This is a genomic window from Bacteroides sp. 3_1_13 (assembly GCF_001185845.1).
Lineage (GTDB): Bacteria > Bacteroidota > Bacteroidia > Bacteroidales > Bacteroidaceae > Bacteroides > Bacteroides xylanisolvens.
Map to the genome: position 1 here is coordinate 173,015 of NZ_KQ236955.1, position 57,671 is coordinate 230,685.

The following is a 57,671-nucleotide window of genomic DNA, read 5'->3' on the forward strand; positions in this document are numbered from 1 at the left end:
AAAGCATCCTGGAACGGAACCTCTCCTCTCGTATTGGTAGATGGAATCGAACGTAACATGAATGATGTAGACTTCAATGAAATCGAATCCATTTCCGTTTTAAAAGATGCGTCTGCAACCGCTGTATATGGTGTCAGAGGAGCTAACGGAGTTATCTTACTGACCACCAAACGCGGTTCCAAACAAAAGGCTAAGATAACCTTCACAGCAAACCTTGGATTCAAGCAGATGACAACCAAATTGGATTGGGCAGATTACATCACCTCCATGAAAACATATAACGAAGCACTGGCCAATGATAACAATTGGGACAAACAAATTCCAACCTCGACCATCCAGGCATGGGAACAAGCATACGCCACAGGCAATTATGGCCCATACAATGATGCTTTTCCAGAAGTGGATTGGTTTGATGAGATAACTAAAGATTTCGGTTTTTCTCAAAACTATAATGTCAACGTCCAAGGAGGAATGGAAAAAATGGATTATTTTATCTCATTAGGTTATCAATATGATGGAGGTAACTATAATATAGACAAACAAGCTGATTTTGATCCACGTTATTACTACCGCCGTTATAACTGGCGCGCGAATTTCGACTTTAAGCTGACAAACACCACCACTTTCTCTGCTAATGTAGCAGGTAATATGGGATACCGGAACAAACCGAGCGGAGGAACCAACTTCGCAAAAACATTTCAGGCCCCCAATAATACATTTCCTATTAAATACAGTGACGGATATTGGGGAGATATTTCAGAATCAGGCTATAATCTTATAGCCAATATGAACACCAAAGGGCAGAATATGCTTAAAAAATTTCAAGGATGGTACGATTTTATATTGAAACAAGATTTATCTTTCGTCACGAAAGGATTATCAGCCAAAGCACGTGTATCTTATAATCAATTTATGAGTACAGAATCAAAAATCATAGTAGGGTTAGTCCAAGGAATAAACGGTGCATTTGCAGAAAAGAACTCCTCTATAAGATATTATCGTGAATATGATTATGCGAATCCTATTTATAACGAAGACGGAAGCATCTCCTATCCACTAAAACAAAACAAACGGTTTCCAAGTGAATATCAAGATGATGAAAGATATCCTGTTAATTCGAATTACGATGCATTGAATGATGTAGGAAGGCGTTTATATTACGAATTTGCATTAGAATACAATCGCCAGTTCGGGGCACATAAGATATCGGCACTAGCCTTAATGAACAGGCAGATCATAGAAAACAAAGGAAAAGAGAATGTAATGCAGTTTCCCTCCTATACGGAAGACTGGGTGGGTCGCGTCACTTACAACTGGAAAGAACGCTATCTGGGCGAAGTAAATATGGCCTATACCGGATCTGAAAAGTTTGCTCCCGGTCATCGTTTTGGCTTCTTCCCTTCTTTCTCTTTAGGATGGAGAATTTCAGAAGAACCGTTCATCAAGAAAAAATTCGGAAGTGTGCTTACCAATATGAAAGTCAGATATTCTTATGGCCAGGTAGGTAGCGACGCAGGCGCTCCTCGTTTCAATTACATTCAGATCTATAATCAAGCTAATAACGTCCAGTTCGGAGATTCACAAAATGTTGGTTTCGGTCCAACTTTCAAAGAAGGTACGATGGCAGACCCATTATCCACATGGGAAGTTGCCACCAAGCAAAACTTAGGACTAGAACTTAGTCTATGGAATAAGCTATCCATGAGTATAGACTTGTTTAATGAGCGTCGTACCGGAATTTTAATGGCTCCCCGCACCACACTGGCATGGTATGGTATCGGTCTGCCTTCTTTGAATATGGGAGAAACAAAAAATCATGGATTCGAACTGGATTTAGGATGGCATAATAAAATTGGTAAAAATTGGCGTTATTCCATGAATTACAGCTTATCGATGAATGAAAACCGCATTGTGTTTAGAGATGACCCTTCAGACTTGGAAAGTCATCTGAAGGAAGCCGGCAAACCCATCGACTGGCAAGCCCGCTTTCTGGCAGTCGGCAATTATGAAACAATCGATGATGTGTTTAATCATGCACAAACGGCAATAGGACAAGCTTCTCCTCAAAAAGTAATTCCGGGAGATCTAGTTTATATTGATTACAATGGTGACGGAATACTCAATATAAACGACAAAGCCGCTGTTTCACAAATGAATTATCCACAGACTACCATGTCACTTAATTTAGGACTGGAATACAAAGGCTGGGGCTTGAATGCTATGATTTACGCTCCTCTAGGTGTTTATAAATTGCAATTCGACCAATATTTATGGGACTTTCCCGAAAGTAACATCAAAGCACAACCGGATGTATTAAACCATTGGACTCCGGAAAAAGCAAATACCAATAAAGTTATGCGCCCCGCACTTCATCTGGACAGAGGACATAATTCGGTACAAAGTACTTACTCTTATGCTAATCACTCATATGTCAGATTGAAACATCTGGAATTAAGTTACAAATTCCCCAAGAAACTATTGAAGCCATTAAGTATAACAGCATGCCAGTTCTATATCAAGGGGAATAACTTACTTACATTTTCTAACGTAGATAATCGCGTAGATCCTGAAACAGGAGGTGCGGATACTTATCCGATCGTACGCACTTATACCGTAGGAACACGCATCACATTCTAATATTCAATAAAACTAATTAACCATGAAACGATTCAAAATATTCCTTATATCAATCGTATTGCTGACAATCGGAAGTTCTTGTGAAGATTTTCTGGATAAATCGCCGGATATGGGATTGTCTGACAAAGACGTATATAAAAGTTATGAGACGATCAGAGGATTTCTGGATATTTGTTTTACAGAATTAGAACAAATATTCGGAGATGACAATAACTCTGACGGTTGTCCGCACGTCGGATGCTTTTCGGACGAAATGGTAATGATATTCAATAAATCAACAGTATTAACGCTAAACTCCGGAAACTGGCTAAGAGCTAAACAAGACGAAACATTCGAACTTGGAGTAAAAGGTCCAACTAGTATTCATTCGGCATATAAAGCCATTCGAATTGCCAATCTGGTACTCGCAAACTACACAAAAGTTCCGGGAATGACTGAAGAACAAACAAATGAAATTTTGGGACAGGCACACTTTTATAGAGCATGGTTCTATTTTCAGTTACTCAAACGTTATGGAGGTATGCCTATCTTCGACCATCCATTCCTCGAGAATGGAGAGGAAAAGATTCCTCGCGTCACTTACCATGAATCTCACCAATGGATGATGGAAGATATTGAAGCTGCCATATCCATGCTACCGGAAACATGGGACGACAGCAATACCGGACGTCCTTCCAGAATAGCTGCCATGGCTTTCAAATCAATGGCACAACTATATGATGCCAGTCCGCTCATGCAGAATGATTTAAATTCTACTGAAATAAAAGAATACGATAAAGAAAGAGCTAAATTGGCGGCCCAATCAGCCATGAAGGTAATAACCTATATCAATACGCACCCGGATCAATATCGTCTGATGGATCAAAGTGAATATAAGGATATATTTTATTTTACCTTTCCACCAAGTCACCAGCCCGAACACGTTTGGTATAACCGCGCTCCTATGGCAGGAGGACTCACCACTGTGAAATCATTATGGCTCTACGCAGATCTGGCAGGAGGAACACAAGTGGCAGCCTCCACATATAACGCCCCTACACAAAACATGGTAGACTTATTCGAGAAAAAAGGAAAGGATGGAAATTATTATCCGATCGAAGATTCAAGAGCAGCCTATGACAATCAAAAGCCATGGACAGACCGCGATCCCAGATTAAAGAATAATATTTTAGTACCCGGTGAAGAATGGGGAAAGAATAGCAGTAGCAAACCTCTGTACATCACAACATTTGAAGGAGGAAAAGCTTCTGAAGACATGAAAACTTTGAAAAACATCAACAACCGTCAACAAACAGGATACTTATGTAAGAAGTTTCTATGGCCTGAAGCAAATCGTTATACAGCCCAATGGGATAAATATCGTGTCATCACACCATATATCCGTGTAGCGCAAGTCTATCTGGATTTCGCCGAAGCCTCATTTGAAGCAACAGGAAGTGCGACACAAAAAGTGGAAGAATGCGACTTATCTGCTGAAGATGCATTAAATATTGTTCGCAAACGTGCCGGCATCACAGCTCTTACACAAGACCGGGTTACTGATCCTGACTTATTCAGAGAAGCACTACGCAAAGAGAGAGCTGTCGAATTAATGTTTGAGAATCATCGTTGGTGGGACATCAGACGTTGGATGATCGCCCATGAGCTGTTCAACCAAACGTATCCGATTAAAGGAATCAAAGCGACTCCCGTCGATCCCAAAGTGGCCATAAATAAAATGAAGTTCACCTATACAATAGTGGATGTAACTCCTGAAGTCAGAAATTTTGCGATGCGCAACTATTGGTATCCATTCCCCAAAACAGATGTGGCAAGTAGTAACGGCACACTCCAACAAAATCCGGGATGGTAATTTATTCATTTAAAATTTGTATCACATGAAAAAACATATATTATATAAATGGACTATACTTGCAGCGGGAGTCCTTATTCTCTATCCGGGTGTAGCGACGGCTCAATCTTTGCACGAAGAGGTACTTGCTACCGATACAGCTATCATCGAACGGTTAGATGGAGGAATAACATCACAAAAAGAATTCGTGGGAGCTGCCAATTATATACCTGTTGAAGAATTAAGAAGTTTTCCGGATTTGAACGTCGTCAACGCTCTACAGGGAAAAGCACCGGGACTCATAGCAAGATGGGGAGACGGAGGCTTAGGCTTCAACACATCCAACTTGTTTATACGCGGTCAACACACCAATGGAAACAGTCAGGCTATTGTCATCATTGACGGAATAGAACGATCTTTAGATGACCTTTTGGTAGAGGAAATCGAATCTATAGAAGTCCTGAAAGATGCTGTAGCCAAAGTTTTATATGGTCCGGCGGCTGCAAACGGAATTATCAAAGTAACAACCAAGAAAGGAAAGATCGGGAAACGAAAGATACGTACCACCGTAGAGGGAGGAATCATGCACGTAACCCGCACACCGAAATACCTCGACTCTTACAATTATGCCACGCTATACAACGAAGCACGGGCAAATGACGGTCTGGCTCCCATCTACCAACCCGGACAATTGGAAGGATATAAGAACAGCACCGGTGTTAATGATTTATTATACCCTAATGTAGATTATATGAATGAATTTACACGCAAACAAAGTTTCTACCGAAAAGCTACCGTCGAGTTTATTGGAGGAAGCAGAAATATGAAATATGCGATGGTAGCCGGATATACCGGGGCAAACGGCCTGGAGAAACTTGGAGAAAGACAAAACTTGAATCGTCTGAACCTTCGAGGTAATTTGGAAATTCGAATCACCGATTATATGCGTGTCAAAGCCGGTGTAGGAGCACGATTGGAAATTAAGGATTGGGGAAGCAAAGACGGAACAGGCATCTATAATGCTATTTCCACCAATCGTCCCAATGAATATCCGTTCACTATAGCTCCGGAAAACATCGGTATGCCTCCCGCAGAAGACGGAGTTCCTTATTTCGGAACCAGTGACCGTTTTTCTGATAATCTATATGCAGATGTCGTATATGGCGGTAATTCATCAGAGCGATATATGTCCAGCCAAGCTGATTTAGGATTAGATCTGGATTTTAATAAATATATAAAAGGATTGACAGCAGAAGCATATCTCACTTTCGATAATTATAACGTCACCAGACAATCCTTATCAAAAGTATATGCCACTTATGATATACGTCCGTATAAAGACGAAACAGGCAACGAACAGATACAATTCACGCAAAAACGGAAACAGAATCTACCGAAAGACTATTCCATCTCTAACAATAGCGTGAAACGGACATCCGGTTGGAGAACCAATATATCCTATAATCGGGCATTCGGTATTCATGATCTAGGAGCAACCATCGCATATCGTTATTACAAAACGGAACGACAAGGGCAAAATCAAGATATCATTGACGCCAGTTACTCTCTTCGACTGAATTATGGATACGACAAACGGTATTTGGCAGAAACAGCGTTGGTTTATATGGGGTCCAACAAATTTATGGATGACCACAAGTACTTCTTCTCACCCACAGTCGGCATCGGCTGGGTGCTTTCCAATGAACAGTTTATGAAGAACATCGAAACAATTAACTTTTTAAAACTGAAAGCAAGTTTTGGAGTACTAGGTTATGCAGGAAATACCGGTTATAGTCTATATCAAACTACCTGGAAAGAGAATGGGACGGTAGGTTTGGGTGAACAGAATAAGAACAACTCCTATATCACCTCCCTAATCCGTTATGGAAATCCGAATTTAAAATGGGAAAAATCGGCGGAACTGAATATAGGTATTGAAGGCCGCCTTTTACAGAACCGTTTACGGGGTGAAATTAATTACTTTCACGAAAGGCGTTGGGATATTATAGGAACAAATTCGAGCCACTATACAGATATGATAGGAGATTATCTATATGCAGAAAATAGGGCCGAAGTAAAGAATCAAGGAGTAGAAGCATCTATCAGTTGGTTTGACAGCCCAATAAAGGATTTCTCGTATGAAGTCGGCTTAAACCTGACCTTTTCCAAAAACAAACTGATTAAAGCGGATGAACTGGACAACATAGAAGACTACCGTAAGAAAATCGGGCAACCTACCGATCACATTTTCGGTTTACAGGCAGAAGGATTATTCGGTAAAGATATTCCTTTGAATGGTCACGCACCCCAAAGCTTCGGTCCTTATCAGAACGGGGACATAGCCTATGCCGATCTAAACGGAGACGAGATTATCGATAGCCGTGACGAAACGATAGTCGGTAATAACTTTCCTCGAATTTCATGGGGAATAGATGTAGATTTACACTACAGAAATTGGGGGCTCTATATACAGGGAGTAGCCGAAACCGGAGTAGACAAACTCCTATCGAACACTTACTATTGGAACACCGGTTTAGGAAAGTATTCAGATAGGGTGCTCGACCGCTATCACGAAACGCAGAATCCTCAAGGCAGTTATCCCCGTTTGACCTCCACTGACGGAAAGAACAGCTTCCGCAATTCCAGCTATTGGGTAAGAAACAGTGCCTTTTTCCGTTTGAAAAACATTGAATTGAGCTATACTTTCAAATTCAAGAAGAAAAACATAGCCCAGAATCTGAAATTATTTGCACGAGGAGCCAATTTATTTGTCATTTCCGGTTTCAAAGACATGGACCCGGAACGTCCGGATGCAGGTATTACCAATTACCCGGTACTCGCAACTTACACAGGAGGGCTTTCTGTTACTTTCTAAAAAAAGAACGTAGTTAATTTATAAAAACAAAAACAATATATGAAAATAGGTAGCATACTAATATTATCCGCCCTGTCGTCCTTGTTCCTTTCTTGCGAGGATGTATTAGATACAAAGACAGTCAATGAATGGGATGATAATAAAGTCTGGAAACTTTCAGACTTGGCACAAGGAGTATTAATGCAAGCTTACTCTGCTATTCCTAATACTCCCAACTGTTTTGACAATAACTTCCTGGATGCAGCAACAGACAATGCCGTAACCAACTCTTATGGTTCAGGTGTCTACAAAGCAGCCATCGGAGGGATTACCGGAGCCGATAATCCCATCGGAAACTGGGATGGATGTTATAAGCAAATGCAAAATATCCATGAATTTCTGGAAAAGGGCTTACGCGATGATTTAAGCTATGACCGTACCAATCCGGAAACGGATGCTGCCATCAAAAAACGATTGGAAGGCGAAGCGCTCTTCCTTCGCGCCTGGTGGGGATTTGCACTGTTGCAACGTTATGGCGGCCGTACTGATGAAGGGGAAGCTCTAGGTTATCCCATTATCACTCATTTTGTCACCATAGAAGAAGCGAAGCAACTAGAAAAGTTCAAACGAAACACCTATCAGGAATGTGTACGCCAGATCTTACAAGATTGCGACCTGGCTATGAAAAAATTACCTGCCACTTATACGGGCGACGACGCTATCGTAGGTGTAGGCAATATAGGCCGTGCAACGTCAATGGCAGCAGCCGTCTTAAAGTCCAGAGTAGCATTATATAGTGCAAGCCCGGCTTTCCAATCTTCGGATACAATTACCTTAAATCATGGAAGTGATTATTCAGTTATCGACCCGGAAGGTTATCAAAAGCAATGGGAACAGGCAGCTCTTATCTCCAACGCAGTACTACAACTACAAGATTTTGGTAAATATACTCCGTTGAAAGCCAACAATATCGCTGATGCTCCAACTACAACACCGACCGATTTTGTATTCCGCAGCTACTTCAATACTAACGGGATGGAAGCAAATCATTTTCCTCCCTTTTATAGGGGAACAGCCCACACGGTTCCTTCACAAAATCTAGTGGATGCCTTCCCGGCTATTGATGGTTATCCAATTGGTGAGAGTGCTGAATATGATCCGGATTTCCCCTATGAAAAACGTGACAAGCGTCTGGTTCTAAACGTTTACTACCAAGGACGTTCATTTGGTGATAATAATACCAACATAGATGTTGTTGCCGGAGGCAAAGATTCCAAAGAATTTCATCCCCAAGCGAGCCGCACCGGTTATTACCTCGCCAAATTCATGTCGAGAAAAAAAGATATGCTAGCTCCCATCCAGAAACTATCTGCCATTCATTACAACCCGCTTCTCCGTAAATCAGAAGTATTCCTGAACTTTGCAGAAGCCTCTAATGAAGCCTGGGGACCGAAAGTGAAAGGACCGGACTGTCAGTATTCAGCCTATGACGTACTGAAAATGATTCGTCACCTATCCGGAGGACTTCCTGAAAACGATGCTTATCTGGAAGAAATGAGTGCCAGCAAAGAACAGTTCCGCAAGTTAGTTCAGAATGAACGCAGACTCGAACTGGCTTTCGAAAATCAACGATATTTCGATATGCGTCGCTGGTTGCTGCCATTAGACGAATCAGTAAAAGGAGTGATTGTGACAAGAGACGCTAACGGTACTCTGTCCTATGCCACAGAAACAGTAGAAGAGCGTAAGTTCAACGACGTACGTTTCTACTATCTCCCTCTTCCTCACGCAGAACTATTAAAGAACCCCAATCTGAAAAACAATATCGGATGGGATAATAACTAATAAACGTAATGATTATGAAAATGAAAAAACTTCAAATAGCATTGTTATTCCTATTGACCGGACTCACTTCCTGTTATGAAGATTACATAGAAGATTATGAAACCACTTCTGCCGGATTCGCCATCAGCAATCCTCTGCGAACCGTTATATCCGACCGTAACATGTCGATCTATGTAGGTGTTTCTTTAGGAGGAAAACGCGAAGTGGACAAGGCGGACTGGGCTAAATTCACCATTGACGAATCACTACTCAACGGCACCGGGTTCACACTTCTGCCGAGTAACTATTACACGCTGGGCGACCCGGAAACATTCCGGGTACGCAAATCCACTCTACCTGTTGCAGATGTAGAAATCAAATTCACGGATGCTTTCTATGCTGACGAACGAACCCATGAAGTGCATTATGCCTTGCCCTTCAGAGTGATAGAAAGTTCTATGGATCAAATTCGCGAGGGAGGAGAAACATCTGTTGTTGCTATCAAATATGCAAGTTCTTTCTCCGGAACCTATTATCTGACAGGCAATGTGGTAGAACTGGACGAAGCCGGAAACCCGATAGAATCTACACGACAATCATACGGTGATAAACAGGACATCATCAAAAGTCCCACATGCGTATTGACAACACTAAGCAAGAGTGAACTCATTCGTCCGGGGATTGGAGATCCAGCAACTGACAAAAAGGACAATCTACGACTAACATTTGAAAACAATGGAAATTTCGGTGGCAACTATAAAGTACAAATCGGTACTGAAAAAGGGTTCCGCCCCGTTGAAGCAATAACCGGAAACTACATCCACAAAAGTGAAGAATATACTTTCAACGGTAATGGAGACGTGCCTTGCCCGGAAATTACGCTGAAATATATCTATGAAATGGACGGAAAGCATTATAAGGTTGATGAGAAGCTCGTATTACGTCGTGATCCTATAGATGATCTGCGTATTGAGACTTGGTAACAATATACTAATGAAACCGGAGACTCATAGTATCATAAGAATCAATCATAGAACAAGATGAAAATATCAGTAAGAAAGACGAGCACACTGTCAACAGCGTTACTGGCAATACTGCCCATAGCGAAAGCGTCCGCACAGCACACCACTCCCTCCCATCCCGATAAACCCAATATCGTTATCATCCTAGCTGACGACCAGGGATACGGAGGAGTGAACTGCTATCCGCACATCAAAAAGATTGTAACACCCAATATCGACAAACTGGCGGCAAGCGGTGTGCAATGCATGCAGGGATATACATCAGGACATCTGTCAAGCCCCACACGCGCCGGGCTGATGACCGGAAAATATCAGCAGAGTTTCGGTTTCTATGGACTTTCCACTCCACACGTAGGTGGAATTCCCCAAGATCAAAAACTATTAAGTGAATACTTGGTGGAAAACGGATACGACACCGCATGTATCGGCAAATGGCACTTGGGAGATTATATCCGAAGTCACCCCAACAATCGTGGTTTCCAGACGTTCTTCGGTTTCATTAACGGGCTGCACGATTATTATGATCCGCTGGTAGGAGGCTCATGGGACGGAGTCTACAATGGACTGGCTTTTACACTGGATAATATGGAACCTGTGACGGAGATGGAATATTCCACCTACGAATACACCAAACGCGCAGTGGATTTTATTCAGAAAAATGCCGACCACCCTTTCTTCCTATATCTGCCTTACAATGCCATACACTCTCCTTTGCAGGCACCCGAAGAATTAATTGGAGAACTGGCTATCAATCCGCAGGAAATCGGCAAGGATGATATTGGTCGTGCCATGACTTTCGCACTTGACCAGGGAGTGGGAAAAGTGGTAGAAACATTGGAACAGCTGGGATTGCGCGACAATACCATCATCTTCTACCTAAGTGACAACGGAGCCGTGGAATACAGTGATAAATGGGAATTCAGAGGACGGAAAGGGTCATACTACGAGGGAGGCATCCGCGTGCCATTCATCGTCAGCTATCCAGCCAAACTGGCCAAAGGAACCATCTACAACAAACCTGTGATGAGTATCGACATCGCCCCTACAGTGATGGAACTCGCCGGACTCTCTCATACTAATATGCATGGTGTCAACCTGCTGCCTTACCTGTCGGGCAAAGACCGGACAGAGCCGCACGATGTACTGTATTGGAGTACGGAGAAGAAAAGCAACAATCAGGTATTCAAAAATGAATTCGCCATCCGGCAAGGTAAATGGAAACTGGTTTCCGACCCGCACTTTGAAAAAGATTATGACCTGTATGACATCGAAGCCGATCCCCAGGAAAAACATGGGCTGAAAGATCAGTACCCCGAAAAGTATAAAGAACTGTTCGGGATATATCTGAACTGGATCAACCAAATGCCGGAAGAGCTTGCCAACGGCGAAAACGCCCGCCTGAAAGGGATGGAACTAATGAGGAAATACCAGCGCAATCTAAAGAAGTCCGGCAAAAAAGTAGTTCCACTTTCATTCGGACCGCATGAGAAAAAGAAAAGCAAGCAATAACACGAACCTTACGCCAAGTGCTCTTTAGTGAATTCTGTGGGGGTGACATCAAACTCTTTCTTGAAACATTTCGTGAAATAGTTAGGATCGGTCATTCCCACAGCACAAGCAGCCTCAGCCACATTCATGCCATCCAACAGATGTTTCTTGGCTTCCCTCATCCGAATACTTCTGATGAACTGCGAAGCAGAACAACCTGTCAGCATTTTCAACTTCGTATGCAACAAACTTCGGCTTACACATAAAGCAGAAGTGATTTCAGTGATTCCATAATCCTCCTTTGAAATATTAGCCATAATCAATTCCACCAAATCTTTCATGAATCTCTCGTCACGTGGATTGTTGGTGATCTGTGTGATATTCAGTTCCTCTGTCTGTTTGAAATGCGCGATACCCGACATTCGGTTCTGTTGCATGTTCCTGACCAGAAGTTCCAGATTCTTCGCATTGAAAGGTTTGGGAATATAAGCATCCGCCCCACACAAATACCCTTGTGTCTGCTCTCCCTCATCGGTTTTTGCCGTTAAAAGAATAACAGGTATATGACTGGTGTTTATATCCTGCTTCACGCGCCGGGTCAGTTCGAGACCATCCATCACCGGCATCATCACGTCACTGATAATCAGACTTGGATATACTTTTTGCATCACTTCGCAAGCCTCCTTACCGTTATACGTCTGAATCACCTGATAGTTCTCCATGAAAATCTCTTTCAGGTAATTATTCATTTCATTGTTATCCTCTACAATAAGGATGGATTGCCGTTCTTCCTGCGAGGGGTGCTTTTCCTGCGTTAGTTTATCGGGAAGTATTTCCACCGTTTCTTTGAGACGCATATTATACTTCTGTATTTCGGCCAGCGTAATGCCGTCCTGCCGTCTTTCAGCAGCTTCATAAGCCTGCTCCGATACGTTAAGAATAACGATGAAGTTCGATCCCTCTCCCACTTTACTTTCTATTTCTATCCGTCCTCTATGCAGCTGGATAAGCGATTTGGTGAGCGAAAGCCCTAATCCGAAACCCTCTCTGTGATCTTTGGGAGAAACCTGATAATAAGGTTCAAAAATCCGGTCTTTCACTTCGTCGGGAATCCCCCGTCCACTGTCTTTCACTGAAATGTGTACAAAGGTCTGTTGATCCTCTTCCTGCAAAGAAGCAGTGAGTTGCACATAATCACCGGGGGCAGTGTATTTAAAAGCATTTGATAACAGGTTGTACATAATCCGCTCCAGTTTGGAAGGAGAAAACCATACTTCTTCATCCGTATCATCCAATTTAACAATGAAGTCAATCTCCCTATCTCGGGCAACTATCTCGAATATATTGGAGAGTTCTTTCAAAAAGAGCATTATATTTCCCTTGCGGACATTTATCTTCTCCTGATTCATCTCAATCTTACTGAAAGAAAGCAACTCGTCTATCAGATACTTCATCTGATTGGCATTACGATAAATGATTTCGATATTCTTCTTGTCATGGTTCGTTATTTCCTTTTGCGACAGCAGACGTTGCAAAGGCGAGAGAATCAATGTGAGCGGTGTTTTCAAATCATGCGAGATGTAGGTGAAGAAGTTAATCTTCTGCTGGTTCAGTTTCTCCATATTCACACGAAGATTGTGTTCTGTCTTCAGGTTCATGACCAGCCTCAACCGGTTCTTCGTATAGCGATATCCGATATATCCCAACATTAACAAACAAACAGCATAGAAACCATAAGCCCATCCCGACAACCAAAAAGGAGGAAGCACACGTATATTGATTATTTTCTCTCCTTTCTCATACCAGTGAATACCATCTTCGCCCGCCTTAATTCTCAACCGGTAATGACCGGCAGGTAAATTCGAGAAACGTACCTGATGTTGCTCACCGATATTCTGCCATTTCTTGTCGACACCCTCCAGTTTCATGGCATACATTGTATTGTTATTATAGCGATAGTTCATTCCCGAATATTCTATCTGTACGGATCTTGCCTGCTTGTGCGTCAGGGTAATCGAAGTACATTCGGAGATTGTCTTCTCAAGAGGCGAGTCGGAAGTAGATGGATTTATCAACTCACCGTTCAATGAAATGGCGGTCAGGGCAATATTAAAACGGGATGGATATTTGTATATTCGTTCGGGATGGAACGAAACCAGCCCGTTGATGGTTCCAAAATACAATACTCCACGGGCATCCTTATAAGCGGAGGAATAGTTGAACTGGTTGGTAGGCAATCCATCCTCGGTTGTATAACGCATGATTCCTCCCTTTGCACGAATACAACACAAGCCATTCACTGTGCCGAACCAGATATTACCTGCATTATCTTCTACAATGCCTTTGATCGAGTTGGAGCCAATCTGCTCTTCCGTATATGACGTGATATACTCCCCTTTACTGTTCAGGAGCAACATTCCATTATCATCCGTACCCACCCATATCTGATTTTGAGAATCAACATAAAGATCGGTGATAAATAATTCTTTATTGGGAAAAGTCGCAATTCTCTCAACCGTCTGTTTGCGTTTGTCAAGCCGAAAGACTCCGTCTCTTCGTGTTCCCGCCCAAACGGTCCCATCAGGAGCATTCACCATGCAGAATATAAACTTTAAGAAAGGCTTTTTAAACTTCATCACTTCGTACCCTTTCCCCTCTTTCCTGAAGATGACAAAACCATTCAGACCTCCATACCAGATGTCATGCTCCGCATCTTCTATCATGCAGAAACCGGAATGCCTCCTGTATAAATCCATCGGAAGAAAAACCTTTGTATGCTGCGTCCGGAAGTTATAACATCTGGCTCCTTTCTCGTAAAGGCCAATCCATAAATCCCCCTCATGATTTAGTAATAAAGAGTGTACGTTCGTAGCTCCAATATCCATTCGTTGATGCAATGCTTCCGAGCGGGTTATCTGTCCGGACTTGTCGATACGGTTCAAACCTCCATCTTCGGTTGCAGTATATATATCCTCATCAGGACCTCCGGTTATCTGTCTCACTGCCTTTCCGCTCAGGTGATTTCTGGAATTTCCGTATGAGAATACATGAAAATTGTCTGTTGCATCGATATAGCAGTTCACTCCACCGAAATAAGTACCCACCCACATATTGTGATTGGCGTCCATAAACAGACTATAAATCGGGTTATCGTTCAAGTTGCTCAAATCCCCTTCGGTCTGCTGATAGTGATGGATCAGTCGCAAATCTTTTCCATAAACAAAAATTCCATACTCGCTTCCTAACCAAATGTTATCCATTCCATCAAGAGCAATAGACTTAAAGATTTTAAACTGTTTACTTTCCTTGATGGAGTAATTCTGTTGATTATTTATATCATAAACATTCACTTGCTGGTTCATATTATACCACAGGCGGTTGAATTTATCGATATAGAGTTTGCTCGATATGTGCGATACACTTTCGGGCAATTTCATAAAGACTTTTTTATGCATATTATAACACTTGGCACCTTTCGGGGTACTGATCCATAAAAAGCCATTATGGTCTTCTGCCAATCCGGACACAAGGCTGGCCTCCGTGCCAGTAAGCAGAAACGGCACAAAAGCATCTTTCTTTTCATCATAGGCATACACTCCATTGCTGCATCCCGCCAGCAACTGTTTATCGAAAGTTTTCAGGAAAACCACATTCGGCTTGGTATTCCCCTCAATCCGATAACGTACAAAACGTCCGGTGGAAGACGAATACTTGCAGATTCCCTCTTCAGTAGCAATCCAGATTACATTCTGCAAGCTGTCATTATAGAGTGTATTTACAAAATTATGGCAAAGCGAGTTCGAATCATTTTCATGATATTGATACGTGACAATATTGTATCCGTCATACCGGCAAAGTCCGTTCCGGGTTCCCAGCCAAAGAAATCCCGAATTATCCTGTGTGATGGCGTTAATCGTTTTATGAGGTAGTTTGTCTAAAGTCTCAAATTGTTTAAACCGCAAATTATTATAATGGATAGTTGCGCATAGGCTCATCGCTGTATATAGGAATAAACCTGTCAGTAAGAATCTTCTTACATTTATGCTTTTCATAACTCGTTTCGTGCTTTTAGTTTATGCAAATATAGAGTTTTTTTCATCTTGCCATCCGTAAATATGTTCAGAGGAAGTGGAAATATGTGTTATTCCTCCTTTTTTTACAAATATGAACGACTTTTGAACGAAATATTACGCATCTATTTCCATATAAAATCCTTTATTTGCAAATGCATATAAGAGCTGTAAGTCTGATCTATTAGTAACACTAAACATATTACACTATATGAAAAACTTATTTTTACCACTATTTTTTCTGTTTTTGTCGGTCACCACAAAAGCGCAATTAAGTGCCGGAGATATATTGGCAGGTGTGAAGTCGCATGACAAAGCCCTCCATATCAAAGGCGGGTGGATTCGTGACCCCTATATCGTATTGGGACCGGACGGAAAATATTACCTGACCGGAACGACTCCTGTTGCCGGCGACCCGAGAGAACAGGACGACCAATACAACACGGGATTGGGTAAAACAAGCATCGTAGGTTATCAGGTACAAGTATGGTGCAGCGACGATTTAGCTCATTGGAAATCTTTGGGCGCTCCTTATTCACTGGCAGAAGATTCACCCACTTTCAAAGGAAGAGAAGAAATGGCTACCAAAAATCCATTGTGGGCACCCGAACTACATTGGACCGGTGACTGCTGGGCACTTGTGTATTGTCCGCAAAAACATAGCGGACTGGCTCTGAGTAGCGGAAAAGATATCAAAGGTCCCTGGAAGCACCCCAACCCGGAAGCATTCCTGAAAAAGCATGACCCGTCTCTCTTTAAAGATGACGACGGAACGTGGTATCTACTATTCAGCAACACACTCATTGTCCCTCTGAAACCGGACTTTGCCGGATTGGCAGGAGAACCGGTGCGTATCGATCCGTCCAACCGCAAAATCGGACACGAAGGGGCTACTATGCGTAAGATCGGAAAGAAATACGTGCATTTCGGTACGGCATGGTCTACCGACCAAGGACGCAAAGGATCCTATAATTTATATTATTGCACATCCGATAAAGTCACAGGTCCTTACAGCGAGCGTCGCTTTGCGGGACGTTTCTTAGGACATGGCACTCCTTTTCAGGACAAAAACGGCAAATGGTGGTGTACTGCCTTCTTCAATGGCAACCGACCGCCGCTGGATCCGGACGGTATTGAAAAACGGGACTTGAGAGAGGACGCACAGACCATCAACAAACTAGGGACGACCATTGTACCTTTGGACGTAAAAATCCTACCGGACGGAGATGTATATATCCGTGCCATCGATCCGCATTACGCAACTCCCGGACCGGATGAAGTGCAATCTTTTCAGTAAAACAAACTCTCTATTCAAACTAACAACAAACACTCCATGAATAAACTTGCATTGATAGCAGGCGGACTGGCACTGGGAAGTACAGTTACCGCACAAGAAAAACCCAATATCATCCTGATATTAGCGGACGACTTAGGTTTCTCCGATTTGGGTTGCTTCGGAGGAGAGATAGAAACTCCGGTATTAGACCATCTGGCCGCACAGGGAATCCGAATGACACAAATGTACAACAGCGCACGCAGTTGTCCCTCGCGTGCCAATCTATTGACCGGATTGTATCCCCATCAAACCGGTTTGGGGCACATGACGGGCAGCCATGCCAAAGAGGCGAAAGGTTATGCCGGATTCCGCTCTAACTCGGACAATGTGACAATTGCAGAGGTATTGAAAGAAGCCGGCTACTTTACCGCCATGGCAGGTAAATGGCATCTGGGAAAAGTCAATCCCGTGCAACGGGGATTTCAGGAATACTACGGACTACTAGGCGGATTCAATTCCTTTTGGAATCCCAAAGTATATACACGCCTACCCAAAGACCGCCCTCTGCACGAATATGCCGAAGGGGAATTCTATGCCACCAATGTAATCACTGACTACGCTGTCGACTTTATCGACCAGGCACACAATGAAGACAAACCTCTATTTCTATATTTAGCCTATAATGCACCCCACTTTCCCTTGCACGCTCCTAAAGCGATGATCGACAAGTATATGAAAACCTATCTGCAAGGCTGGGATAAGATACGCGACCAACGTTGGAAACGTATCGTCGGAATGAATCTGTTGCAGGGGAAACCGGAATTAAGTCCACGAGGTGTAGTGCCCGGCAGCTTCTTTATGGACGAAGCACATCCACTGCCTGCATGGGATTCTTTGACGAAAGAACAACAAACGGACTTAGCCCGACGAATGTCAATCTATGCCGCCATGGTGGATATTATGGATACAAACATCGGCCGTGTTGTCGACAAACTGGACAAGAACGGAGAACTGGATAACACATTCATCCTATTCATGTCAGACAATGGCGCATGCGCCGAATGGCATGAATTCGGTTTCGACGGACACAGCGGACTTGCCTATCACACACACGTGGGAGAAGAACTGGATGGCATGGGACTTCCCGGCACCTATCATCATTATGGAACAGGTTGGGCAAACGCTTGTTGCACCCCACTCACCCTATACAAGCACTATGCATACGAAGGAGGTATTTCCACCCCCTGCATTGCCTACTGGGGAAACAAGGTGAAAAACAAAGGGAAGATAGACCATCAACCCTGCCAATTTTCAGATATCATGCCGACATGCGTCGAACTGGCAGAAACGAAATATCCCCGGACTTATCAGGGAAGAGAAATACTCCCTACAGCAGGTACGTCTATCCTGCCCATCCTACAAGGAGAGAAATTGAAAGAACGCTATATTTACGCCGAGCACGAGGGAAACAGGATGGTGAGAAAAGGGGATTGGAAACTTGTATCAGCCTATTTCAAAGAAGATAAATGGGAGCTATACAACATAACCAAAGACCGCACCGAACAAAATGACCTGTCTGCCCAATATCCGGAACGGGTCAAGGAGATGGAAAATGCCTATTTCGAATGGGCGGACAAGAGTGATGTCATGTATTTCCCCAAAATGTGGAATACCTACAATCAAGGACGGAAAAAAGATTTAAAAGAATACAAAACCAAGTAATAACAATGAAGAAGAAACACGTATTGACAATCATGTTGGGTGCTTTATTGCAGACTTCAGTTTTTGCTGCATGGAGCCCGAAAGGAGATAAAATCAAAACTGTATGGGCAGAAAAAGTGACGCCGGAAAATGTATGGAGAAGCTACCCACGCCCGCAGTTACAACGCTCGCAATGGATGAACCTGAACGGGCTATGGAAGTTTGCGGTGACAGACCAGGCCACAACAAAGAAACAAGTGGAGTATGAGGGAGAAATTCTGGTTCCATTTGCCATAGAGTCTTCTCTTTCAGGAGTACAACGCACTTTTCTTCCTACTGATAAATTATGGTATCAGCACAATTTCACCATAGATGAAGACTGGAAAGGCAAGAATATCATCCTGCATTTTCAGGCAGTGGATTATGAATGTCAAGTATGGGTAAACAATAAACTGGCAGGCACGCACAAAGGAGGAAACAACCCTTTTGAGTTTGACATAACGAAATTCATAAATAAAAGCGGCGATCAGATAGTTGAACTTTCTGTGGTCGATCCTACCGATCAAGAATCTATCTCACGAGGAAAACAACAACTGAATCAGAAAGGTATTTGGTACACTCCGGTATCCGAAATCTGGCAGACGGTATGGCTGGAAGCTGTTAATCCGCAACACATACGCCAAATATTACCGGAAGCGGACATTCATAAAAAGACGGTAAAGCTACATTTGGATATAGCCGGAGCCAAAGGGCAGGAAAATATCAAAGTCGAAGTGATGGATGATGGAAAAGTTATCAAGACTATCACACAAAAGGGTATATCCGACATGGAGATAGAGATCCCGAATGCTGTATTATGGTCTCCGGCTTCTCCTAAAATCTATCATTTGAACGTAGAATTATCCGTTAACGGCAAAACCACTGATAACGTAAAAAGTTATTTTACTCTTCGTGAAACCAGCATCAAAAAAGATGCATGCGGCTACAATCGCATCTGTCTCAATGGAGAACCGATCTTCCAGTTCGGCACGTTAGATCAAGGTTGGTGGCCGGACGGTTTACTCACTCCTCCGTCTGAAGAAGCGATGCTGTGGGACATGGTGCAATTGAAAGAAATGGGATTCAACACCATCCGCAAACATATCAAAGTGGAACCGGAACAATATTATTACTATGCCGATTCACTGGGATTGATGCTGTGGCAGGATATGGTTTCCGGCTTCTCGACCGAAAGAAAGCAAGCCGAACATGTAGCTGCTGGTGCGCCAAATGACTGGAATGCTCCTGCCGAACATTCCGCACAGTGGCAAAAAGAGATGTTTGAAATGATTGACCGTCTGCGCTTCTATTCCTGTATCACCACTTGGGTAGTATTCAATGAAGGATGGGGACAACACAATACCGCTGAAATTGTAAACAAAGTGATGAATTACGACAAGAGCCGTATTATCGATGGTGTGACAGGATGGGCCGACAGAGGTGTAGGACACATGTATGACGTACACAACTATCCGGTTTCGTCCATGATCCTTCCTGAATACAACGGTAACCGTATCTCGGTTCTAGGAGAATTCGGAGGATACGGATGGGCCATCAAAGAACATCTTTGGAATCCGGAAATGCGTAATTGGGGATATAAGAATATTGATGGCGCTGTGGCTTTAATGGATAATTACGGCAGAGTGATACACGATTTAAAAACACTCATTGCACAAGGTCTAAGCGCAGCCATTTACACACAGACAACAGATGTGGAGGGAGAAGTGAACGGCCTGCTGACGTATGACCGCAAGATTACGAAAATGCCGACTTCGCTCCTGCATATCTTACATAACGATTTATATAATGTAGCACCTGCCAAAGCCATTACGTTAGTACCCGACGGACAAGGCGGAGCTAAAAATCAACGTAAGGTATCCGTCAATGGCAGCGAGATGAAACAAGTGATGTTGCCTTATTCCGTCCAGCCGAAAGCAACGGTCGTTTCCGAAACAGAATTCGTTTTAAACCAGCCATTGAAGAACTTATCTTTGTGGTTACGCGCCGCAGGAACAGGCAAAGTATGGTTGAACGGTGTTGAGGTATTCCTCCAAGACATCCGAATGACCAAACAATATAATCAGTACAACCTAAGTGATTATTCTTCCTTATTGAAGAAAGGTAAGAATACAATCAAAATAGAAGTACAAGGAACTAACAAAATGGATTTTGATTATGGGTTAAGAGCTTTTTAAAGTACACTTCAAATTCACGTTTTATTTGTTTTCAATAGGCAGGAAGAGATTGCAGGTAAATCTGCAATCTCTTTTTGCCATTTTAAAAGGAATCCGATTATAACTTTTCGTTATCGCCCAAAACTATTTGCAATGAACAATTTGCTTTCTAATATGTTAACTTTGTAGCGACAAAAAGAAAGAGTAAATTATTCACTTTTTAAACATATAAGATTATGGAATTTCTAACCAACGAGAAACTTACGATTGTGGGAGCTGCCGGAATGATCGGCTCCAACATGGCACAAACAGCCATGATGATGAAACTCACTCCGAATATTTGTCTCTATGATCCATTCGCACCAGCTTTGGAAGGAGTAGCTGAAGAACTGTATCATTGCGGTTTTGAAGGTGTCAACCTTACCTATACTTCCGATATCAAGGAAGCGCTGACCGGAGCTTCTTATATTGTTTCTTCCGGTGGAGCAGCCCGTAAGGCAGGTATGACCCGCGAAGATCTGTTGAAAGGAAATGCAGAGATTGCCGCTCAATTCGGAAAAGACGTTCGTCAATATTGCCCGAACGTAAAACATATCGTTGTCATCTTTAATCCTGCAGACATCACCGGCTTGATTACTTTGTTGTATTCAGGTTTGAAACCTTCACAAGTTTCTACATTGGCTGCGTTGGATAGCACCCGCCTGCAAAACGAACTGGTGAAATACTTCCATATCCCCGCTTCCGACATTCAGAATTGCCGTACGTATGGCGGTCATGGAGAACAAATGGCTGTATTTGCATCTACCACCAAAATAAAAGGAGAACCCCTGACCGATTTCATCGGTACTACCCGCCTTCCGTTGACGGAATGGGAAGCACTGAAAGTACGTGTCATCCAGGGTGGAAAACATATCATCGACCTGCGCGGCCGTTCTTCTTTCCAAAGCCCGGCTTATCTGTCTATCGAAATGATTGCTGCTGCTATGGGCGGACAGCCATTCCGCTGGCCTGCCGGAACGTATGTTTCCAATGGCAAATTCGACCATATCATGATGGCGATGGAAACTTCAATTACTAAAGACGGCGTTACTTATAAAGAAATAGCCGGAACTCCTGCCGAACAGGAAGAATTAGAAAAGAGCTACGAACACTTATGTAAACTTCGTGACGAAGTGATTGAAATGGGAATCATCCCAGCCATCAAGGACTGGCATGCTTTGAATCCCAATATTGACTAATCAAACAATATTAGCGAAAGCAGAAGGCCGAAACCTGACGATCTTTTTATCGTTCCGGGTTTCGGCCTTTTTTATTTCATTGCCAATGTCATTCCCACGGAAGAACATTCCTGACAAATCCCTTTAAGGACATAATTAATGCTATGCAAAGTAAATCCTTCAGGCAAATCAATCACCGGGATATGGGTACCTTCCAGGCAGAATGTACGATGACATTTCTCACAATAAAAATGCGAATGTAAATCCTGTACCACACAATTGCAAGAGTTGTCGCAAACGGCATACTTCAACGAGCCGCTTCCATCGTCTATGCTATGTATGAGGTGATGAGACAAGAAGAGAGCGATGGTACGGGATATGGTCGATTTATCAACTGTGTCGAGCAATGTTTCGAGGTCAAGCAATGACACTGCACGCTCTGCCTGCATCATCTCTTTTATCACCAAGAGCCTTATTGCAGTTGGCTTAATGTCTCTTCTGACCAGCTTATCCAAATAAATATCTTCTTCCATCTTTCTCCTATTTTATCATTTTCTGTATTCTGACGGCGTTCATAATAGCAAGCAACGCAACGCCTACGTCTGCGAAGACAGCTTCCCAAAGAGTAGCGATTCCACCGGCTCCCAAAATCAATACAAGCAATTTCACTCCAAATGCCAGTGATACATTCTGCCAAATGATTCTTCGTGTCAACTTTCCTACTTTGATAGCTTCGGCTACTTTCGACGGCTGATCTGTCTGTATCACGACATCGGCTGTTTCAATGGCTGCATCACTGCCCAATCCTCCCATAGCAATACCGACATGACTCAAAGCAAGCACCGGTGCGTCATTCATTCCATCGCCGACAAATGCAATCCGGTTTGCCTCATCCTGACGCAATTCTTCCAGGTGTTTCACTTTCCCTTCCGGCAGCAAGTCGCCATAGGCTTTCGATATGCCGAGCTTCTCCGCAAAGTTAGTAACAATACTCTGTTTATCACCGGATAATATCTGTATGTTTTCAATATTTAAAGCTTTTAAGCGGTCAATAGCTACCTTTGCATCTTCTTTCAAGGCATCAGCCAACAACAGATAACCGGCATAACGGTTTCCAACAGCACAGACTACAATGGTATCTGTTATCTTCAACAATTCTTGCGGAAAGGATATATCAAACTTGGACAGTAACCGGCAATTACCAACCAGAACCGGTATTCCGCCTACCGTTGCTTCCAATCCGAAGCCGGCATATTCTTTCGTATCGGTAACGGTTACGCGTTCTATGTTTTGTTCTTTTGCGTAGTTTACAACAGCCTTGGCAATCGGATGTGTGCTATCACTTTCTACCGAAGCAATCAGTTTCACTAATTCTTCTTCCGAAATATCGCCTGCACTTTTACAAGCCTGCACATCAAAGGTTCCTTTTGTCAGGGTTCCTGTTTTATCGAATACCACCGTATTGATTTTGGTGATAGCATCCAGATAATTACCGCCTTTGAATAAAATACCCAATCGGGATGCCGCTCCGATACCACCAAAATAGCCTAATGGAATACTAACCACCAATGCGCATGGACATGAAATCACCAAAAAGACCAAAGCTCTGTATAACCAATCATTAAATGTGAATACAAATGCAGGATTGATAAGTGAATAGACCAATGGAGACAATACAATTAATACGGCCAGTATGATAACAATCGGTGTGTAAACACGGGCAAACTTGCGAATAAACAATTCTGCCGGAGCTTTACGTTCGGCGGCATTCTGAACAAGTTCCAATATTCGGGCGAGTGCGCTCTTGTCAAAAGGTCTCGTCACTTCAAGTCGGATTACCTTGTCGGTTACAATCATTCCGGCAAGCACTTCCTCCCCTTTCCGAATATTACGAGGCGCGCTTTCGCCCGTTAATGCAGCTGTATTAAAAGCGGCAACCTCATTCTGCATGGTTCCATCGAGTGGTACTCGCTCACCTGCCTTTATTTCTATGATTTCACCGACTTTTATCTTTTTAGGACTTTCAAGAACAAGATTACCCTCTCTAAGTACCAGTGCTTTCTCGGGTCTTACATCCAATAAGGCTCCGATATTACGTTTGGCCTTATCTACCGCTTTATCCTGAAACAGTTCTCCTACTGTATAAAATAACATCACGGCCACTCCTTCCGGATATTCGCCAATATAGAAAGCCCCCAGAGTAGCAATAACCATTAGAGTAAACTCACTGAAATAGTCTTTTTCCCTGATACTTTCCCAGGCTTCTTTCATCACCGGAATCCCTACCGGAAGATAGGCTACGATATACCATATCAAAGAAACATATCCTTCACGGAAGAATGCTAAATCGAGAGCATTCATTATTATTCCACCTGCCAGCAGCAGGAGAGAGAATATCACTTTCCCATATTCATGGAATACCGAAACCTTTACATCAACCTTTTTTTCTGCTGCGCATGAGTGAGCGCCACAACTACAATGTCCCATAACATTCATCATTTAGTTGATGCAAAGGTAGCAAATGATTTATGCAACAAAGTTGCATAAATCGGTTTTAGCACCTTTCAATGTCAGCAATATCGCAACAGCCATTTCCAAACCGGCACGACTTCTATATCCAACTCATTCCCTGAAATTGTCCTTTCTTCATCCCAAGTAATGATATCGGTCTTTCAACCAGCTGAATCTTACTAATTTCTTGCTGACGCTCGGCTATAATTGCCTTTATTATTCGTTTTTCCATAAAATATGCTCTTTATATTGCACAAATATAGCAAAAACATGCTTAATATATTAAGCAAGACTTCTTTTTCTTTCCAACTGTAGCTACTATTTTCTTTAGTTGTCAACTGCTACTTATCCTTTACAGGACGAACTTTGACAGGACAGAAGAAGATTACATATAAATTTGATGATTCTTATTGTCAACCAAAGTTTTTTCCCGATAGTATAATGATTATCACCGGTTTACATGCTGACAATAAGCCATGACAATAGGCTGACAATAAAAAATCAGAACTTTTATTGTCAGCCTGTTCCATTTTATAAGCACCTGAAGGACATCATCGCCTGCAGTAACCATACCATCCACATAGAAAGCAGCTTTTTAAAATGAATCCCCCTATTAAATGAATGTTATATAGCCGGTATCTTTCACTTAACAAGTAGGTATTGTTCCATTAAAGCATCAGTATTGTTAACTCTCCACGGCTGTGACGAGATCTTTCCACAGCCGTGGTAGGAACTCGTCACGACTGTGGGAAGAAGTTACCACGGCCGTGACAAAGTAAAGATAGCGGTACTTTAGTAGAACTATACTGGCACTCTAGGGCAACTACATAGGCACGTTAATGGAACTATATAGGTAGATATCACTTTGGGAGGCTGTTACTAAAATGCGACGTTACTTCAGAACATGCTTCTAAAGCTATTATTTATCAAGTCATAAAAGGATCATAAGAGATAAAAATAAGGCTGACAGTAAAAGTAGATATATTTTATTGTCAGCCTATTATCAGCATCTATTGTCAGGTGATATAGTATTGATATTCATATACTTGAATATCACCCTGACAGTTTGACAATAAAATTGGTATAAATCAATAGAAACGATCATAAAATTTTTAATTGGGAAGGGTAAAGAATTTATAAAAAGAAAGAAAAAGTTTGCCGTTCCCCTAAGAATAAATATCTTTGTAACCGTGGTTACAGTAACCACAGTTACTAATATAATTCACTGACTATGAGGTTTTATAATAGAGAAGAAGAACTAAAAGAGCTAAAACGAATTCAGCAATTGGCATTTGAGGAAAGTTCAAGAATGACAGTCGTTACCGGTCGCCGTAGAATTGGGAAGACAAGCCTCATTATGAAAGCCGTTGAACAGACTCCCACTGTCTACTTATTTATAGGGCGCAAAAATGAAGCAACCTTGTGCGAAGAATTCATCCCACTTATCGCACAAGCCCTGCAAATCTTTGTTCCGACAGAAATCCGAAGTTTCCGAAACTTATTCCAATACCTAATGCAGCTTTCGACACAACGGACTTTCAACCTGGTTATTGATGAATTTCAGGAATTCTATACTATTAATGAATCCATATTCAGCGATATGCAAAATATTTGGGACCAATATCGGAAGTCCTCTCACATGAATTTGATTGTCAGTGGTTCCATCTATTCCCTTATGCAAAAAATTTTCCAAGACAACAAAGAGCCACTCTTCGGAAGAGCTGATAACATAATCAAGCTGTCAGCCTTTAGTCTCTCTGTTCTAAAAGAAATCATGCATGAATATGCCCCGACACATTCGAATGATGATCTTTTAGCACTTTATACTTTTACTGGCGGGGTGCCTAAATACGTGGAACTTTTTTGCGACAACCATATGCTTCACGTGGAAAGCATGATCCATTTTATGGCTCGCGATAATTCTCCCTTTACCGAAGAAGGAAAAAATTTGTTGATAGAAGAATTTGGAAAAAATTACGGAACCTACTTTTCTATTTTAAGTGCAATTGCCGGAGGCAGAAATACACAAGCAGAAATTGAGGCAGCACTAGGAGAAAAAAGCGCAGGTGGCTACCTGAAACGTCTGATAGACGATTATAATATTATCATACGCCAACGTCCCATTTTAGCTAAAGAGAGCTCAACAACTGTCCGATATGAAATATGTGATAATTTTATTAGGTTTTGGTTCAATTACTTCGATCGTAACCGTTCATTGATAGAAATTAAAAACTTTGTAGGGCTGCGTAATATCATAAAAGCTGATTATCCAACCTACAGCGGAAAGATATTAGAACTTTACTTCAAACAGAAATTCGCAGAAAGTTATCAATTCCGTGCCATCGGGTCATGGTGGGAAAACAAAGGGAACCAAAACGAAATAGATATTGTTGCACTCGGTCTTGAAAAAAACAAAGCAGTAGTTGCTGAAGTAAAACGCCAACGTAAAAACTTTAAGCCAGAGTTGCTGGAACAGAAAGTTGAACATTTGAAGAAAAAGCTATTGCCTCGTTATACTATTGAAACAATGTGTTTGTCATTGGAAGATATGTAGTACATAGTTAGGCACGGATGACAGTTTTTCTATGAGATCAGTCCCCATCACCTGTATTCCGTGCCCAATTATCATTGTTGGTTTTCTTCCCGATCTGTTCGGATAAACTCCAGGAGTCGTTCTACCGCCTCTTCTTCAGGAATATTCTTTTCTACACACACCTTGCCTTTATAAAGACTGATTTTGCCTCGTCCTGCTCCTACATAACCGTAGTCAGCATCCGCCATCTCGCCGGGACCATTCACGATACAGCCCATAATGCCGATCTTCAAGCCTTTCAAATGTGAAGTGGCTGCCTTGATACGGGCAATTGTCTTCTCCAAGTCGTAAAGCGTACGGCCACAACCGGGACAGGATATATATTCTGTCTTAGAGGTACGGGTACGTCCGGCCTGCAAGATTCCGAAAGCAGTGGCGTCGACAACGGCATGGCTCAAACTGCCCTGATTGAACAGGAAGATACCATCGCAAAGACCGTCAAAGATCAAGGCTCCCATATCGGCTGCGGATTTTATCTGCAAATTCTCCGCATCATCTTCCGCATAATGCTGGAAGAAGACAACCGGATTCTGCAAACCTTCCGTCATTAGCTGATGCACCAATGCACGGTGCTCACCCAAACGGTTCGGATGGTTGCTTTGAGAGATGATTACCACTTCCGGGTGGTACTTCAAACAGGCTATCACTTCATCTGTTTGGGCCATATAGGGTATAAACAGGAATTTAAGTGCTGCATCACATTCCCCCATCAACGGTAATTGCGCATGATTGAAAGCAGGCCAGGTTCCGGCCTCTCCTTGCCATACGTCCGCATCAAGAATATATTCCACGCCTTCTTCCCGTTGTTCGGGCAAGGCTCTTCCGGCATAAATATAGTCCGGAGTGAATTGCAGATTTACTTCTGTCTTTCCGTCCATGCGGTCGGCAATGACTACGGGCACATGTTCGCCTCCGATATTACGGACCGCTTTTGTCTTCCGGCGTTCAGGAGACAGATAGTTGAATTCAGGTGCCTCCAATCCCGGAATATAAGGATGCTCCTGCCTCAACAGAACATAATCCACCAATTTACGGGCTACCGGAATTTCAGCTTCGGGTGCTTCACTCAAAGATACGCGGATGGTATCGCCCAACCCGTCGCTCAACAATGCTCCGATGCCGAGAGCCGACTTGATACGCCCGTCCTCTCCGTCTCCGGCTTCTGTCACTCCGAGGTGTAATGGGAAAGCCATCCCCTCTTTTTCCATGACGTCCACCAACAGACGAACGGTTTTCACCATTACCACGGTATTGGAGGCTTTGATGGAAATCACCACATCTGTGAAGTTCTCCGCTACACAGATACGAAGGAATTCCATACAGGATTCCACCATTCCTTCGGGAGTATCACCATAGCGTGACATGATGCGATCGGACAAAGAGCCATGATTCACACCGATCCGGATCGCAGTGTGATTCTCCTTACAGATATTCAGGAACGGGACAAACCGGTCATGGATTTTCTGTATTTCTTGCGCATACTCCTCGTCTGTATATTCCAGTTTCTTAAAAGTACGCGCAGCATCTACATAGTTTCCCGGATTGATGCGCACCTTTTCCGCATATTGAGCAGCTACATCCGCCACTTTCGGATTGAAATGCACATCGGCAACCAATGGAACCATATATCCCTGACTGCGTAGTCCGATATTGATATTCATCAGATTCTCCGCTTCCTTGATACCCTGCGTTGTGAGGCGGACATACTCGCCACCTGCATCAACAATACGTTTCGCCTGTTCCACACAAGCCTGTGTGTCCTGCGTAGACGTATTGGTCATCGACTGGACACGAATAGAATTGGGGCCGCCCAACGGCACAGCCCCAATATTTACTTCTGTGGTTTCTCTTCGAAAATAATTGAATAGATCAACCATTTTGATTTATGATTTATGATTTACGATTTATGATTTGATGACTGAAAACACTTTCTGCGCAATATGCAAAGACAATGCGCAAAGACAACATACGATTTACGAAGATATTTCAATCGTCAATCGTAAATTGTCAAATCGTAAATCACATTAGTTTGTTTTATATTCAAACTTAACTTCTTTCAGTTCTTCGTTTGCTTTTACGATTTTCTTTTTCAGTCCTTCTTTGTAAGCAGCAAAAGCTTCTGCCAATTTCTCGTCACTCAATGCCAACATCTGAATGGCAAGGATAGCGGCATTCATCGCTCCGTTTATAGCAACCGTTGCCACAGGAATGCCCGGAGGCATCTGGATGATAGAATAAAGCGCGTCTACACCATCGAGCACGGAGCCTTTTACGGGTACCCCGATCACCGGCAGTGTAGTGTTGGCTGCAATTACACCGGGAAGGGCGGCAGCCATTCCGGCAGCGGCGATAATAACTTTAATGCCACGGTTGCGGGCATTCTTTGCAAACTCTTCCACAGCTTCAGGCGTGCGGTGAGCAGAAAGCGCGTTCATTTCGAACGGTACATGCATATCATTCAGCAGTTGCGCAGCCTTCTCCATAACAGGAAGGTCGGACGTGCTACCCATGATAATACTTACAATTGGAGTCATTTTGATTTACTATTTTACGATTTACTATTTACAATTTAAAGTGAGGTAAGAATTATCCGTTTACCACAGCTTTGTATGCTTCGGCATCCAACAGGTCCTCAACGGCTTTCAGGTCTGCCGGTTTCATTTTAATCAGCCAGCCTTCACCATAAGGGTCTTTGTTCACCAGTTCCGGATTTTCTTCCAATGCTTCATTTTGTTCCATCACTTCACCTGCTACAGGCAGGAAAAGATCGGAAATTGTTTTCACTACTTCGATGGTTCCGAATGTCTCACCGGCTTCCAACGTTTCACCAACAGTCGGTATATCTACGAACACAATATCACCCAATTGTTCTTGAGCATAATCAGTGATACCTACGTATGCAATGTCTCCTTCAACGCGAATCCATTCGTGTTCGTTCGTGTACTTCAAATTCTGTGGAAAGTTCATAATAATTAGTTTTTAGGATTTATACTGTTTTAAAATAAAAATACTCGAAATAAGATGTTGCTCACGGGATGAAGTACCAAAAGGGCACATATCAAGCCAACCGCAAAACCGGAAAGCACCTCACCCAACGTGTGATGTCCCAATACAATTCGTGCAGAACCTAATATACCGGCAATCAATATAAACAGGCATAACCATCCGACCGGATTGTAACCGAACAAAGCACTGAAAGAAACCAGTCCGCCGATCACTCCGCCTATTCCTGCCATGTGTTCACTCAATTTCCATTTCAAATTCACTGCAATGCAGATAATAGATACTACCAAAGAAACGAGGATGATACCTGTCATATACCAAGGTATATTCAGCCGGCGCATCATCAACAGGCAAAACACATACGAGATGATAGTCAGCAGAATCGGTACATAACGTTTCTTGCGCTCACTCAACTCCTGACGGGCAAAGCCATTGATTTTACGAAACAGGAAAATGGTAATGGTAGGTGTCAGTATGGTAAAGCAGTAAACAATTCCCAACACAATCAACTTATATTGTATCGGCATGATACGAAGATAAGAAAACAGGAATAACACCAGAAACGATAAAAACGGAATAGAAAATGGAGTAAAGACCATCGAAGTAGCTCTCGCCACCTGCAACATTGTCTTATCCGCTATGATATGTTCTCTCTCTCTGTCCATCAGCACTAATACTTAATACTTTATACTTAATACTTTATATTCGTTCTCATTTTCGAAGTCGCGCAACCGGAATATTCAACTGCTGACGGTATTTGGCTACCGTTCTACGAGCAATGGGATAACCTTTCTCTTTCAAGATGTCCGCCAATTCATCATCTGTCAGCGGTTTCTTCTTGTCCTCCCCATCAATACACTCTTTCAGAATCTTGCGTATCTCACGGACAGACATTTCTTCACCGTCCTCCGTGGTATACCCATCACTGAAAAAGAATTTGAGCGGATAAATACCGTAATTTGTCTGCACATATTTACTGTTGCTCACGCGGGAGATCGTTGAAATGTCCAGTCCGGTACGTTCAGCCACATCTTTCAAAATCATCGGTTTCAACAGTGATTCGTCTCCTTCCAAGAAGAAAGGACGTTGTAAATCAATGATAGCCTGCATGGTAGTCATCAGGGTATTCTGACGCTGCCGCACAGCATCGATAAATCCTTGTGCCGCATCCATTTTCTGCTTCAGGAACATCATCGCTTCTTTGGATTCTTTTGATTGATTAGCCCTGTTTTTGGTATGCTCTTCCACCATTTCCGTAAAGTCGCGACTCATACGGAGTTCGGGGACATTACGGTTATTGAGGCTTATATTGATGGTTCCGTCATCATACGTTTCCACGATAAAGTCGGGAACTATCTGTTGGAGATTCCTGCCGATCGCTTCTCCCAAAGAAGCACCCGGACGAGGATTCAGCTTGGTTATCTCATTAAGAGCTTCCTGGAAAGTCTCTTCATCAATGTCCAGTTTCTTTATAATCTTCTCCCAGTGTTTACGGGTGAATTCTTCATAACACTCTCTGATGATACGTTCTTCCAGCTCCAGTATCGGGTTGGGCTTCTTCTCTTCATCCTTTTTCCGGCAAATCTGTATCAACAGACATTCCTGAAGGCTACGGGCACCGATACCAGCGGGATCAAAATCCTGCAAGATACAGAGTGCTTCTTCCAGTTCTTCTTCTGTCGATTCGATGCCGGCATAAATCGCCAGTTCATCACAGATGCTCTCCAATGACTTACGGAGCAGTCCGTCATCGTCCAATGAACCGATCAGATACTCCACCAGGTCACACTGATGTTCAGTCAGGTTGCGTTCACGCAGCTGTTCTTTCAGGATTTCATAAAAAGAGGTGGAATCGGAGAACGGAATATCCTCCGCCTGTTCATCTTTCGAACGGTTGTTTTCTTGTAATTTATAATCGGGAATATCGTCTTCAGTCAGATAATCACTCAAAGAATCATAATCGTTGGCATCGCTATCCATGCCATCTTCCGTAGTGTCGGAATCAGCATACTCATCCGCAGTGTTTTCTTCTTTACCTTCTTCAAGTGCCGGATTTTCAAGCAGTTCAGCATGGATACGGTCTTCCAGCTCTACTGCGGGAAGCTCCAACAGTTTCACGACCAGAATCTGCTGGGGCGAGAGCGTTTGTACCTGCTGTTGCGCCTGAGATTGTATTTGACGGGAACCTTGTGCCATATTCGTTTTTGCTTTCTACTATTTCTCGCTACAAAAGTAACTTTTTAACGAGAGATTACACAGATTAGGGAGATAATTTTTAATCCTATAACACAAAATTCGTTATCTTTGTTGCACGAACTTAAAAATTAGGACAATATGTTTGCCAAAGAAACGTATATGCAGCGAAGAGCCCTGCTAAAAAAGAATTTAGGCTCCGGGGTATTGTTATTTCTCGGAAATGACGAGTGCGGACTGAACTACGAGGATAACACCTTCCGTTATCGTCAGGATTCTACTTTCCTTTATTATTTCGGACTTTCATGCGCCGGCCTTTCGGCTATTATCGATATTGATGAAGACAAAGAAATCATTTTTGGAGATGAACTGTCTATCGACGCAATCGTATGGATGGGATCGCAACCTACACTACACGAAAAATGCGAACGTGTGGGCGTAAAAAATCTGATGCCGTCCGCAGAAATTACAAGCTATCTCCACAAGTGCGTCCAGAAAGGGAAAGCGGTTCATTATCTGCCGCCTTACCGTCCCGAGCATAAATTGAAACTGATGGATTGGTTGGGTATTCCCCCTACACGTCAGGAAGGTTCTGTTCCATTCATCCGTGCCGTTATCGCCCAACGTAATTACAAATCTGCCGAAGAAATTGTAGAAATAGAGAAGGCTTGCGATGTAACTGCCGATATGCACATCACCGCCATGAAAGTGCTCCGTCCGGGCATGTATGAATACGAAGTGGTAGCGGAAATGAACCGGGTGGCCGAATCTAACAACTGCCAGCTTTCTTTTGCCACCATTGCCACTATCAACGGACAGACTTTACACAACCACTATCATGGAAATAAAGTAAAACCGGGTGATTTATTCCTAATTGATGCAGGCGCAGAAGTAGAATCAGGCTATGCAGGCGATATGTCGTCTACTATTCCTGCCGACAAAAAGTTTACAGCCCGCCAGCGCGAAGTATACGAGATTCAGAATGCGATGCATCTGGAATCTGTAAAAGCCCTCTGTCCGGGTATTCCTTATATGGAGGTATACGAACTGTCTGCCCGTGTCATGGTAGACGGTATGAAGGCACTCGGATTGATGAAAGGAAATGCGGAAGATGCAGTCCGCGAAGGTGCTCATGCGTTATTTTATCCTCACGGATTAGGACACATGATGGGATTGGATGTACACGATATGGAAAATCTGGGAGAGATATGGGTAGGATATAACGGCCAGCCGAAGAGCACACAGTTCGGTCGCAAATCGCAACGTCTCGCCATTCCGTTGGAACCGGGATTTGTACACACGGTAGAACCGGGTATTTATTTTATTCCGGAACTGATCGACATGTGGAAAGGAGAAAAGAAATTTACCGATTTCATCAATTATGATGTAGTGGAAACTTATAAGGACTTCGGTGGTATCCGCAATGAGGAAGATTATCTGATTACAGAAACCGGCGCCCGCCGATTAGGTAAGAAGATTCCTTTGACACCGGAAGAGGTGGAAGCGTTAAGATAAAAAGCTTCATCAAAATAAAAATAAAAGCCTCATCAAAATAAAAGAAGAACCTTTCTTCTATTCAAAATCAATAGCAGAAGTTTTTCATCCGGGTGAAAAACTTCCGCTATTTTTGTCAAAGTACCAAATAGTCCATCTAAAAGCACATTTTTTCTACCCTCCTTTTCCCAAATCTTGCGTAATATTGCAACAGAATTAAAACAACTCACTTTTTAATGATATAAAACCAATGAATAACACCATGAAAAGACTACTTTTATCTGTATGGCTATTGTCACTTACCTTGCTATCCGCCGTAGCTGAAAACTATCCTTATAAAAGCGATGTGCTTTGGGTCACCGTACCCAATCATGCCGACTGGCTTTATAAAACAGGAGAAAAAGCAACTGTAGAGGTACAATTTTATAAATACGGTATCCCCAGGGATAACGTAACCGTCACTTATGAAATAGGTGGTGATATGATGCCTGTTGCCGACACAAAAGGAAGTGTAACTTTAAAGAATGGCAGGGCTGTGATTCCTGTGGGCACAATGAAAGAGCCGGGATTCCGCGACTGTCGCCTGAAAGCAACCGTAGATGGAAAGACCTATTCACATCATATCAAAGTAGGATTTTCACCGGAAAAACTTCGTCCGTATACAACCATGCCTTCCGATTTCAAGGAATTTTGGGAAAAGGCTAAAGCAGAACAAAAGGAATTTCCCCTAACATATACCAAAGAACATGTCGAAAAATATTCCACTGATAAAATAGACTGTTATCTCGTAAAATTGCAACTGAACAAACGTGGGCAATGCGTCTACGGATATTTATTCTATCCGAAAAAAGAAGGAAAGTTTCCGGTTGTCCTGTGCCCTCCGGGAGCAGGTATCAAAACCATCAAAGAGCCTCTACGCCATAAATATTATGCGGAGCAAGGATGCATCCGTTTTGAAATCGAGATACACGGCCTGAATCCGGAAATGACTGATGAAGAATTTAAAGAAATCAGCAACGCTTTCAATGGCAGAGAAAACGGCTATCTGACCAATGGGCTCGACAGTCGTGATAATTATTATATGAAACGGGTATATCTGGCCTGTGTACGCGGTATCGACTTTCTAACTTCCCTGCCGGAATGGGATGGCAAAAATGTAATCGCACAAGGAGGTAGTCAGGGAGGCGCCCTGGCATTAATCGCTGCCGGACTGGATGAACGGGTGACAGTTTGTGTCGCCAATCATCCTGCATTAAGCGATATGGCAGGCTATAAAGCCGGACGTGCCGGTGGATATCCTCATTTCTTTAGAAATTCGGTAGATATGGATACCCCCGAAAAAATAAAGACAATGGCCTATTATGATGTAGTGAACTTTGCTAAATTGATAAAAGCAGACACCTATATAACATGGGGATTCAATGATGACACCTGTCCTCCAACCACCAGTTATATTGTATACAATGTACTAAACTGTCCGAAAGAAGCCCTAATTACTCCTATTAATGAGCATTGGACCTCTAACGATACGGAGTATGGACATCTGCTTTGGATAAAGAAGCATTTAAAATAAAGAATCAATCATTCCATCTGGATACGGGCAACTCTTTCTTCCCGTAACCTTTCTTCCAGGCATACGCTTTTCTCTTTCGGAGATAAAGCGTATCACCGCTATGCTTTATCGCCTCCCAATTAAATATTGAATGGTGGTAGATGATCTTTTCAAACCAATAAAGGAGGTCATAAGTTATGAATGGTAGTATCATACACCACCATGAAAACAGTAATGACAAAATCAACGCTGGTATCAGAGTCAGAGAAAAGCATTCCCAATATTGCTTTGCATGTATCCGTAACTCCATATCTTCCCAAACTTCCAGATATTTATACCGGGTAAAGAAAAACCAGCCTAACATAAAATAGTGTTTCTTTCCTTTTCCCAAGAACCACTTTGCTAAAAGACTATTATAAAAAATCATATTCACATTTTTTTTGTTGCATGTAGTCCTTTTATAACAGCAAAAGTAACCAAAGGTTCAATATTATAGTTTAGTATAACAGTCATTATACAGTATTCTCCCCTAAAGAATCCTATTCAAATATTGTTTATTTTGTGTTCTCTTGCCTTACTACAACAAAAGGTAATTCATATTTTCTGCAAAGAAAGTACAAATAACGAATATATCCTAATTTTTCTACTTAATATTTAAAGCTACTACCTCCCAAAAATTCGCGCAGTAAAGACGTAGGCGGAATCTCCTTATCCTGTACAGGAACAAAATATTTGATAAACTTAAGTAACCGGTATGCTTCGCAATATTCAGGACAGTTGCGCGGGACACCCATCAGAATAGGTTCGGCATGCAAACGGAGTACTGCAAACTCAAAAAGCAACGCTGAATTAAACATTACGTCGGCATTCTCCTGATAGGGAAAAATCCATTTATCTTCACCGGCACGTACACTCGGCCAGCGTGATATCGTTTCACGTGCCGAATATCCCCGATAATTGAAGTCACGGATAATACGACGCAACAGACGGTTGTCAGTTGTCGGAATCCAGTTATGGTCATCCAAAGAGATGGTGGTCAATGCCGAAACATAAATCTTGAATTTCCGTTCAGCCGGTATATGCGGCGTCAGTTCCGGGTTCAGGGCATGAATACCTTCCAGAATCAGAATTGTATTATCTTCTATTTTCAGTTTATCACCTTTATACTCCTTCTTGCCAAGGGAGAAATTAAAACGAGGCAGTTCGACCTCTTCACCGCGCAGGAGTGCCTGCAACTGTTGGTTGAACAGTTCCAAATCAAGTGCATACAGTGATTCATAATCATAATTTCCGTTTTCATCCAGAGGAGTCTCTTCACGATCCACAAAGTAATTATCTAAAGAGATCGGGAATGGTTTCAGTCCATTGGTCATTAGCTGTATAGAAAGCCGTTTGCTGAAAGTTGTCTTTCCCGAAGAGGATGGTCCGGCAATCAATACCAGTTTTACCCGGTTACCGTTTTCACCACGATGGAATATGGTATCGGCTATCTGGGCTATTTTCTTCTCCTGCAGTGCTTCTGCAACATTTATCAGATCGGTTGCATGCCCCTCTTCACAGGCCAGGTTAAAATCTCCGGCATTGTTAAGCCCCATGATATAACTCCAGTTCAGATATTCTTTAAAGACATCCAGCATTTTTTCCTGCTTCACCACATCTTCAAGCACATTCGGGTTTTCCCGGCTCGGAATCCGAAGGAGCAATCCATCGTAATATTTCACGATATCGAATAATTTAAGATATCCGGTACTGGGTAGCAGATTCCCATAATAATAATCAATGGTATCACCCAATGTATAATAATAGGTATAGAGCGAACCGGAAGTTTCCAGTAATCTCACTTTATCATTCATTCCCCGTTCGCTGAAAACACGCACAGCTTCAGCCGTATGACATTCGATGCGATGATAGGAAATATTCTCCGCGATAATCTCCTGCATCCGTTGCTTGATGCGTGTCACATCTTCCAGTTCGATGGGACGGCCAATCCGTAAATTGCAGAAATAGCCTTTTGAAACAGGATGTTCTACAAACAATTTTCCGTCGGGAAACAGTTCCGTGACAGCCTTAAACAAGACAAAACAAAGCGAACGGACATACGTACGCATACCGGACTGATCTCTCACATCCAAAAACTCTACATCCTTATTATTATAAACTCTGAAGTTCAGTCCCTCGGAGCGATTATTGACCTTGGCACTTACTACTTGATAAGGAAAATTAAGATTAAAACCGTAATAAATATCCAAAAGTGAGCTTCCGATAGGGAATTCTTTGGAAATATTGTTATTTTTGCAACATATTTGTAACATCTGTTTCATCGAGTTCGTTAAAAGGTGAATAATTTGGGACTAATATACTTATAATCAGATAGAGAACAAATAACCATTAAAAATATTATAGATGGAATATTCTTTTTATGATTTTTTAAAGCTCATAGGCTCATTAGGACTCTTCCTTTACGGAATGAAGATTATGAGCGAGGGCTTACAAAAGGTCGCGGGTGACAGATTGCGAAGTATTCTAACGGCAATGACTACCAATCGGGTAACGGGAGTTTTAACAGGAGTGTTGATAACAGCTCTTATCCAGTCTTCTTCAGCAACGACAGTGATGGTCGTAAGTTTCGTAAACGCCGGATTGCTCACACTTGCCGAATCCATCAGCGTTATTATGGGTGCTAATATCGGTACTACCGTGACTGCCTGGATCATTTCAATTTTCGGATTTAAGGTTGATATGGCTGCCTTCGCTCTTCCGCTCTTAGCCATCGCCCTCCCGCTCATCTTCTCCGGCAAAAGCAACCGCAAGTCCATCGGTGAATTCATTTTCGGTTTTTCTTTCCTTTTCATGGGGCTTTCTTATCTGAAAGCAAACGCGCCCGACCTGAACGCCAACCCGGAAATGCTTGCCTTCGTACAGAACTACACGGACATGGGATTCTTCTCCATCATTCTGTTCTTACTCATCGGTACTATATTGACGATGATTGTACAGGCCTCCGCCGCCACCATGGCAATTACATTGATTATGTGCGCCAACGGATGGATCAGTCTGGAACTGGGAGCAGCACTTGTTTTGGGAGAAAACATCGGAACCACTATCACGGCCAATCTTGCCGCACTTACAGCCAATACACAGGCTAAGCGGGCAGCATTGGCTCATTTTGTTTTTAACGTGTTCGGCGTTATCTGGGTCTTGATTGTCTTCCATCCTTTCATGGAACTGGTAAACTGGGTAGTAGATACCTTTTTCCAAAGTAACAATCCGGAAGTTGCCATCTCCTACAAGTTATCTGCTTTCCACTCAATCTTCAATATCTGTAATGTATGTATTCTGATATGGGCGGTTAAACTGATTGAACGTACCGTATGTGCTCTTATCCACCCCAAAGAAGAAGACGAAGAGCCCCGTTTGCGGTTTATCACCGGTGGTATGCTTTCTACCGCTGAACTTTCTATCCTTCAGGCACGCAAAGAAATCCATCTTTTTGCAGAACGTACACACCGGATGTTCGGCATGGTGCAGGATTTGCTACACACAGAAAAGGATGACGATTTCAACAAGCTGTTCAGCCGGATCGAGAAGTATGAGAATATCAGCGACAACATGGAACTTGAAATAGCCAACTACCTGAATCAAGTATCTGAAGGTCGGTTAAGTTCTGAAAGTAAACTACAGATACGTGCCATGTTGCGTGAAGTGACGGAAATTGAAAGTATCGGTGACAGTTGTTATAACCTGGCACGTACCATCAACCGGAAACGTCAGACCAACCAAGATTTTACCGAGAAACAATATGAGCATATTCATTTCATGATGAAGCTGACTAATGATGCACTTGCTCAAATGATTGTGGTAGTAGAAAAACCGGAACATCAGAGCATCGATATCAACAAGTCCTTTAACATCGAAAATGAAATTAATAACTACCGTAACCAACTGAAGAATCAGAATATTCTGGACGTAAACAACAAAGAATATGATTATCAGATGGGGGTTTATTACATGGATATTATTGCCGAATGTGAAAAGCTAGGCGACTATATAGTGAATGTAGTGGAAGCCAGCAGCGATGTGAAAGAGAAAAAAACTTCTTGAGAGCGCTTAATTGAATCATAGAAAAGGAGAATCAGTCTATCATAGTATAACTGATTCTCCTTTTTTATTTTCCCAATCACCCTTCTGACACCTGATATAGAGTAGCTATACAAGGATATTAGACACAAACAACATAAAAATAGAGAAAATCAAAATAGATATGGGTAATAACAAGAAAGCTATTTGATAAATTCTTATTAAATTTGCTCATGATAAGAATCATTTCAGAAAACTGTCTTTAATCTATCATTTTTAATAACCTCAAATGGATATAAAATGAAAACACTATTATTTACTGGTCACAAAATTATTTGCTTATCATTCATATTATTCTTTAGTTTTAATACCAGGGCTGCATCCACTGATTACATAAATTTCAGGAAACTCTCCGTAAATGAAGGATTGTCTCAAAACACCGTATGGGGAATGATGCAGGACGCAAATAACAAAGTATGGATTGGTACGACAGATGGTCTGAACCGTTATGACGGCTATACGTTCACCACCTACTATCACGCTTCCAACGACAGTCTTTCTATTGCAAATAACCAGATTATATCACTTTGCACCGATTCGGATGGCGTGTCGTGGTTCGGTACGCTGGTCGGTTTATCACGTTACAACCCGGAAACGGACAATTTCACCAATTATCTCTTGCCTGATACTCCTTTTCAGGTATTGGCAATAGAGGATGCCTCCGATAAAGGTATCCTATTTCTCGCAACAAACATCGGACTTATCTCCTTTCAGAAAGAAAGTAAGGAATTGCATATCACCCCAACACTTAAGCATCTCACCATCAACACTATTTGCAGAATAAAAGACGAACTATTATTGGGTACTTCTCAAGGTGCATATCTATATTCAATCCATACGAAGAAAACAAAAAAAATACTCCCTGAACTACTCGATACGCCAATTGCCAGTATTATCTATAACACTAAGACCAAAGACTACTGGGTAGGTACCCAAAAGAAAGGAATCTATCGTTTCAACAATAAATGGCAGATATTGAAAAAATATCAGATAGACAAAAGTGATACATTCTCTCCCGCCAATACAGTGCGGGTACTGAAACAGTATACAGACGGACAAATATGGATTGGTACCACCGAAGCATTGTTCAGTTTTGACCCGGAGCACGAAATATTTGAAAAACGCTTGTCTCATAGTTCTATCCGTTCTCTCTTTATAGACAATCAGGGAGGAATATGGGTAGGAACCTACTATGATGGAATCAATTATTACCACCCGTTTGCCCCGACATTTAAAACGTTAGAATACTCTCCTTATTTCAACTCCCTGAATGACAAAGTCGTCAGCTGTATTGTGGAAGAACCATCGACCAAGAATCTTTGGATCGGAACAAATGATGGCGGTGTAAACTATTACGACCGTCAAAAACAGACTTTTTCTTATTATAGAGCCACAAAGCAAGGGAATGGATTACGTTCCAACAACATTAAAGCCATTTCATTAGATAAATCCGGTAATATCTATGTAGGTACACACTCCGGCGGATTAAGCTATATCCAAACAAAAACAGGAAAAATAGAGAATTTCTCAATTCCGCAAATGGAAGCTGAGGACAACAGCTGCTACTCCCTACTGGATGACGGCGAAAACTTTTATGTAGGTTCAATGGTCGGTTTGCTACTCTTCAACAAAACAACCAAAGAATTCAGAAAACATCCATTGGCTGAAAGCAACCCGGAATTATCCGGAATATTAATAAGAGCTCTATACCGTGATTCCTCCGGCAAAGTCTGGATTGCCACCGAAAAAGGACTGTTCTTATACACCGGAACTCCCAAGGTACAACATCTGACAGATAATTTGTCTTCCGACTTTTCAGCTCATATCATAGCTTATTGCATCCACGAAGATAGTCAGAAAAATATATGGGTCACTTCTGCCAATGGCCTATACCAATACGGACCGGATATAAAACTGCACAAACATTATACTGTTAAAAACGGCCTCATCAACAATTGCATATACGGGCTTTTGGAAGATAGTTCAAGGCGTCTGTGGTTGAGTACCAACAAAGGGTTGTCCTGCTTCGACATTGACAGAGAACAATTTCACAATTACCGGCAGGAAGACGGCTTGAGCCACAACGAATTTAACGTATATGGTTACTGCAAAGATTCCGACGGTACTTTCTATTTCGGAAGCCTGAACGGCATCACTTATTTCAGCCCGTTCAAGTTTATGGAGAACCCGTTCATGCCCCAACCTGATATTGTAGGAATATCCCTTATGAACCAATCGGTCACCCATCTCCAGAACGGCATATCCCAAGTACACCGGGGTGAATACGGCCGGCTGCTGGGCATAGATTTCCCCTTCAACCAGCGACAGTTTAATATCCGGTTTACCGTTTCAAACTATCTCAGCAACCAGCGCAATGTGTTCGCTTACCAGCTCAAAGGCTTCGACAAGGAGTGGAATTCTACCGAAGAACGTAATGTCAGCTATTCCAACCTTCCGCCGGGACATTATACCTTCCTATTGAAAGCGTGTAACAACGACGGCAAATGGTGCGAGATGCCGACTGAATTCTTTATACACATCACTCCGATGTGGTATCAGACGTGGATTGCCAAGTGTATCTTTATCCTGTGCGGCTTAGGTATCATCGGCTGGATTATGTATTTCTTTATCGCAAGAACCAGAATGAAGATGCAACTACAGGTTGAGACACTGGAACACAACAAGCTACAGGAAATCAATACTGAAAAGGTGCGCTTCTATATGAACATGTCGCACGAACTGCGTACTCCGTTAAGTCTGATTATCGCTCCATTGGAAGATATGATGAAACTAAGCAGAATGTTGGATAAAAAGCTGCAACGCGACTTGCAATATGTGTATCAAAACAGCCGCAGGCTATTACATATCATCGACCAGCTCTTAAACTTCAGAAAAGCGGAGTCCGGCGCTCTGCCCATTCAGGTAGAAGCGTGTAATATCGAAGAGTGGTTCCGGCAGATATTCATGCTGTTCTATAATCAGGCAGAAACCCGGAACATAGATTATCTGTTTCATTCAGGAATCACCAGCACACAATTGCCGATTGACAAGAAGTATATCGAAACTATCTTAATCAACCTGCTATCCAACGCCTTCAAATTCACACCGGACAAAGGAAAAATAGAACTGGAACTCTGGGAGAAAGAGGATACCTTCGGATTTAACGTAAAAGACAGCGGTAAAGGTATTCCCCAGGAAAAGCTGAGCCATGTTTTCGAACGCTTTTATCAGGTTAATGAGAATGACAAGGGAACCGGCATCGGGCTTTCCTTGGTGAAATGCCTGGTGGACAAACATCACGGCAGTATTTCCGTGGATAGTAAAGAACGACTATATACCATATTCAGCGTTATACTTCCCAAAGATGTAAATACATATACGGCCGAGGAACTGGCAAAACAGCCCGTCAAAAGTTCCGACTCCAGTCTTTATATCGACGAACCCCTATCTTACATCCCGGCAGAAGACAATCAAGAGAACGGCATGGATGAGGATACGAACAAACCTGTCATTCTACTAGTGGATGACAACATCGAAATGTTGGACTATTTGAAGGGTATCCTGCAATCCAAATATCAGGTTATAACAGCTACCAATGGCAAAATAGCCCTCGACATAATGAAAACACAGCCGGTTGATATTGTACTTTCGGACGTGATGATGCCCGAAATGGACGGGTTGCAACTGTGTAAGCTAGTCAAACGTAACATACAGACCTCTCACATTCCGGTGATTCTTCTATCTGCCAAGAGTTCTCTCGAAGACCAAACCTCCGGCATTGATATCGGTGCAGACGATTATATCGGAAAGCCGTTCTCCACCTCTTTACTCAAGGGAAAAATCAATAATATACTGAAAGCCAAAGAACGTTTCCGGCAATATTACTCAAGTACAATCAATATAGATACGGCTAAAATGACTTCTAATGCTATGGATAATGAATTCCTGAGCAAAGTAATACAAATTATTGAAGACAACATCAGTGATGAAAAGTTCTCGACAGAAGATTTGGCAAACAAATTATTTATGAGCCGTTCCAACCTGTATATCAAGATGAATGCCATATCCGGAGAAGCACCGGCAAACTTTATCCGTCGTATCCGCTTCAACAAGGGATGCCAGATGCTGCTTGAAGGACGCTATACCGTTGCTGAAATCAGTAATAAAATAGGTTTTAGCTCGCCTTCCTATTTCACCAATAGTTTTAAGAAACATATGGGAATGCTTCCTACCGAGTATATCAAAAAGCATCAGGAAAAAAGTAATTCCTGAAATCAGTCATTCTAAAGACTGAATGTATCAAAAAGAAAAGTTCCCTCATATTGAAGGAACTTTTCTTTTAAATTAGAATGTCAGGATAGCACGGGCATTGCCACTATTTGTCACTGGCCACCAGTCGTCTTCGATGCCTCCATAGTCGTTCGTTTCTACACCGAAACAGACAAAACCTGCCCAACGCCCCTTACTTTTCTTGTCAGTAGCGGTGCTATACCAATGACGTCTTTCATTACCACCCACAGGAAACAGTTCGCCCACCCCGGCATTTGCCAGAACTTGCAATGAATTCCGAACAACCAAAGATTCCGTCAACTGCCCGCCACTTGCTGTGGCGTATGCTTTTGCAAGCGCATCATATTGCTTGACAGCTCCCCAATACCAACCGCTTGTATTGGCAGGCGCTTTCGTTATCTCATCTTTCTGATAGTTTACGATAATTTCCGCAATAGGATAATCAGACAAGGTTTGTTGTTTTAACAATTCTGTTTTCAGAAAACCTTGAATATCATTCATATCTCCTTTCAATCCTTCGGGAATAACCACATCTGCCGATTTTCTAGGTTTCAGATTAGCGTCATTAGTTCCGTCTCTGAAATCATAAGCCGCTACCACCCAACCATTAATCGTCTCTAAATCAGCCAAGGCTGTCCCGGGATAGTTCTCCGGAGAGTCCAAAGCCGCCGCACCGTTGCTATGCGCCACTGCAAATACCACACCGATACACGGGTTATCAGCATCTGCCACATAATTGGACGAAGTTGTACCATCCTTATAGAAGAAATCACCCACTTTCACTTTACCCTGCTGCGCAATCACAGTCATATCCGCAACATCCCAATCGGCTACATCAATATCATAAGTAATATTAAAGTCAATTTCCGGTTCGGGAGTTTCCTGCATCATAGCTGCGCTCACTTTCACGTGACGGTTACGTACTATAGGGATAAGATTATCAGGAATGTTCACAGTCTGTTCCGGTATTGCTTCTATACCGGTAGTGAAAGTCAAGCTCACACTACCCAGTTTCTGTGTTTCACTGTTAGCGAATGTATAAAATGACAGTAATGTACGTTCTGCCATTACTTCCGGTTTGAAATCCGTCACATGATGTTCCTGTTGCACCGGAGTACCTGCCACCATTCCGGTAGCTACATTGAAAGTAGTAGCTACGGGGAAGATTGTTTTCAGTTCTTTCAGCAAATTAAATTCACGCTGGTTTTCCTCGCGGATACTGATTTTTGAGAATGGGCGTGCCAGGGAAATCTCCATAGCAAGTCCTTCGCCATCGTTCTTTTGCATCTCACCGCTATAGAAGAAAGCATCACAAGCGTCGTTATTAACAAGCTCCAAAGGATTCTTCATGCTCACGGCAGTCAAATCGGACGTATCAAAATATTTATCCGCATAACGGGTAGTTTTAGCGTTGCCGCCCGCATCTAGCTGAGAGGCATTTGCGTCAATATAATCTGCCCAAATCAAACAGTTGTACGTTCCCGCTTCCATTTCAAAAGCGAAAGAAAGCTTTCCCGCCAATGCATCCGGGGTTGTCGCTATCTCTTCACGATAAGCCAACTGGTTGTTCTCCTTACGATAGATTTCAAGAATACAACGCAATTTATGTGAGCTTGCATCCACACGTGTCTCAGACATCTTTTCCGGAAACAAAGCAGACAAGCGGACTTCATTCGCGTCAATGCCAGTAGAAATTTTATCGTCATCTTCGCTACAAGCTGTTAATAGTCCCAGACTGCAAAAAAGAAATATATTAAAGAAAATATTTTTCATATATTCATCGATTTAATTAAATACTATATTTAGAATGTCAGAATAGCACGGGCATTGCCACTATTTGTTACTGGCCACCAGTCGTCTTCGATGCCTCCATAATCTTTCGTTTCTACACCAAAACAGACAAAACCTGCCCAAAGCCCTTTACCTCTCTTGTCAGTAGCGGTGCTATACCAATGACGTCTTTCGTTGCCACCTACAGGAAAAAGTTCCCCTATTCCGGCATTTTCCAAAAGCAACAACGACTCACGAACTGGCAAAGATTCTGTCATCTGACCCTCTTTAGATACTGTCGCATACACTTTTGCGAGCATCTCATATTGTTTGACAGCTCCCCAATACCAACCGCTGGTAGTAGCAGGCGCTTTCGTCTTCTCATCATTTTGATAGTTTACAATCATTTCTGCGATAGGATAATCAGACAAGGTCTGTTGCTTAAGCAGTTCTGTTTTCAAGAACCCCTGAATATCATCCATATCTCCTTTCAATTCTTCAGGAATCACCACACCTTCTTTTCTAGGTTTCAGATTATTCTTGGTATTATCATCTCTAAGGTCATAAGCAGCCACAACCCAACCTTTAATCTCTTTCAAACCAGCCCCGGGATAATTCTCCGGAGTGTCCGCAGAAGCTACACCGCCATCATTTGCCACGGCAAATACCACTCCGATACAAGGATTGCTTCCGCTTGCCTTATAAGAAGAAGACCAGCTACCGTCTGCATAGAAGAAATCACCAACTTGTGGAAGCTCTGACGGTTCCGGCTCTTCGGGAACAAAAGTTCCGTCACCTATCAATTCTCCTTTCACATTGAGTTGCTGGTTCCGCGTCAACGCAACAGCACCTGCAGGAATTTCACGGTTCAGAACAGTACTACCTAATGAAAACTGGAACGAAATGGTTTCCATTTCCAACTTTGCGTCAGAAGGAATGAACACGTAGTTGGAAAACAACACCCGTCCGGCATTATCCTTATCAATATCCTTCTTTATAAAGTTCAATGACTGCATAGAACTCAACGGTTCACCAGTCGCCACATTAAAGCCTGAGGGTACCTGATACGAAGCTCTTAATTTAGTTAATAAAGAGAATTGTTCCGCATCATCTTCCTTAAATACCAACTTTGCCAAGGGACGGGTCAACGTCACAGTCTGTGCGACAGCTTCCGACTTTTTCTCCAAGTCTATCCGGGCAAAGAAAGCGTCGCATGCATCTGTATCAAACAGATTGGCGCCGTTGACATCTTTAATTGTTACCGATTTCAGGTTCTCCGTATTATAAAAAGTATCGGCATAACGTGTATAAATCAATCCGTCTTCCGTAGTAATCTGCTCTTCCGCAGCATCAGCAGTTATAAAGTCTGTCCAAATCAGACAAGTATAATCGCCGGCTTGCAACTTGAAGTCGATTGAGGGGGTAGCACCACCCTCAATCGCTTGTTCCTCACGATGTTTCAGCATCGGTTCATCATCAGCAGTCCACACTTCCAGGATACAACGCATCTTATAAGACGCGGGAACCGTAATTGCCGCACGCGTGGAAGCTACCGATGACGGTAACTTCAAGGAAAAGTTCACCCGACTGTCCCCGTTCAAGGTTTCCACACTTTCCTCTTGCGTACACGCAACGAAAAGCGTCATAAACAAAGCTACTAATATATAAACTATTTTCTTCATTTCTTTCTGAAATTTCTATTAAACAAAAAGTTTACCTTATCTCAACGCACGGGTCACTTGCAGTGGCTTGTCTCCTATTTCCTGCGTCTGTGCCGTACCACGCACTTTATCATAAAGCACGGAAGATTTCTCCTGCATACGCTGGTAAGGCGCACCGCCTAACACCGGAGAGCGGTCGCTATTGTCGAATACCGTGCCCGTCACCGTATTCGCAATAGAAATGGCTGCGGGTTTATCCGCACTCAATTCAGCTTCGATTGTCCAGTCGCCCACTGTAAATGTATCGTCTACCCGCCAAATATTTTCCACGTTGCCGTTTTCACTCACCTGGATAATGGTAAGAATCTTGTTTTGTGCCACCGGGCCGAATTCCGCCGTCAGATGCCACTGTTTGTCAGCCGCTTTTGCCGGTTCACCGCCCGGGAACCACTTGTTGGTAGTCGTAATCTTAGGTGTCTCGTCGCTGAATATCTGCGCTACGGAAGTAAATCCTACCGTCTCATTCACCGTAGTCACTTTGTTTCCCGCTACGTGGAATTCCACCGGACTATGCAGCAACCACTGCCAGGTGGCAGGTTCGGTAGCACCTAAATCATCATAGATAACCACCTTATTGGGACGAAGCATAAAAATCTGACGTTTATAGTTGTTCAGCGGATTATCGCCGAAACCATACTGCTGTGTCTGCGACAGACCCGCTCCGGCAAAACTGTTTATCCAATACGTATTTTCCGTCGTTCCGCAATATGCCTGCGAAGCATCTCCCATAAAATAAGCCAGATTATCTCCGTTCAGCGCACGCTCAATATTGCCATAAGCTCTTGTGGTGAAAGGCTGACCGACACCGTTCACCATCACCGTGTTGTGCCCGCGGGTATTGCGATATTGCAGAATGGCATGAGCATCATTATAAACCTGATAATAACCGGCATTCATATATACGTATTCTCCTTTATAAAGAAGTCGGAAGCTGTTCTGATCCGAGTGCGTATGATTGCCCGAACCATAAGGACTGGAACGGAAAGCAAGAGACATATTGCTGCTGCGTTCGTTCATATCCGAGAAAGCCACTCCTTCACCACTATCCTTATACCATACAAAGTTCTCCAATCCCGGATCTTCATGACCACCAACATTATAAGGGGCATCTCCCTGAGAGATACGATACAGGCGCAAGTCATAATTGCGATATAAATTGTGCATACTCTCCGACGCGATACTCGACCGTTGACATTCCTGCACATACCAGATAGCATTGGGGTCGTTAAGTTCACGAGCCAGGAAATCGGCAAAACCGATTCTGGAACGGGCCGGTCTGTCCTCTCTGTTGAAATCACCGAAAGAAGTATTCTGACTGTCCGGCAACCAGGAATAAACCAGCGCTCTTCCCGCATTCTGGAACCAAGGATGTTGCAAGAAGTCCGCTCCTGTGAGATGAGACAACAGCATAGTCATATAATATAAGGTATACTGATTGGTTTGGAAGTATCCCGCGCCGTTGAACCAGGAACCGTCACGATTGAAACCGTTGGATGGCGCACGTGAAGTCCAGAGTTCATAGAAGTATTGCAAAATAGTCATTGCTTCCGGATTCTTCTGGCAAAGCACAAACGTTCCCTGCACCATTCCACGCAATGTAGCCTGCCAAGTGTGTTCGTCAAAGAACCAGTTCTCCATACGTCCTCTGAAATGATTGTAATAATAAGTGGCGATTTTCATTATCTCCGTCTCAATTTTTGCCATTTCATCGGCAGTCAGGTCATTCTGACATGCATCATAGACGGTACTCAGAATAGTTACGATTTCAGCAGCGGCGAAGTCATTAGTGCGCCAAGTGTCATCAGCCAACGTTTCACCCAACATTCTGCGCACATAGTCCAGCATCTTATCATAATACTTTGTGTCACCAGTCAGCAAATACGCCGTATAAAGATAGTCGAATATGTATTCACTCAATGTAGCGCTCTGAAGATACAAACCTTTAGCGGCATCAATACCTTGTTCGGTACAAGCCCTATCGGCTCTGGAAATCATGTCGCTATATTCCACATGTTCTTTTATCTTCGCTTTCGCAGTCTCGATACCAGCAGCCAAGTGACAGTGAATACGGGGATATCCCACAGGAATGTTTTGCCGGAGCACCGAAAAGTCCGGAGTAACGAACACCGGTTCCTTACCGGTCACCGTAAAGGAGTATACCTTACTCCAACCCGCAGTCCTTCCATCCTGAGCCACTGTACGGAAGCGCCAGTGCCACTGCCCTACCGCCATCTCTTGATGGATGTTAAATACATTCCAGTTCAGCTTTCCCGAACGGTAGGTGCCCTGTTCGGGAAAAGAGGCATCTTGCGACAGTTCGAACTCTAAAAATTCATTCTCTTTTCTTGCGGCCCGCGGCACCAACAGAGGTGCCGGATTAATATAAAGTTCATGTTCCTCACGCGGATAGGGTTTATCCCGTTGGTCGGGATGCACCACTTCCGGCGCCTCTTCTTGGGCATAATCCTCGAAAAAGATTTCCTGATCGTCGCTACACCCTGTTGCCATAAAGAACAACAAGGCAAACATTATTCTTGAAAAGATTTTTGTATCCATATTTTCTTAATTATACTTGTTGTTACCAATCGGGATTCTGTACCAAATTCTCATTCATATACAATTCCTCTTGTGGGAAAGGGAACAGATACATCTTATCATCCCACTGATTCTGTCTCACCAATACTTTTGAATACGTAAAGTTTGTATCGGTTCCTGTTATTCTGACGCCATAGATATTCTTTACGACTTCACCCGTCTTCCAACGGCGGATATCCCAAAAACGATGGTCTTCGAAAGCCAGCTCAATGCGTCGTTCGTTGCGCAATTTCTCCAAGAAAGCATTACCGGTTTCCTCCACATGTTTCATATCCGCGCAATCCCGAACCAGGTTCAAAGCTTCACGAGCCGAATAAGGATAGTCGGTTGGTTTCGTGTCCTCTCCTACCCAATGGTACATCGCTTCGGCATAATTCAGCAGAATTTCAGCATAGCGGAACAAAGGGAAATGATGTTCCTTACCGAGCGGACTCACCGGATTCAGGCTGACTTGTGCATTCATGTGCTTACGCAGATAGTAACCCGTTTTTGTTGCACCTTCCATACCGGTATGCAGACCACCGACATTTGTTTCTACCCTTTGCTTCAGCCACGTAGCACCATTATACAGCACATTCAGGTAAAGGCGTGGGTCACGAGTCGGGTTGCCCAGTTCATCCACGTACATATTACGTACATGCTCTGCATTATCCCAATCAAACGGAGTACCGTTTTTCATTTCAAAAGCATCCACCAAGTTTTGTGTCGGTGTATTTCCTCCCTTCGAGCCTTCATATCCCATCGGTTCATTGCGTGCCTCAAAAGTGCTTGTACGTGCTCCGTCGCGACGTTCGAAAATCAACTGGGGCGAATTGAACAGATTGTTATCACCCATATACAACGGGTCACTGCCTACTTTAGGCAAGCTATATTTATTCATTGCAATCACAGCCGCCGCGGCTTTCGCTGCCTTTTCCCATTTTGCAGGATCGCCGCTTGGGTTATGAAGCCGACTGGCTGCATAAAGCAACGCTCTGGACTTCAAAGCAAGTACGGCTCCCTTCGTCGCACGACCGGTATCACCCCGGTAATCTCTATGATCCACCGGCAATCCATTATCCGCAATAATCTGGTCGCACTCCGTAACGATAAAGTCAACCACCGCATCAAAAGAAGAAGGTTCCACAAAATTGATTTCTTCCGGTTCATAAGTCCGGAGCAGCAACGGAATGTTCCCATAACGCTTGGCAAGCTCAAAGATGTAGAAAGCCCGCAGGAAACGCACCTCATAAGGAAATAAGGTAGCTTTGGCCATTATCTCTTCATAGTCATCATTATACTCAAACTTATTCAGTACCTCGATATCGAAATTCTCCAGGAAAGAGTTAGCGCTTCGGATAGCGTCAAAATAATCCCAGCCGGTATCAATCGTCTTAATGGGACTCCATACATTATTACCGATATCGTAAATCGTATTCTGCTCCCAGCTATAGATAGAATTGTCCGTAGCCGACTCCATCATCGCACCATTGTTGCGATCCAAATCTGTCGGCAGAAAGCCGTAAACGTAAGCTACTAGTTTTTCCAGATTATCATAGTAGGAATAAGCCGTCTCTTTCGTATCGCCATTGGTTTCGTCAAAATCCAGACTACATCCTGCCACTAAAAGAGAAGCACACATTATCGCTATATATGTTTTTATTTTCATCGTACTTTCTTTTTAAAAGTTTATATTCAATCCCAAAGAAATGCTCATCGTATCGAAATAACCCAATGAAAGGTTCTCACAATTCAGATAATCAATATGGTCTAAAGAGAATAAATCCTGTGCACGCACATAGACCTGAAGTTTGTCCATGTGCAGCTTTTCTGACCATTTCTGTGGGAAATTATAATAGACATTCAGGTTACGCAATTTAAAGAACGAACCGTTTTCCAGCCATTGGGTACTGTTGCGATAATTGTTCGCATTGTCCAATGTAGACAGGCGGGGAAGATTGGCAATGTCCTTTGTACTCTCCGTCCAGCGGATTCTGTCTTTCAGATACCAAGTGGAAATATTGTTATTGTTACGAAGCGGACGATAGACATGCGGAGTAGTCAGCATCGTGCTGATACCGCCGACTCCCTGGAAAGTTGCGTCTACTCCGAATCCCTTGTATTCAAATCCCAGATTCAAGCCGTACACCATTTCGGGCACTGTAGTCGACTTACCAATCGCCACTTCGTCATAAGCGTCGATCCGACCATCGTTGTTCTGGTCTTTATATTTCAAGTCACCCGGACGTACCGTAGAAAACGTCTGAACAGGACTCTTACGAATATCCTCCTCATCGCGGAAGTAGCCGACAGCTTCAAGACCGAATGCCTGTCCTACCTTGTGCCCTTTCGCATACAGATAGTCATAAGGCTGATAACCTTCACCGTTTTCCAGCACTTTGCTGTCCATGAAAGAAACATTACCATTGACATAGTAACGGAAATCACGGATTTTATCATTCCAGCCAAGGCTCAGTTCCAGTCCCTTGCTTTCCACTTTACCCACATTTTGCTGCGGAACGTCGATACCAATCATTCCTGATACTTTTTTGTTCGAAACTAAAATATTAGAACGCTTGTCATAGTACATATCAGCAGTGAAACTCAGTTTCTTGAACAACTGCACATCCAGCCCGATATTGTATTTATCCGCTGTTTCCAGCTCCAGTGAACGCATGGGTATTTTCCGTTCCAAATAGCCGGATACTTCAGTGTTACTATCACCGAAGTAATACTTGCGCAAGCTACTCCAATAATGTTTGCCCAAACCGTAAGCAAGATTGTCGATAGCCGAACGTCCATAGGAGAGACGCAGCTTCAGCAAGTCTATAAACGACCGGTCTTTCAGAAAATCTTCATTGGACAACACCCAGGCGGCCGACACTGCCGGATAAAAGCGGAACTTGTCTCCCTTCAGCAGGACGCTGGTGCCATAACGATTGGCTACCACATCTACCATATACTTGTTCCGGAAATTATAACTTGCAATTCCCATCAGAGAATGGCGGTACCATGAGGAATTAACTCCCAACGACTCTTCCATCTCCTGACGATAAAGAGCGGCAACGCTTAACTGGTGATTATTCCATGCACGGTCATATCCCAATTTCACTTCCCAATTACTACGGATAGTTTGTTCCAATACTTTATTAGAGCCACTGCCTATGTTCACTACATATTGAGGATTATCATTATAGACAGTTCCCACTTTACCCGTCTCGTCCGAATATGAAATTACTTCATACGAGTAGGTTTTGGAACCTTCCTGCCAAAAAGTAGCCGTATTGTCATAAGCGATGGCAGCTTCCGCCTTCAAACCTTTCAAAAGCATGGACAAATCCTGTGTGATTCGCATATTCGCTTCCAGTTTTCTCCAGTTAGTCTGATAATATCCCTGATCGGCTATTACAGCCAACGGATTCATATTATGAAGCAAGTTGCTTCCCCATAAACCATTGGAAGTCTTGATTGGAAACGCTGCCGACGGCACCTTGTACAGATTCTCAAAAATAGTACTGATTGTTTCGTCCGGGCGTTTCGACTCATTCAACACCCCTACAATGCCAAACTGCATTTGTGTACAGGAAGTGAGATCTACGTCGATATTCATTCGCAGACGCATATCATAGTTACGAATCTGCGACTTATAACGGTCGGTGTACTCAGTATACTTCTCATTCAGCAAGCCAAAATCGTTTTTATAATCAAAAAGTCCCATATAGCGCAACTTGCTTCCCCCGCCACGCACCAGCAGGTTCAACTGATTGTTTTCGCCCATGCTCCGTGTTCCTTCGTCCACCCAGTTCACATTCGGGAAAATATCCGGAGAGGTTTGTTTTTTGAACGCATTCAAGTCACTCTCGGAATACATGGGGGTCAGTCCGTCATAATACAACGCCTCGTTCATTGCACGGGCATAAGTATAGGCATCCGCCATCTCCGGCTTGTTGACGGGCAAAGTAAAACCATGCTTATAATTAATATCGACATCAAAAGAGTTGTAAGCACCTCTTTTCGTTGTGAGCAAAATGACTCCGTTGGCACCACGTGCACCATACAACGCCGTCGCCGCACCATCTTTCAACACAGACATCGTTTCCACCTCTTCCAGTGTAATCGTGTTCAACGAACGAGGGAAACCGTCGACAATAATCAAAGGGGTTCCGTCGCCTAAACCACCCCGTCCGCGTACGTTCAGTGTCGCTTCAGCATGCCAGCCAACGTTTTGTTTCGCATACAGCCCCGGGAACAATCCGTATAAAGAATTCTGCAAAATCGTAGCAGCCTTGTTCTCAAAGACTTCGGAAGAAACGGTAGAAACCGCCTGTGTCAGATTCGCCCGGTTTTTCTTGATATATCCCAAGTCTATCATCTCCGCATCAAGTCCGTTGTTCCCAAGACTATCTGCTGCATGTTGCTGCCCATTCGCTGTGGTAGACAGCAAAAATGCCATACCGACAATATATAATAATTTATTATTCATTTTTCTTATCTTCTATGTTTAAGAGTTAACCTATCTCCCCATTACCATCCGGGATTTTGAATTAATCCATACTTCTTGTTTATCTCATCCTGTGAGAATGCAATCAGATACCAATGGTCTTTCCAATCATATTTTGCATCAGTTGTCGACCTTTCATAAGTAAAACTACCATCTCCATTCTTTTTGATAGTCAACATCTCCAACGGAGTGGAAAGTAAATCGGCACGTTTCCAACGAATCAAATCGAAGTAGCGCATCTCTTCCGCACCAAATTCAACCACACGTTCGTGCAACAGGATATCTACCAGTTCTTGTCCTTCCACCTCACGGACATCGGGCATCCCGACACGGTTGCGGACTAAATTAATATAATCGTAAGCGTCCCGTCCGAATTCATCTTTCTGCTTGGCAATCCCCAACTGGTTCATTGCTTCCGCAATACTCAAATAGACTTCCGGCATACGAACCAACGGGCATTGGTAAGGCTGGTTCTTCACTTCCTCTCCCTTATCCCTCACAAACTTACGGATACTGTAACCGTATATGGATGATTTATTATATTTTGAGTTTTCCCTGCTTTGCAGTCCGCCTTGATAACATTGCGCCCCACCATTCAGTTTCTGGAATTTATCCTGATTGATTATCAACGTTTCATACAGGCGGGGGTCACGGGTAGGCTTCATGTTCTCATCAAAGAAAGGGTGAGCTTTATGATTCGGATTGTCCCAGTCGAACGGAGTTCCGTCTTTCCACTCAAACATATCCGCATAACTCGAACGTGTGGATATATACCAGTCGTTATGTCCGCGGTCTAAAGATTTCATGCTCATATCATATATAGGATAGCGATGAGACGCCATAATAATCTCTCTGCTACCACGTTTCCAATAGCCATCAACATAATTTTGCCGGGGGTCGTTACCAGTTTTCACAACCTCATGGTAGTTACCATTTTGTTTATTAAGTCTCAGGAATTCAAGACCTGCGTCTAAAGCATTTCTCCAACGTTCCTGGCGGTAATCTCCAAACCATGTTAATTTTTGAGCAGCCGCTTCCCCGTCCATATAAGGCGCATCATTATTAAACAAAGGACTTGCTACAAAAAGACATACACGCAGTTTCAATGCTTTGGCGGCGGCAGCCGTCAGATGTCCGTACTCAGCATCGCTTGCATACCATGGCAAATCAGCAGCAGCCTCATCCAGTAAAGCGACAATCTTACCGACCGTCTCTTCCAGAGTCAGACGAGGGAACAGGAAAGAGTCGTCAGGATTGTAGGCATGGTCTATCCATGGCACTCCCCCATAATGCCTCAGCATCTGTGAATAGTGGTAAGCGATAATGACCTTCATTTCTGCTTTGCGCTGTTTCTTTTCATCTCCGGTCATATCCGGCACACGGTCTACATTTTCCAAGTAAACATACGCTTTCCGGATACCATACAGCGGATTACCAATATTCTGCGTAGTACTATTGGGATAATAGGGAAAACCGATTTCGTAAGATGCCTTAAGGCTACCTGATACATAAGCACTTTCGCGGTTATAACAAATATCTGTCACACCATCCGTATTACCCCAGTTACCACGATAGCCGCGGGATTCCATAGGCAAATAATCCGGCAATGACCTATACGCTTGATTTAAAGCCTGGTCGGCATACTTTTTATTCGAAAAGACGATATTGATATCGACGTCATCACCCGGTGATTTTTCCAGAAAAGCATTACCAAGCTTGAAATCTTCACATCCGGTTGTCATCCCGACCAATAATACCCATAAGAGGGCTCTTATACTTTTGTTCATCTTGATATTCAATTAAAAGGTTACATTGATTCCTAAATTATAAATCTTCATAATCGGATAAGACTGTGCCCGGTTCGGTTCTCCTTCCGGATCCATGAAATCCAGTTTGTCAAATGTCAACAGGTTATATCCGGTCAGTTTGATCGAAATCAAAGAAGCGCCGATAGCATTTAAGATCTTCTTGTTCGTGATGTTATAGCCGATAGTCGCATTCTTCAGTTTGATATATGAGGCGTCCTGCACCCAGGTAGTCGATGTTTGCTTATTACTGTTGTTGGACGACAAACGCGGATATTTGGCAGTGTTTGCCGTTTCCGGTGTCCAGGTACCGTCTGCTATAAATTGATAAAGCACTTGGCGTTTGTCAAACGGGGTCTGGAACGAATATGCCAGTTCCACATTAGCCTCCTTGGCTGCAGTCCAGTTCATGGACGCAAAGAAACCTTTATATTCGATGCCATAATTAAAACCGAATGTATAAAGCGGACGTTTGGAATTACCGATTTTGCAGACATCATCCGCATTAATCACATGGTCTCCATTCAAGTCCTTGTATTTCAAGTCTCCCGGACGCACAGTTTCTCCCGGTTGCGGTAATTCCGGCAGTAGTTTTCCGTTCGAATCAAAATCATCTTCCGTATAGAAGCGTTCCGTCACATAACCGAAAATAGAGCCAACCGACTGTCCGGTACGCCACATATAAGGTTCGTTAGGCTCCACCTCATCCTGATAGATAATCTTATTCTTGGCATAAGACATGTTGGCATCCAACCAATAGCTAAAGTCTTTCACCCGGTCGTTCCATTTCAAGCTGATTTCATATCCTTTATTATCTACCTTACCCATATTGACCACCGGCAAAAGAGAAGCACTCAACGAAGTATAAATAGGAATAGTAGAGCGGGTGATAAGAATATCCTTACGTTTTTCTATAAAATAATCGAAAGTCAGGCGCAGTTTGTCACTGAAGAAATTCATATCGACTCCATAGTTTTGTTTCAGAGCAGTCTCCCACGTCACAAATTTATTTGCCAGACGTTTTTCTTCCGCTCCATTCGCAACCACCGTATTATAAAGGCCGAAATTGTAACCGTCCAAATAATCTTTATAAGCATTATCCTTATCCAGTTTATCCACCACATAAGCATCGGGCAAATACAAGAAACGATTATTCCTCATATTGTCATTACCTACCAAACCGACAGAAGCACGCAGTTTCATATAGGTCAGATAGTTATTCTTTTTCCAGAAAGGTTCTTCCGTGAGAACGTATCCGATAGAACCTGCCGGGAAGGTACCGAAACGCTTGTCCGGTGCAAAATTCTCGGAGCCGTTATAACCGATATTAAACTCAGCCAGGTAACGCGAACTATAATCGTACGTCAGACGACCGACCAGACCGACATACGCGG

General features: G+C 42.9%; 33 protein-coding genes (2 of these 33 running past the window's edge). 15 read left to right on the plus strand and 18 right to left on the minus strand.

Annotated features, from left to right (window positions below; all coding sequences use genetic code 11):
* The 6 genes in view from HMPREF9009_RS00635 to HMPREF9009_RS00660 are tightly spaced (at most 57 nt apart) and all read left to right on the plus strand, a layout consistent with a single transcriptional unit that may run on beyond the window.
* Positions 1–2,637, plus strand: the 3' portion of a protein-coding gene (locus tag HMPREF9009_RS00635; RefSeq protein WP_053095295.1) for a SusC/RagA family TonB-linked outer membrane protein. The gene continues 525 nt to the left of window position 1, outside the view; 2,637 of the gene's 3,162 nt are visible here — the last part of the coding sequence; its start codon lies off the left edge, out of view; the stop codon is at positions 2,635–2,637.
* A 22-nt stretch (positions 2,638–2,659) separates the two neighbouring features.
* A complete protein-coding gene (locus HMPREF9009_RS00640) occupies positions 2,660–4,489 on the plus strand; it encodes a RagB/SusD family nutrient uptake outer membrane protein (protein WP_049701181.1) in 1,830 nt (609 codons plus the stop codon).
* 25 nt (positions 4,490–4,514) lie between these two features.
* Positions 4,515–7,343 carry a SusC/RagA family TonB-linked outer membrane protein gene (locus HMPREF9009_RS00645; RefSeq protein WP_049701182.1) on the plus strand — a complete coding sequence of 943 codons (2,829 nt, stop codon included), beginning with the start codon at positions 4,515–4,517 and terminating at the stop codon, positions 7,341–7,343.
* A 39-nt stretch (positions 7,344–7,382) separates the two neighbouring features.
* Positions 7,383–9,167 carry a RagB/SusD family nutrient uptake outer membrane protein gene (locus tag HMPREF9009_RS00650; protein ID WP_049701183.1) on the plus strand — a complete coding sequence of 595 codons (1,785 nt, stop codon included), beginning with the start codon at positions 7,383–7,385 and terminating at the stop codon, positions 9,165–9,167.
* A 14-nt stretch (positions 9,168–9,181) separates the two neighbouring features.
* Positions 9,182–10,129, plus strand: coding sequence for a DUF1735 domain-containing protein (locus HMPREF9009_RS00655; protein WP_083444178.1), 948 nt, complete (start codon positions 9,182–9,184; stop codon positions 10,127–10,129).
* A gap of 57 nt (positions 10,130–10,186) precedes the next feature.
* On the plus strand, positions 10,187–11,677 hold the full coding sequence (locus tag HMPREF9009_RS00660) for a sulfatase family protein (RefSeq protein WP_049701184.1): 1,491 nt from the start codon (positions 10,187–10,189) through the stop codon (positions 11,675–11,677).
* Between the two features lie 8 nt (positions 11,678–11,685).
* Here the strand turns inward: HMPREF9009_RS00660 and HMPREF9009_RS00665 are convergent, their stop codons facing one another.
* Positions 11,686–15,708 carry a hybrid sensor histidine kinase/response regulator transcription factor gene (locus tag HMPREF9009_RS00665; RefSeq protein WP_049701185.1) on the minus strand — a complete coding sequence of 1,341 codons (4,023 nt, stop codon included), beginning with the start codon at positions 15,706–15,708 and terminating at the stop codon, positions 11,686–11,688.
* 229 nt (positions 15,709–15,937) lie between these two features.
* Between HMPREF9009_RS00665 and HMPREF9009_RS00670 the strand changes: the two genes are divergently transcribed.
* The 4 genes from HMPREF9009_RS00670 (at position 15,938) to HMPREF9009_RS00685 (ending at position 22,154) form a co-directional block, all read left to right on the plus strand.
* Positions 15,938–17,023: a family 43 glycosylhydrolase gene (locus HMPREF9009_RS00670; RefSeq protein ID WP_049701186.1), complete on the plus strand. Its 1,086-nt coding sequence runs from the start codon at positions 15,938–15,940 to the stop codon at positions 17,021–17,023.
* A 36-nt stretch (positions 17,024–17,059) separates the two neighbouring features.
* Complete coding sequence (locus tag HMPREF9009_RS00675; protein ID WP_049701187.1) at positions 17,060–18,724, plus strand: arylsulfatase; 1,665 nt, start codon at positions 17,060–17,062, stop codon at positions 18,722–18,724.
* 5 nt (positions 18,725–18,729) lie between these two features.
* Entirely contained in the window at positions 18,730–20,937 is a 2,208-nt protein-coding gene (locus tag HMPREF9009_RS00680; RefSeq protein ID WP_049701188.1) for a glycoside hydrolase family 2 protein, read from the plus strand.
* Positions 20,938–21,152: 215 nt separating this feature from the next.
* The gene (locus HMPREF9009_RS00685) at positions 21,153–22,154 is read left to right on the plus strand and encodes a malate dehydrogenase (RefSeq protein ID WP_008644979.1); all 1,002 of its coding nucleotides are present in this window, start codon (positions 21,153–21,155) and stop codon (positions 22,152–22,154) included.
* A 71-nt stretch (positions 22,155–22,225) separates the two neighbouring features.
* On the opposite strand, the gene HMPREF9009_RS00690 is transcribed toward HMPREF9009_RS00685, so the two are convergent.
* From HMPREF9009_RS00690 to HMPREF9009_RS26295, 3 genes are all read right to left on the minus strand, one after another.
* Complete coding sequence (locus tag HMPREF9009_RS00690; RefSeq protein WP_004314986.1) at positions 22,226–22,666, minus strand: Fur family transcriptional regulator; 441 nt, start codon at positions 22,664–22,666, stop codon at positions 22,226–22,228.
* Between the two features lie 7 nt (positions 22,667–22,673).
* Positions 22,674–24,620: a heavy metal translocating P-type ATPase gene (locus tag HMPREF9009_RS00695; RefSeq protein ID WP_049702189.1), complete on the minus strand. Its 1,947-nt coding sequence runs from the start codon at positions 24,618–24,620 to the stop codon at positions 22,674–22,676.
* Positions 24,621–24,744: 124 nt separating this feature from the next.
* On the minus strand, positions 24,745–24,876 hold the full coding sequence (locus tag HMPREF9009_RS26295; RefSeq protein ID WP_008026195.1) for a hypothetical protein: 132 nt from the start codon (positions 24,874–24,876) through the stop codon (positions 24,745–24,747).
* Positions 24,877–25,875: 999 nt separating this feature from the next.
* On the opposite strand from HMPREF9009_RS26295, the gene HMPREF9009_RS00700 reads away from it, so the two are divergent.
* The gene (locus tag HMPREF9009_RS00700) at positions 25,876–27,198 is read left to right on the plus strand and encodes an ATP-binding protein (protein WP_049701189.1); all 1,323 of its coding nucleotides are present in this window, start codon (positions 25,876–25,878) and stop codon (positions 27,196–27,198) included.
* A 71-nt stretch (positions 27,199–27,269) separates the two neighbouring features.
* Here the strand turns inward: HMPREF9009_RS00700 and HMPREF9009_RS00705 are convergent, their stop codons facing one another.
* The 5 genes from HMPREF9009_RS00705 to rpoN all read right to left on the minus strand — a co-directional run bounded on the left by HMPREF9009_RS00705 (position 27,270) and on the right by rpoN (position 32,436).
* The gene (locus HMPREF9009_RS00705) at positions 27,270–29,114 is read right to left on the minus strand and encodes a 4-hydroxy-3-methylbut-2-en-1-yl diphosphate synthase (RefSeq protein WP_049701190.1); all 1,845 of its coding nucleotides are present in this window, start codon (positions 29,112–29,114) and stop codon (positions 27,270–27,272) included.
* A 147-nt stretch (positions 29,115–29,261) separates the two neighbouring features.
* Positions 29,262–29,771, minus strand: coding sequence for a 5-(carboxyamino)imidazole ribonucleotide mutase (gene purE, locus HMPREF9009_RS00710; protein WP_004296231.1), 510 nt, complete (start codon positions 29,769–29,771; stop codon positions 29,262–29,264).
* A gap of 52 nt (positions 29,772–29,823) precedes the next feature.
* A complete protein-coding gene (gene gcvH / locus HMPREF9009_RS00715) occupies positions 29,824–30,204 on the minus strand; it encodes a glycine cleavage system protein GcvH (RefSeq protein WP_049701191.1) in 381 nt (126 codons plus the stop codon).
* Positions 30,205–30,233: 29 nt separating this feature from the next.
* A complete protein-coding gene (locus HMPREF9009_RS00720) occupies positions 30,234–30,905 on the minus strand; it encodes a phosphatase PAP2 family protein (RefSeq protein WP_004316578.1) in 672 nt (223 codons plus the stop codon).
* A 46-nt stretch (positions 30,906–30,951) separates the two neighbouring features.
* The gene (gene rpoN / locus HMPREF9009_RS00725) at positions 30,952–32,436 is read right to left on the minus strand and encodes an RNA polymerase factor sigma-54 (RefSeq protein WP_049701192.1); all 1,485 of its coding nucleotides are present in this window, start codon (positions 32,434–32,436) and stop codon (positions 30,952–30,954) included.
* Positions 32,437–32,574: 138 nt separating this feature from the next.
* Here rpoN and HMPREF9009_RS00730 point away from each other — a divergent pair, with 138 nt between their 5' ends.
* Both HMPREF9009_RS00730 and HMPREF9009_RS00735 read left to right on the plus strand, forming a co-directional pair.
* Positions 32,575–33,948 carry an aminopeptidase P family protein gene (locus HMPREF9009_RS00730; protein ID WP_049701193.1) on the plus strand — a complete coding sequence of 458 codons (1,374 nt, stop codon included), beginning with the start codon at positions 32,575–32,577 and terminating at the stop codon, positions 33,946–33,948.
* A gap of 241 nt (positions 33,949–34,189) precedes the next feature.
* Positions 34,190–35,500: an acetylxylan esterase gene (locus HMPREF9009_RS00735; RefSeq protein WP_049702190.1), complete on the plus strand. Its 1,311-nt coding sequence runs from the start codon at positions 34,190–34,192 to the stop codon at positions 35,498–35,500.
* Positions 35,501–35,504: 4 nt separating this feature from the next.
* On the opposite strand, the gene HMPREF9009_RS00740 is transcribed toward HMPREF9009_RS00735, so the two are convergent.
* A complete protein-coding gene (locus HMPREF9009_RS00740; protein ID WP_008026182.1) occupies positions 35,505–35,906 on the minus strand; it encodes a hypothetical protein in 402 nt (133 codons plus the stop codon).
* 220 nt (positions 35,907–36,126) lie between these two features.
* A complete protein-coding gene (locus HMPREF9009_RS00745; RefSeq protein ID WP_008016291.1) occupies positions 36,127–37,800 on the minus strand; it encodes a nucleoside kinase in 1,674 nt (557 codons plus the stop codon).
* 82 nt (positions 37,801–37,882) lie between these two features.
* On the opposite strand from HMPREF9009_RS00745, the gene HMPREF9009_RS00750 reads away from it, so the two are divergent.
* Positions 37,883–39,580, plus strand: a complete 1,698-nt coding sequence (locus HMPREF9009_RS00750) for a Na/Pi cotransporter family protein (protein ID WP_049701194.1) — start codon at positions 37,883–37,885, stop codon at positions 39,578–39,580.
* A 276-nt stretch (positions 39,581–39,856) separates the two neighbouring features.
* Positions 39,857–43,888 carry a hybrid sensor histidine kinase/response regulator transcription factor gene (locus HMPREF9009_RS00755; protein WP_049701195.1) on the plus strand — a complete coding sequence of 1,344 codons (4,032 nt, stop codon included), beginning with the start codon at positions 39,857–39,859 and terminating at the stop codon, positions 43,886–43,888.
* Positions 43,889–43,960: 72 nt separating this feature from the next.
* Here the strand turns inward: HMPREF9009_RS00755 and HMPREF9009_RS00760 are convergent, their stop codons facing one another.
* The 7 genes in view from HMPREF9009_RS00760 to HMPREF9009_RS00790 are tightly spaced (at most 41 nt apart) and all read right to left on the minus strand, a layout consistent with a single transcriptional unit that may run on beyond the window.
* Entirely contained in the window at positions 43,961–45,679 is a 1,719-nt protein-coding gene (locus HMPREF9009_RS00760; RefSeq protein WP_049701196.1) for a DUF6562 domain-containing protein, read from the minus strand.
* Between the two features lie 29 nt (positions 45,680–45,708).
* Positions 45,709–47,358 (minus strand): DUF6562 domain-containing protein, encoded by a 1,650-nt coding sequence (locus HMPREF9009_RS00765; RefSeq protein ID WP_049701197.1) that lies wholly within the window; start codon positions 47,356–47,358, stop codon positions 45,709–45,711.
* Positions 47,359–47,394: 36 nt separating this feature from the next.
* Complete coding sequence (locus tag HMPREF9009_RS00770) at positions 47,395–49,953, minus strand: DUF4962 domain-containing protein (protein WP_049701198.1); 2,559 nt, start codon at positions 49,951–49,953, stop codon at positions 47,395–47,397.
* Between the two features lie 22 nt (positions 49,954–49,975).
* Entirely contained in the window at positions 49,976–51,640 is a 1,665-nt protein-coding gene (locus HMPREF9009_RS00775; RefSeq protein ID WP_049701199.1) for a RagB/SusD family nutrient uptake outer membrane protein, read from the minus strand.
* A 12-nt stretch (positions 51,641–51,652) separates the two neighbouring features.
* Positions 51,653–54,454, minus strand: a complete 2,802-nt coding sequence (locus HMPREF9009_RS00780; RefSeq protein WP_053095296.1) for a SusC/RagA family TonB-linked outer membrane protein — start codon at positions 54,452–54,454, stop codon at positions 51,653–51,655.
* A 41-nt stretch (positions 54,455–54,495) separates the two neighbouring features.
* Complete coding sequence (locus tag HMPREF9009_RS00785; protein ID WP_049702192.1) at positions 54,496–56,259, minus strand: RagB/SusD family nutrient uptake outer membrane protein; 1,764 nt, start codon at positions 56,257–56,259, stop codon at positions 54,496–54,498.
* 12 nt (positions 56,260–56,271) lie between these two features.
* Positions 56,272–57,671, minus strand: partial view of a SusC/RagA family TonB-linked outer membrane protein gene (locus HMPREF9009_RS00790; RefSeq protein ID WP_083444179.1) — the end only. It continues 1,819 nt past the right edge of the window; 1,400 of the gene's 3,219 nt are visible here — the last part of the coding sequence; its start codon lies off the right edge, out of view; its stop codon occupies positions 56,272–56,274.

Coding starts and splice junctions, on each gene's coding strand:
- HMPREF9009_RS00640 (WP_049701181.1), top strand. CDS start 2,660: ATGAAACGATTCAAAATATTCCTTATATCAATCGTATTGCTGACAATC.
- HMPREF9009_RS00645 (WP_049701182.1), top strand. CDS start 4,515: ATGAAAAAACATATATTATATAAATGGACTATACTTGCAGCGGGAGTC.
- HMPREF9009_RS00650 (WP_049701183.1), top strand. CDS start 7,383: ATGAAAATAGGTAGCATACTAATATTATCCGCCCTGTCGTCCTTGTTC.
- HMPREF9009_RS00655 (WP_083444178.1), top strand. CDS start 9,182: ATGAAAATGAAAAAACTTCAAATAGCATTGTTATTCCTATTGACCGGA.
- HMPREF9009_RS00660 (WP_049701184.1), top strand. CDS start 10,187: ATGAAAATATCAGTAAGAAAGACGAGCACACTGTCAACAGCGTTACTG.
- HMPREF9009_RS00665 (WP_049701185.1), bottom strand. CDS start 15,708: ATGAAAAGCATAAATGTAAGAAGATTCTTACTGACAGGTTTATTCCTA.
- HMPREF9009_RS00670 (WP_049701186.1), top strand. CDS start 15,938: ATGAAAAACTTATTTTTACCACTATTTTTTCTGTTTTTGTCGGTCACC.
- HMPREF9009_RS00675 (WP_049701187.1), top strand. CDS start 17,060: ATGAATAAACTTGCATTGATAGCAGGCGGACTGGCACTGGGAAGTACA.
- HMPREF9009_RS00680 (WP_049701188.1), top strand. CDS start 18,730: ATGAAGAAGAAACACGTATTGACAATCATGTTGGGTGCTTTATTGCAG.
- HMPREF9009_RS00685 (WP_008644979.1), top strand. CDS start 21,153: ATGGAATTTCTAACCAACGAGAAACTTACGATTGTGGGAGCTGCCGGA.
- HMPREF9009_RS00690 (WP_004314986.1), bottom strand. CDS start 22,666: ATGGAAGAAGATATTTATTTGGATAAGCTGGTCAGAAGAGACATTAAG.
- HMPREF9009_RS00695 (WP_049702189.1), bottom strand. CDS start 24,620: ATGGGACATTGTAGTTGTGGCGCTCACTCATGCGCAGCAGAAAAAAAG.
- HMPREF9009_RS26295 (WP_008026195.1), bottom strand. CDS start 24,876: ATGGAAAAACGAATAATAAAGGCAATTATAGCCGAGCGTCAGCAAGAA.
- HMPREF9009_RS00700 (WP_049701189.1), top strand. CDS start 25,876: ATGAGGTTTTATAATAGAGAAGAAGAACTAAAAGAGCTAAAACGAATT.
- HMPREF9009_RS00705 (WP_049701190.1), bottom strand. CDS start 29,114: ATGGTTGATCTATTCAATTATTTTCGAAGAGAAACCACAGAAGTAAAT.
- purE (WP_004296231.1), bottom strand. CDS start 29,771: ATGACTCCAATTGTAAGTATTATCATGGGTAGCACGTCCGACCTTCCT.
- gcvH (WP_049701191.1), bottom strand. CDS start 30,204: ATGAACTTTCCACAGAATTTGAAGTACACGAACGAACACGAATGGATT.
- HMPREF9009_RS00720 (WP_004316578.1), bottom strand. CDS start 30,905: ATGGACAGAGAGAGAGAACATATCATAGCGGATAAGACAATGTTGCAG.
- rpoN (WP_049701192.1), bottom strand. CDS start 32,436: ATGGCACAAGGTTCCCGTCAAATACAATCTCAGGCGCAACAGCAGGTA.
- HMPREF9009_RS00730 (WP_049701193.1), top strand. CDS start 32,575: ATGTTTGCCAAAGAAACGTATATGCAGCGAAGAGCCCTGCTAAAAAAG.
- HMPREF9009_RS00735 (WP_049702190.1), top strand. CDS start 34,190: ATGAAAAGACTACTTTTATCTGTATGGCTATTGTCACTTACCTTGCTA.
- HMPREF9009_RS00740 (WP_008026182.1), bottom strand. CDS start 35,906: ATGATTTTTTATAATAGTCTTTTAGCAAAGTGGTTCTTGGGAAAAGGA.
- HMPREF9009_RS00745 (WP_008016291.1), bottom strand. CDS start 37,800: ATGAAACAGATGTTACAAATATGTTGCAAAAATAACAATATTTCCAAA.
- HMPREF9009_RS00750 (WP_049701194.1), top strand. CDS start 37,883: ATGGAATATTCTTTTTATGATTTTTTAAAGCTCATAGGCTCATTAGGA.
- HMPREF9009_RS00755 (WP_049701195.1), top strand. CDS start 39,857: ATGAAAACACTATTATTTACTGGTCACAAAATTATTTGCTTATCATTC.
- HMPREF9009_RS00760 (WP_049701196.1), bottom strand. CDS start 45,679: ATGAAAAATATTTTCTTTAATATATTTCTTTTTTGCAGTCTGGGACTA.
- HMPREF9009_RS00765 (WP_049701197.1), bottom strand. CDS start 47,358: ATGAAGAAAATAGTTTATATATTAGTAGCTTTGTTTATGACGCTTTTC.
- HMPREF9009_RS00770 (WP_049701198.1), bottom strand. CDS start 49,953: ATGGATACAAAAATCTTTTCAAGAATAATGTTTGCCTTGTTGTTCTTT.
- HMPREF9009_RS00775 (WP_049701199.1), bottom strand. CDS start 51,640: ATGAAAATAAAAACATATATAGCGATAATGTGTGCTTCTCTTTTAGTG.
- HMPREF9009_RS00780 (WP_053095296.1), bottom strand. CDS start 54,454: ATGAATAATAAATTATTATATATTGTCGGTATGGCATTTTTGCTGTCT.
- HMPREF9009_RS00785 (WP_049702192.1), bottom strand. CDS start 56,259: ATGAACAAAAGTATAAGAGCCCTCTTATGGGTATTATTGGTCGGGATG.